This window comes from Thalassospira australica, assembly GCF_000763295.1.
In the GTDB taxonomy this organism is placed as follows: domain Bacteria; phylum Pseudomonadota; class Alphaproteobacteria; order Rhodospirillales; family Thalassospiraceae; genus Thalassospira; species Thalassospira australica.
On the sequence record NZ_JRJE01000026.1, the window covers coordinates 1 to 46846 of the forward strand.

Below are 46846 nucleotides of genomic sequence, written 5' to 3' on the forward strand. Positions count from 1 at the left end.
AAACAGATACACCCACTGACGCGGGGTGGAGCAGTCCGGTAGCTCGTCAGGCTCATAACCTGAAGGTCAGAGGTTCAAATCCTCTCCCCGCAACCAAAACAACAAACCCCGCCAAATGGCGGGGTTTTGTCGTTTTAGTCTTGGGAAAAGGACTTGAACCTCTGATCTTCCTGCGTTCTGGGCCTGTGCTCATAAACTGCAGAGGGCACGCCGCATACCGGCATGACCTTGCCTGACCTTTCTGCTTATTTGCGAAGTATTTTTTACCCGTCACTTTGCCTTGGAATTCTGATCCCTCGTTCAGGATGGAATGATGCACAGGTTGCAATTGTACGTTCAAAAACATTTCCAAAATTAGGCGCAAGTTTTGCGCCGAGATATCGCATGAAGTCTTTTGAAAAATACGTCGCGTTCTCTTGACGTTTTGCCCATTTCCAAGCACGTCCAGCTGCACGCTGAAACATCTTGGTGCGCACTGTTGAATCCATGTCCGGATGGTCAAGGATGAAATAGGCAAGTGCTGCGTTAAGGTCGTGAAGGCATTGGCTTCCTTCACCCATCTGAGACGCACGGTTTTCTGGATTTTCGATTGTAGGACACCAATTCAGAATGCTTGGAACAAGAACAAAATCGGTGAGGTGTGCCAGCCGAAGGGCAAAAGAGTAGTCCTGTACAAAAATTCGTGGATCACAAGCGCCTGCTGAACGAACAGTGTCGGTTCTTGCCAACACGCAAGTAAGATTAAAAAATGCCATTTTGAGAGCACGTTCAATCGGGTTCTTCAGAAGGCTTGGCACATCGTCTGACAGCGGAAGGTCTGGCGCTGTCATCTTGTCTGAATTGGCAGGAACCACTTCTCCCAAGCTCCAGGCAAGGCCAACGTCAAACTGTTCAAGGGCTTTGTAAAGTTCAATGGTTGCACGGGGGTGCAAAATATCATCCCCATCGCAAAACTTGATGAATGGTTTGGTGACAGCATCAATGGCTACATTGGTTGCGAGTGCTGGCCCAGCATTTTTTTGGGATATGATTTTGACGTTTTCGTGCCCTCGCGCGCAATCTTGTAGAATGGCAAGGCTATCGTCTGTCGATCCGTCATCTACAAAAATGTATTCGCAATCACCAAGATCTTTTTGGGCAAATATGGCCTGCGTTACGTTCGGGATGAAGTCGGCTTTGTTGTAGAACGTTGCGACGAAACTGACGTCAGGCATTTGAACCCTATTCTTCTAAAAAGACTGGAAACTGAAGGTTTCTGTTGTTTGATCAGGCTCGAAATCAATCGTTGAACCTAGGATGGGTAAGTGCTTTATCAATCAGATGCAAGAATAAGCACGAAATTGGCGAGAGTAAAGTTGAGTGCAACGTTACGTAAGGACCGAGCACATCAGGTGTAAACAAGCAGAGTCTTCGAACCGCCAATTATCTCGGATACTGGGGTGCAAGCTAGGCGTATTTTTCCCAGTTTCCCAAAATGCATTCCTAACACATCCCTCCGCCAAGTGCGTTATAAATGCGGTAGGCGGGGTTCAGAACGAAGTTACGACTCTTATTGTTTTGCTCCGTGGGGGCGAGCGACTGCTGCTGATCATGGCAGTGGTGCTGAGTTTGTATTTCGGCATCGTTGATGCACAAAGCGCCAGCTTTGTTTAAATTTTGGTCGGGTTGGAACCGGTGTTTTCTTCGCCCTGTTTGGCACAGTGACATCGCTGATTTTGACCAATGCGGAACTGTCGTTTCAGGTGCCGTAAAGCTGGGATTAGGACTTATTCAAATCAGACTAAGAGGCCGTCACCCTAAGTCATTCTTTGGTTCGAGTGGTCAAATACATCGGTCCGCCCTTGTGTCTTGGGAAGCCATAGCCGTTGACCATAACGACATCGATGGCATCCGGGCTGTTAGCTATGCCCTCTGACAGGATTTTTTTGCCTTCGTCACGCATGGCGGTGAGGATGGTGTCGATGATCTCTTCGTTTGTGAAATCGCGCCGCGTGATTCCCTTCTTAGCGGACTCTGCGATGACGAGTGCGTCAACATCCGGGTCCGGGTAGGCTTTGCCGTTCTCGTCGTAACGATACCAACCAAGACCGTTCTTCTTGCCAAAACGTTCCATCTCGCACAGGTAATCGCCAAGGGCGACATAGCGTTCTGATGGATCGCGAAATGGCGCGAGACGTTTGCGGGTTGCCCATGAAATTTCAAGCCCGGCCATATCCTGCATGGCAAACAGCCCCATCGGGAAACCGAATTCAACCATGCCGGCATCAATTTGATGAGGCAAGGCACCGTCTTCGAGCATGTATTCACAATGCTTGCGGTAGGCTGACATGATGCGGTTGCCAATGAACCCGTCGCACACTCCACAAGGCACAGCAATCTTGCCCAGCGCACGGCCAAAGGCAAAGGCCGTTGCGAGGCTTTGTGCATTGGCTTTGTCGGTTCGCACCACTTCAAGCAGCTTCATGATATGGGCAGGCGAGAAGAAATGCAGGCCGATGACGCGTGCGGGGTTAATGCATTTCGCCGCAATTTCGTTGATATCAAGATAGGATGTGTTGGATGCAAGAACAGCATCGGCTTTGCAATGCAGGGAAAGCTTGCCAAACACATCGTGTTTTACAGCCATATCTTCAAAGACGGCCTCAACAACGATATCGGCATCGCCCAGTTTCGCATAGTCCGTGCTGGTGGCAAAGGATGCCAGGCGTTCATCATAGCGGTCCTGCGTGATCATCCCGCGTTTGAGGCTTCCTGCCAGATGTTTTTCAACAGTTACACGTCCCTTTTCACAGGCAGCCTCATCGCGTTCGATCATGGTGACTTTAAAGCCAGCCAGAAGGGATGCCGTTGCAATACCTGCCCCCATGATGCCGCCGCCGATCACGCCAACCTCATGGATGGCGTTTGGTTTGACCCCATCAAGTTCGGGTAGCTTGGTAACGGCGCGCTCGGCAAAGAAAATATGGCGTAGCGCCTTTGATTGTTCGCTATCGCGCAGTTCGACAAACTGTTCACGTTCAAATAAAAGGCCGCTTTCGGAGCCTTTTTCGATCCCTGTACGAATAGAGAAAAGTGCCGTGACCGGCGCGATCTGACCACGGGCCTTCTTTGTCGTAGCAGCGATTATGTCGTCCCATTGTGCTTCTGACAGGGCGCTTTGCGGTGCGCGCTGCAAAAGGGATTCTGGTTTTGGATGATGAACAATGGTTTGAGCAAAGTCCATGGCAGCATCGCGCAAGGCTCCATGGGCAATTGCATTGATGAGGCCCAAGTCATTGGCTTTGGTTGCTGTGATCGGCTTGCCGCTGGTGATCATGGAAATTGCATCACTTGTGGCGATCAATCGCGGCAGGCGAATGGTGCCGCCGGCGCCGGGGATCAAACCCAGATTGACTTCCGGCAATCCCAATTTGGCCGATACATCGGCAATCCGGTAATGACACCCCAAGGCGACCTCAAGTCCGCCGCCAAGCGCATGACCATGGATGGCGGCAATGACCGGCACGCGTGCGGACTCGAGCCGTATGATCACATCAGGAAGAATCGGATCTTTGGGCGGCAGGCCAAATTCACCGACATCTGCACCGGCGATAAAGGTTTTGCCATCACAGATCAGAATGGCCGCCTTTATGGCCTTGTTTGCATCTATTTGGTCAAGGGCATCGACAATGCCGGCGCGCACCGAATGACTGGTGGCATTGATGGGCGGATTGTTGATGGTAATGACTGCAATCGTATTTTCGATGGTCAGCGTGACGGTGGACATTTTACACATCCTCCGCCGTGATGGGGCTGAGCAGACAGGCTGTCAGATCGGAGTCGGTGTCTGCCAGATCGGAAATCACATCGAAATGATGTTTATCTGGGGCATGAACCACACGCGTACTTGCGCCAAGTCCGGTCCAGATGTTGGCAAGAAGATCGTTTTGGCGCACAAATTCCGGGCGTTCATCCGCCCCAACCCAACAGGTGATCGAACAGGGCAGGGCAGGAGCCAGAAGGGCGGCACTTTCCGCATGGGCCTCTGTGGCGTTCAAACCAAGCACGTCATTCATTGATGTGTTCAGAAGCGGGCGAAGATCATGCAGTCCGCTGATTGAAACAGTATTTTTCACGCGTGCCAGAACGGCAAGAGGCAGCGGAGAGGTGTTGCTGATCATCCGCGTAACCAAATGCCCACCTGCAGAATGCCCGGTCAGATGGATCGATCCGGAAACATGTTCTGCGGCGTGCGTGATGGCGGCACCAATTTGATGAGTGATGTCTGACAGCCGTGCATCCGGTGCCAGCGTGTAGCTTGGCATGCAAACTGCCCACCCCTTGCCAACGGGGCCATTGGCAAGGTGCGACCAGCTTGATTTGTCAAACGCCTTCCAATAGCCGCCATGGACAAAAACCACCAAACCTTTGGGCGTGCCATCGGGCAGGAAAAGATCATATTTTTCACGTTCGGCCGGACCGTATGAAATGTCGAGTTTCGCCCGGTTGGCAGCAAGGAGGTCTTTGCGAAACTGGCTGGAAAGCTCTGCCCACATCGCGGGGAAAGAGGCGGCGTCGGCAATGTGGTCGCCGTTGGCGTAAGCATCATCCCAGTCGGTAATCATCTGAATTCTTCCCTGATCTTCGATTATTTGGCCGCACCATCTTCATGTTCAATATGGGGCGCTTGGCGTGTGTGAGGCAAATTCTAGGGAAATTGGCAGATATTTCAAACCCAAAATATTTATGCTTGAAATAAATCAAATCGAGGCGTACCGTTTTATCAGTTTCCCGAAACAACCAAACAAATCAGGAAGGGAAAAGCTGGTGAGAGTAGCTTGTCTGGGTGGCGGTCCTGCGGGACTTTATTTTGCAATATCGATGAAATTGCGCAATCCGGCGCATGAAGTTGTCGTGATTGAACGCAACAAGCCTGATGACACATTTGGCTGGGGCGTTGTGCTGTCTGACGAGACATTGGTTAATCTTGCCGAGAATGACGGCCAGAGTGCTGACGCCATTCGCGCCAATTTTTCCTATTGGGATGATGTTGCGGTTCAGTACCGTGATGAAAAGACGATTTCTACCGGGCACGGGTTCTGCGGTATTGGCCGCAAGAAGCTTTTGGTTCTGCTACAACAGCGCGCCCGCGAATTGGGTGTTGAACTGCGCTTTGAAACAGAAGCCGAAAGTGCAGCGCAATATGCCAGGGAATATGACCTTGTTGTTGCCTGTGATGGTTTGAACTCCAAAACCCGCAGCGAATTTTCCGACAAGTTTCAGCCCGATATCGACACCCGCAAATGCAAATTTGTCTGGTTGGGTACGCATCAGAAATTTGATGACGCCTTTACCTTTATCTTTGAAGAAACCGCCAAAGGGTGGGTTTGGGCGCACGCCTATCAATTTGATGATGACACGGCGACCTTTATCGTCGAATGCACCCAGGAAACCTGGGACGCATATGGCTTTGGCGAGATGACCAAGGAAGAGTCGATCGCGACCTGCGAGGAAATCTTCAAGGACCATCTTGGTGGGCATGATCTGATCAGCAATGCCCATCATATCCGTGGTTCGGCCTGGCTGAGCTTCCCGCGCGTTCTGTGCAATAGCTGGTCGCATGAAAACATCGTTTTGATGGGCGATGCTGCGGCGACCGCGCATTTCTCGATCGGGTCGGGCACCAAGCTTGCGCTTGAAAGTGCGATTGCGCTGGCCAATTATCTGCATTCCGAACCGGATTTGAAATCGGCCTTTGATAAATACGAAGACGAACGCCGCCTTGAAGTTCTGCGTTTGCAGTCCGCTGCGCGCAACTCGATGGAATGGTTCGAAGAGATTGAGCGTTACTTTGATTTCGACCCGGTTCAATTTACCTATTCACTTCTGACCAGATCACAACGGATCAGCCACGAAAACCTGCGTGTGCGCGATGCCAAATGGCTAGAAGGGGCGGAACGCTGGTTCCAGACAAAGGCAGGCTTGCCTGAAAACGCACCCGCGCGTCACCCGATGTTTGTGCCCTATAAGCTGCGCGATATGGACCTTAAAAACCGTATCGTTGTTTCGCCAATGGCCCAGTACAAGGCGGTTGATGGCTGCCCGACCGATTGGCATTTGGTGCATTACGCGGAGCGGGCCAAGGGCGGTGCCGGACTGGTTTATACCGAAATGACCTGTGTGTCGGCCGATGGGCGGATTACGCCGGGATGTCCGGGGCTTTATGACGCGTCTCACGAAGCCGCCTGGAAACGCATTACCGATTTTGTCCACGCAGAAACCGATGCCAAGCTTTGTATGCAAATCGGTCATTCCGGACGCAAGGGTTCGACCCAACTTGGTTGGGATGAAATGGATGCACCGCTGCCCGATGGCAATTGGCCGTTGATGTCGGCCTCGGCCATTGCATGGTCGGACCGAAATGCGGTCCCGAAAGCCATGGCGCGCGAAGACATGGATATGGTCCGTGAACAGTTTGTCGCCTCTGCCAAAATGGCAGAACGGGCAGGCTTTGACATGGTCGAGGTTCATGCAGCGCACGGCTATCTTCTGTCATCCTTCATCAGCCCGGTCAGCAATGTCCGTGATGATGAATATGGCGGATCGCTTGAGAATCGCCTGCGCTATCCGCTTGAGGTCATTGATGCGGTAAGGGCCGTCTGGCCATCCCATAAGCCGATGTCGGTACGTATTTCTGCCAATGACTGGGTCGGGGACGCGGGGATTACGCCCGAAGACGCGGTTGAAATCGCCCGTGTTTTGAAGGCGCATGATGTTGATATTTGCGACGTGTCGGCAGGTCAGACAACGACGGATGCCAAGCCGGTATATGGCCGCATGTTCCAGACGCCGTTCTCTGACCGTATCCGCAATGAGGCGAATATTGCGACCATGGCGGTTGGCAATATCTATGAACCCGATCACGTCAATTCCATTCTGATGGCCGGGCGTGCGGATCTGGTTTGTATGGCCCGTCCGCATCTGGCCAATCCCTATTGGACGCTGCATCAGGCCGCTAACCTTGGCAGTCAGACGCAAAATTGGCCGGCCCCTTATTATGCGGGCCGCGATCAGATGCACCGACTGGCCGAGCGGGCCGAAACCATGACCGGAAAGGTATAAGCCCCATGGCTGATCTTGCCGTCAAAACAGCATTGATTACCGGTGGTGGCTCCGGGGTGGGGGCCGTCATGGCCCGTATGCTGGCCGATGCCGGGGTGAAAGTTGCTGTTTCTGGCCGTCGTGCAGATGTGCTGGCTGAGGTTGCCAATCATGAAAACATTACCGCCATTGTCGCCGATGTGACGGACGAGACATCCGTACGCGACATGTTCACCACCATGGTGGATGTCGTAGGCACCCCTGATCTTGTGATTGCCAATGCGGGAATGGCCGAAAGCGCGCCAGTTGGCAAAACATCGATCGATCTTTGGAGCCGCACGATCGATGTCAATCTGACCGGTACGTTCCTGACGTTCCGCGAAGGATTGGCTGTCATGGACAAGTCCAGATCGGGGCGCCTGATTTCCATTGCCTCGACTGCGGGGCTTAAGGGCTATGCATATGTTTCGGCCTATTGTGCGGCAAAGCATGGCGTCGTTGGCCTGGTCAAGGGAATGGCGGCAGAGCTTGCAAGCAGTGCGATTACGGTAAACGCGGTTTGTCCGGGTTTTATGGAAACACCGATGCTTGAAAAGTCGGTCGAAAACATCGTTGCAAAAACCGGGATGAGCCGGGATGACGCGCGCGCAAGCCTTGCCAAAATCAATCCGCAAAACCGGTTCATTCAGCCTGACGAAGTTGCCAATACCGTGATGTGGCTTTGCAGCGCGAATGCTGCGTCCGTGACGGGACAGACGATTTCCGTTTCGGGAGGGGAAATATGAACATGAACAAGACCGAAGGCCTTCCCGAACAGGCGGGAAATGAAACGTCTGATCTGTCCAAGGCCCGTCTGCGCGCCTGGCTCCAAATCCTTAAGGTATCGCGCAAGATCGAAGGCGAGCTGCGTGAAAAAATGCGTCTTGAGTTCAATACCACCCTGCCACGTTTTGATGTGCTAGCTGCCCTGTATCGCGAACGCGACGGCATGCGCATGAGCGCGCTTTCAAAATCGCTGATGGTGTCGAACGGTAATGTCACCGGCATTGTTGATCGTTTGGTCACAGAGGGTTTGGTGGTTCGGGTGCCAGTTGAAAACGACCGTCGCGCATCAATTGTTCAACTGACCGAAGCCGGTGAAAAAGATTTCGCCGAACGTGCGCTTGTGCATGAAGGCTGGGTGTCGGAACTGTTTTCCGACCTGTCACCTGGAGATGCCGATGCACTGATCCGCATTCTTCGCAACATTTCCCATCATAACGAGGCGCCCCATGACTAAGATGGCCGACATCACGCCAAAACACTTCAACTGGCGCATGGAAGGTGACGTTGCGGTCATTTCGCTTGACCGTCCGGACCGCAAAAACCCGCTGACCTTTGATAGCTATGCGGAGCTGCGCGATACCTTTCGCGATCTGGTTTATGCCGATGATATCAAGGCAGTTGTCTTTGGATCGAATGGGGGCAATTTCTGCTCTGGCGGGGATGTACATGACATCATCGGTCCGCTGATCGACAAGGACATGAAAGGTCTTCTGGAATTCACCCGCATGACCGGTGATCTGGTGAAAGCCATCATTGGCTGTGGCAAGCCGGTGATCGCTGCAGTGGATGGCGTTTGTGTCGGGGCCGGTGCGATCATTGCCATGGCATCTGACTTGCGTCTGGCAACCAGTGCATCGAAAACGGCTTTCTTGTTTACCCGTGTGGGCCTTGCAGGTTGTGACATGGGCGCATGCGCGATCCTGCCGCGCATCATTGGTCAGGGCCGCGCAGCCGAGCTTCTTTATACCGGACGCGCGATGTCGGCCGAAGAGGGCGAACGTTGGGGGTTTTATAACCGTCTGATCGAAGCCGACGCATTGGAAGCCGAGGCCATCACGCTTGCCACCCGCATTTCCAAGGGGCCGAACTTTGGTCACATGATGACCAAAACCATGCTGGCACAGGAATGGAACATGTCGATTGAGCAGGCGATTGAGGCCGAGGCACAGGCACAAGCCATATGCATGCAGACCGAAGATTTCAATCGCGCCTACAAGGCATTTGTTGCCAAGGAAAAACCGGTGTTTGAGGGCGACTGATGGCAGATACATCCTATCTTGATTGGCCGTTTTTCGAAGACCGGCACCGTGAATTGGCCACCCGCCTTGATGCATGGGCGGCAAGCAACCTTGACGGCATTGATCATGATGATGTGGATAGCGCGTGCCGTGATCTGGCGGCGCGTTTGGCCGGTGGTGAGTGGTTGCAATATGCGGCAGTCAACCCACAGGATGCGAACGCAAAACTTGATGTCAGATCGCTGTGCCTGATCCGCGAAACTTTGGCGCGTTATGACGGGTTGGCTGATTTTTCCTTTGCGATGCAGGGGTTGGGGAGTGGCGCAATCTCCTTGTTTGGAACGGAAGCCCACCGGGGGGATTGGCTTCCAAAAGTACGTTCCGGCAAGGCGATTGCCGCCTTTGCACTGACCGAACCGCAATCAGGGTCAGACGTTGCCAATATCGCGCTTGAGGCAAAGCGTGATGGCGACAGTTTTGTCCTGAATGGTGAAAAAACCTGGATTTCCAATGGCGGTATTGCCGATTTCTATTGTGTGTTTGCCCGCACCGGCGAAGCCCCAGGTGCCAAGGGGCTTTCGGCCTTTGTCATTCCGGCAGATACACCGGGATTTGAGATTGCCGAACGCCTGCACACCATTGCGCCCCATCCTCTTGCGCGGTTGAAGTTCTCTGATTGTCGTATACCGGCAAGTGCCTTGCTTGGTAATGGCGGGGACGGCTTTAAAATCGCCATGTCGGTTTTGGATGTGTTCCGGTCCACCGTGGCGGCAGCGGCCCTTGGCTTTGCGCGCCGGGCGCTGGATGAGACCATCAAACGGGTTCAGGAACGCCAACTGTTTGGTGCGCCGTTGTTTGATCTTCAGATGGTGCAGGGGCATGTGGCAGACATGGCACTTGATGTTGATGCATCGGCCCTTCTGGTGTATCGCGCGGCCTGGCTCAAAGACAGCGGAGCACCGCGCGTTAGTCGCGAGGCCGCGATGGCCAAACTTTATTCAACCGATCATGCACAAACCGTCATTGATAAGGCGGTGCAAATTCATGGCGGCGATGGTGTGCGCAGCGGGCACATCGTTGAAACGCTATACCGGGAAATTCGCGCTCTTCGCATCTACGAAGGCGCGTCAGACGTCCAGAAAATAATCATCGCACGGCAAACGCTGGCGTCATAATGGCTCTATCAGGGACTTCACAATGCTCGGACCAACCGCACATACCGATAGCTTCACACGCGACAAGCTCCCGCCGTTCGAAGAATGGCCGGAATTCAATCTTGATGGATTTGAATATCCCGAACACCTGAATGCCGGGGTTGAGCTGACCGACAAGATGGTCGAACAGGGATTTGGCGATAACACCGCCCTGATCGGCAATGGACGCCAACGCACCTATAAGGAACTGGCGGACTGGACCAACCGGATCGCCCATGCGCTGGTTGAAGATTACGGTGTTAAGCCGGGCAACCGTGTCATGATCCGTTCGGCCAACAATCCGGCGATGGTGGCCTGCTGGCTGGCGGCAACCAAGGCCGGGGCGGTTGTGGTCAATACCATGCCGATGCTGCGCGCTGGTGAGTTGGGCCAGATCGTTGATAAGGCCGAAATTGAATTTGCCCTGTGCGACACGCGCCTGATGGATGAAATGGTGGCGTGTGCGAAGGACAGCAAGTTTCTGAAAACGGTGATCGGCTTTGATGGCACGGCCAATCACGACGCGGAGCTTGATCGCATTGCGCTGACCAAATCGGTCAAGTTCGAAGCCGTTAAAACCGGGCGTGATGATGTGGCCTTGCTTGGCTTTACATCGGGTACGACCGGAAGCCCAAAGGCCACCATGCATTTCCACCGCGATCTTTTGATCATTGCCGATGGCTATGCCAAGGAAGTGTTGAACGTAACACCCGATGATGTGTTTGTCGGCTCACCTCCGCTGGCCTTTACGTTCGGGCTTGGCGGTTTGGCGATCTTCCCGCTGCGGTTTGGCGCGACCGCGACGCTTCTTGAAAAGGCGTCCCCGCCAAACATGATCGAAATTATCGAAACCTATAAGGCAACCGTGTGCTTTACCGCGCCAACTGCCTATCGTGTGATGCTGTCGGCGATGGAGGAAGGCGCTGATTTGTCATCCTTGCGCGCAGCCGTTTCAGCAGGGGAAACTTTGCCAGCCCCGGTTTACGAAGCATGGATGGAAAAAACCGGCAAGCCTATGCTTGATGGCATTGGCGCGACCGAGATGCTGCATATCTTTATTTCCAACCGGTTTGGTGACAGTCACCCGGCCTGCACCGGGCGCCCGGTAACTGGATATGAAGCCAAAATCGTCGATGACAAGATGAACGAAGTTCCGGTTGGATCTGTTGGCCGCCTTGCTGTTCGCGGCCCGACCGGCTGTCGTTATCTGGATGATGTGCGCCAGCACGTTTATGTCCGCGACGGCTGGAACCTGACCGGGGATGCGTTCTATGTTGATGAAGACGGCTACTATCACTTTGCCGCACGCAACGACGATATGATCGTCTCGTCGGGCTATAACATTGCCGGGCCTGAGGTCGAAGCAGCCCTTCTGTCGCATCCGGCTGTTGCCGAATGTGCGGTGATCGGGGCCCCTGATGAAGAACGCGGAACAATCGTTCAGGCCCACGTGGTTTTGACAGCTGATTTTGACCAAACGCCCGAGATGGTCAAACAGTTGCAGGATCATGTAAAAGCGACCATCGCGCCGTTTAAATATCCGCGCTCCGTTATCTTTCTTGATGCACTGCCGAAAACTGCGACTGGAAAAATTCAGCGCTTTAGACTTAAACAGGAAACGTCTGCATGACCGACTTTGCCGCCACCAAATCCCTGTTCCATATTCCCGAAGGTGTCATTTACCTTGATGGGAATTCGCTTGGCGTGATGCCGAAAACGGCAGCCAGCCGTGCAAAAGCGATGATTGAAGATGAATGGGGGGAAATGCTTATCCGTGGCTGGAACGATGCCAAATGGATGGAGCAACCCGAACGTGTCGGCAATCTTGTCGCCCGTTTGATCGGTGCGGCACCCGGTACTGTGGTGATGGGCGATACCCTGTCGATCAAGGTTTATCAGGCACTGGCAAGCGCACTTGAAATGCGCCCGGCTCGCAAGGTGATCGTATCTGATAACGGCAACTTCCCGACCGATCTTTATATGGCCGATGGTTTGATCAAGACCCTTGACCGCGGGCATGTGCTTAAAACGCCAAACCCGGAAGATGTAGAAAGCCTGATCAACGAAGATCTGGCTGTACTTATGCTGACCCAGGTGGATTACCGCACGGGCCGCATGCATGACATGAAACGCATCACCGATCTCGCCCATGCGGCTGGTGCTATCGTAATTTGGGATTTGGCGCATTCGGCTGGTGCAGTGCCGGTTGATCTTGTGGGCTGCAATGCTGATTTCGCGGTGGGATGTACCTATAAATATCTGAATGGCGGCCCGGGTGCGCCTGCCTTTATCTATGTCCGTCCGGACCATGCCAAAACTGTACGCCCGGCGCTCTCGGGTTGGTTGGGGCATGCGGCACCTTTTGCCTTTGATCCCGATTACACCCCGGCGCCGGACGTGTCGCGTATGCGTGTTGGCACACCGCCCGTCATCCAGATGACCGTGCTTGAAGAAGCGATGAAGGCATGGGATGGCGTGGATATGGCCGATATCCGCAAGCGCAGCATCGAACTGTGCGAACATTTCATCGCAGGTGTTGAGGCTAGCTGCCCGATGCTGGAACTGGCAAGCCCGCGCAACCCCGAAGACCGCGGGTCGCAGGTTTCGTTCAAGTTTGATCAGGGATATGCGGTTATGCAGGCCCTGATTGCGCGGGGCGTGATTGGTGATTTCCGTGCACCTGACGTTATCCGGTTTGGCTTTACCCCGCTTTATATCGACAAGAATGATGTTGATGGTGCGGTTGGAATTCTCGCTGAAATCATGGAAACGAAGGCTTGGGACAAGCCGGAATTTCACAAACGAAATGCGGTGACCTGATCATGGTAAAACAAACCACGCCATATGATCCAAGCACTGAAGGCGCGCGCACGGATTTTTCTGATCAGATGTCCTATGGCGATTATCTGTCGCTTGATGCCATCCTGACAGCTCAGCACCCGCAATCCGATGCCCATGACGAGTTGCTGTTTATCATTCAGCACCAGACATCCGAGCTATGGATGAAACTTGCGATCCGTGAAATCACTGCAGCGCGCAATGCCATTCAGGGGGGCGATCTGCGCCCTGCCTTTAAAATGCTGGCGCGTGTGTCGCGGATTTTTGAACAGCTTAATAATGCGTGGGATGTTCTGCGCACCATGACGCCAAGTGATTACACGACGTTTCGTGATGCGTTGGGGCCGTCATCGGGCTTTCAGTCCTATCAGTATCGTCTGATCGAATTCATGCTGGGCAATCGTAATCCGGCAATGTTGCGCCCGCACGCACACCGTGAAGACATCACCGAAATGCTCAAGGCAGAGCTTGAAACGCCAAGTCTTTATGACGAAGCGCTTCGTATGCTCAGTGCCGAGGGGATCAAGGTTCCAAAAGATGTTTTGGAACGCGATGTATCCGCACCCTATACGCCCAACGAGGACGTTATCGCGGCGTGGCAGGTGGTTTACACCGATCCGGCAAAACATTGGTCATTGTATGAACTGGCCGAAAAGCTTGTCGATTTCGAAGACTATTTCCGGCGCTGGCGTTTCAACCATGTCACCACCGTTGAACGGGTGATCGGGTTCAAACGTGGTACTGGCGGCACGGGAGGCGTCAGTTATCTCAAAAAAATGCTGGAAGTAGAACTGTTTCCGGAACTCTGGCGGGTGCGAACCGCGCTTTGAGGATGGACGGACCTTATGCAAATACTGCAAACTCAGGGGCAGGCATCAGGTTCACAAGAACCGTAACATAAAACGTAAGAAAAGTTGCGGGATCAACGTGTTGCTAAACGAACAAAATGTATAAACACGGAGGCTTTAATGAAGGGTATTAAGACAACCATCGCAGCAGCGGCTGCTTTGCTTGTAGCCGGTGCAGCACAGGCTGAACCGGTCAAGGTCGGCATGATCACCACGCTTTCGGGCGGCGGTGCCGGTTTGGGTATTGATGCACGTGACGGCTTTATGCTTGCTGTCAAGCAGGCGAACAATCCCGATCTTGAAGTTGTGATCGAAGACGATCAGCGCAAACCGGACGTTGCTGTTCAGCTTGCTGATAAAATGATCCAGCAGGAAAAAGTTGATGTTCTGACCGGTATCATCTGGTCCAACCTTGCGATGGCAGTTGTGCCGTCTGCGGTTGCACAGGACAAAATCTATATGTCGGTCAATGCTGCACCGTCACAGCTTGCAGGGCGTGGCTGTAACGCCAACTATTTCAGCGTTTCCTATCAGAATGACAACCTGCACGAAGCCGCAGGCGGATACGCATCAAGTGCCGGCTATGAAAAAGCCTTCATCCTTGCGCCGAACTATCCGGCGGGCAAAGATTCCCTGACCGGTTTCAAGCGCTTCTTCTTTGGTGACGTTACCGACGAAGTTTACACCAAGCTTGGTCAAACCGACTATGCAGCCGAAATTGCACAAATCCGCGCATCGGATGCGGACCATGTGTTCTTCTTCCTGCCGGGCGGTATGGGCATTGCGTTCATGAAACAATATGCCCAGTCGGGTGTCGACAAACCGTTGATCGGTCCGGCGTTCTCGATGGATCAGGGCATCCTTGGTGCCGTGGGTGACGCAGCACTTGGTGTCAAAAACACCTCGAACTGGTCCAAAGACATCGATAACCCGACCAACAAGGCTTTCGTTGAAAGCTTCCAGGCGGAATACGATCGTCTGCCGTCGCTGTATGCGTCGTTTGGTTTCGACACCGCCAATCTTCTGCTGTCGGCGATGGACAAAGCCAGCATTTCGGACAAGGACGCATTCCGTGCGGCCCTGCGTGCGGCTGATTTTGATTCGGTTCGTGGCAAATTCACCTTTGGCCCGAACCAGCACCCGATTCAGGATCTTTATGTTCGTGAAGTCGTCAAGGAAGGCGACGTGCTGACCAACAAGATTGTTGGTAAGGCCCTGACGGATCACTCTGACGCTTATGCGTCGGAATGCTCGATGTAATGACGAGCTGACAAGAGGTTAGGGGCCGGTTTCGATTTTGTTATCGGCCCCTAGCCACCTTGTGACGGAGTTTCCAATAATGTTCTCTCTTTTTCTGGAGCAGCTGTTAAACGGCCTTCAGTCTGGTGTGATGCTTTTTTTGATGGCATCGGGACTGACGCTTGTTTTCGGCGTGATGGGGCTGATTAATCTGGCCCATGGCTCGCTCTATATGGTTGGTGCATTTGCCTGCGCGGCAGTTGCGGCCTGGACCGGTTCGTTCTGGTTGGGGCTTGTCGCCAGCCTGATGACCGCAGCCCTTGCCGGTGCGCTGGTTGAAATGCTGATTATTCGCCGTCTTTATAACCGTGATCACCTTGATCAGGTTCTGGCGACTTTTGCGCTTATTTTGATTTTTTCCGAAGGCACGCGCTGGGTGTTCGGGTCGTTCCCGCTGTTTTTAAGCTTGCCGGACTTTCTGACTGGCACGGTCGTGGTGGGCAGTTCATTTGAATATCCGATCTTCCGTTTGGCGATCATTGTTGCCGGTCTTGCGGTGGCTGCCGGGTTGTTCCTGCTGATTGGCAAGACCCGCCTTGGCATCCGTATTCGCGCAGGCGAGGCAGACCGTGGCATGATCGCGGCCCTTGGCGTGGATATTGACCGTCTTTACACATTTGTCTTTGCGCTGGGTGCTGCCTTGGCCGGGTTGGCCGGGGCCTTTGTCGGGACGACCCAATCCATTCAGGTTGGTATGGGTGAACCGGTCCTGATCTTGGCCTTTGTTGTGATCGTGATTGGGGGAATCGGCTCGATCAAAGGGGCGCTTGTTGGCTCTTTGCTGGTTGGTTTTACCGACACAATGGGCCGGTTTTTACTGCCGTATGCCTTTGCCACTTTCCTTGATCCGTCCAGTGCGACCGCGATTGGGTCGGCATTGGCGTCGATGTTGATTTATATCGTGATGGCGCTGGTTTTATTCCTGCGACCAAGCGGTTTGTTCGGGACGGAAGCCTGATATGACCATGAACCGCGAAACACTTATCAATTCCATTCTTGCCGTTGCGCTGGTCGCAGTCCCGCTGATCGCGCTTGGTATGGATGAGCCCTTTATCATCACGCTGGCGACCAAGGTGGCGATCTTTGCCATGGCCGGTGTCGGACTTAATCTTGTGCTGGGCTATGGGGGGCTTGTGTCCTTTGGCCATGCGGCGTTCTTTGGTATCGGCGGCTATGCGGCAGGTATTCTTGCCAGTCACGCGCTGAACTATGAACCGATCATGGAAAGCCCGTTTCTGATCGAAGGCACGACCCAGATGATCATTATCTGGATCGTCGCGCTTGTGGTCTCGGCATTCGTTGCGCTTGTCATTGGTGCAATCACGCTGCGCACAAGCGGGGTTTATTTCATCATGATCACGCTGGCCTTCGCGCAGATGATCTATTACTTCGCGATTTCCTGGCCTGCTTATGGCGGGGAAGACGGGTTGTCGATCTATGTGCGGAATGGCTTCCCGGGGCTCAATACGCTTGATCCCATCAGTTACTTTGGCCTGTGTGCAGCAATGCTGGGTTTGGCGATGCTGTTCTCGGCTGTTTTGATCCGTTCGCGGTTTGGCCTGGCGCTTCAGGGCGCGCGTCAGAATGCACAACGTATGACAGCCGTCGGGATTGCGCCATTTCGCATTCGTCTGGTGGCCTTTGTTGTTTCGGCGATGATCACCGCCCTTGCCGGTGCGCTTTATGCCGACCTTAACCGTTTTGTCAGTCCGACCATGTTGTCCTGGCACATGTCGGGTGAAATCATGGTGTTTGTCATTCTGGGCGGTGTGGGGCGTTTGTTTGGCCCGCTGGCCGGTGCGGCGTTATACATCATTCTTGAACATCTGCTGGGCGGGGTTTGGGAATTCTGGCAATTACCGCTTGGTGTCTTGTTGCTGATCGTGGTGCTGTTTGCACGCGGTGGCCTTGTCGGTGTTCTGGCGGGGGAGCGTAAACATGCCTGATGCCATTCTTTCACTGTCGAATGTCACCAAACAGTTCGGGTCACTTCTGGCCAGTGACAATGTCACGCTGGATTTGCGTTCCGGTGAAATCCATGCCCTGATCGGACCGAACGGTGCGGGGAAATCCACCCTGATCAAACAGGTCGCGGGTGAAATCACATCCGATAGCGGTGACATCCATTTCGATGGTCAGCACATCAACGCCCTTGATGCGGTTGCTCGTTCACGTATGGGATTGGCCCGAACGTTTCAGGTGTCATCCCTGATGCCGGAATTCTCGGTACTGCAAAACGTGATGCTGGCGCGCCAGTCGGTCAGCGGCAAGATATTCCGCTTCTTTAAACCCGTTCTTGGCGACAAGTCGCTGGTCGAACCGGCGATGGCGCAGCTTGAACGTGTCGGGCTCGCCGATCGGGCACAAATGCGTGCTGCCGATGTCTCGCACGGGGAACGCCGTCAGCTTGAAATGGCGGTGGCCTTGGCCCTTGAGCCCAAGGCCTTCCTGCTGGATGAGCCGATGGCCGGCATGGGGCCGGAGGGGTCCAAACGTCTGACCGGGTTCCTTGATGAATTGCGGGCACAGGCGCCGATCCTTTTGGTCGAACATGACATGGACGCGGTCTTTGCCCTTGCCGACCGGATTTCAGTGTTGGTGTATGGCCGGGTCATTGCAACGGGAACGGTCGAGGAAATCCGTGGCAACGATGACGTCAAACGTGCCTATCTCGGGGAGGACGCCTGATATGACTGCACTTCTCGAACTTTCCGGCGTAACCGCATTTTACGGCGCATCGCAGGCGCTGTTTGGCATTGATCTTTCGCTTGACGAAGGCGAGGCCGTTGCGCTGATGGGGCGCAATGGCATGGGGAAAACCACCACGATCAAAACCATTTGTCGCATGATGGAACATCGTGATGGCACCATTAAGTTTGCCGGGCAGGATTTGGCAAGGATGCCATCGCACAAGGCCGCGCGTCTTGGGCTTGGTCTGGTGCCAGAAGGGCGTCGGTGTTTTGCCCGTCTGAGTGTCACTGAAAACCTGATTGCAGCTGCCCGTCCGGGCGAATGGGATTTTGATCGTGTGGCCGGGTTGTTCCCGCGTCTGGCCGAACGTCGCGATCAAAAGGCCATGACCCTTTCGGGTGGGGAACAGCAGATGCTTGCCATTGGACGGGCCTTGATGACCAATCCACGCCTGCTGATTTTGGACGAAGCGACAGAGGGGCTGGCCCCTGTCGTGCGTCAGGAAATCTGGGCGGCGATCAATCAGCTCAAACAATCGGGATTGACGATCCTTGTTGTCGACAAATCGCTTAAGGAACTGTCAGGCGTTGCCGACCGATATGTGGTTGTTGAAAAGGGCGTTACGGCCTGGAGCGGTGCGGTCAATGAACTGACCGACGAACTTGCTGACCGATATCTGGGGGTCTGATATGGCGGCATTTAGTTATCGGCAGAAAGTCCTGTTTCAGCATTGCGACCCGGCGGGGATTGTATTTTATCCGCGCTATTTCGAAATGCTGAACGCCACGGTCGAAGAATGGTTCGAGGCCGTTATTGGCTGCGGGTTCCCGACCATGCACGGACCGATGCAGGTGGCGGTGCCAACAGTCGCGATCAATATCGCATTCACCGCCCCAAGCAAGCTTGGCGATCAGTTGGAATTCATCCTGATCCCGACCCGGATCGGGCGATCCAGTCTGGAACTGGACATCACGGCACGATCAGGCGCGGAGCAACGCCTGAAAGCCACCGTAACACTGGTCTTTACAAAACACGGGGCCGGGAAATCAGAGGCATGGCCAGATGATTTGCGTGCCAAAATCGAAAAAGAAATCAATCAAGTGGTAGAAAACAATGCTTAAAATCATTCAGCCGGACGGATGGAAACAACCCAAGGGATACGCAAATGGCGTATTGGCCGATGGCGCCCAGCTTTATATCGGTGGACAGATTGGCTGGAACGAAGATCAGGTCTTTGTCGCCAAGGATTTCGTCGGCCAGATGGAACAGGCGCTTAAAAATATCGTCGCTGTGCTTGAAGCTGCCGGTGGCAAGCCGGAACATATTGCGCGCCTGACATGGTATGTGACCGACAAAAAGGAATACCTCGCCCATCAGCGCGAAGTCGGCCAAGCCTATCAGCGTGTTTTGGGCAAGCATTTCCCGGCCATGACCATGGTTGTGGTCAAGGCATTGGTCGAAGACGAAGCATTGGTCGAGATCGAAGCAACGGCTGCCATTCCGTCCTGATCGGACACAGGTCTTTCCAAAAAGAAAAGGGCAGCACACCATATGCTGCCCTTTTTGTTGATTGGATCCCCTGACGTTGGGTTTTATTGGTCGTTGGGGGTATTCGTTCCGAGGTTTTCCGGCGAGAAGATATTGTTGCCGAACGGGCTTGGTGCCGATGCACCGCCTTCATTGCCGCCCACTGGACCCAGGTTTGGCATGGTCGGGGCCGGAACGTTCTGTTGCGGCGTATTCAGTGACTGTTGCTCCATCAGCTTCTGCTGAAGCGCACGTTTGTCTTCCAGAATCTGCGCTGTGCAGGCATTTGAATCGTGGTTCTGGATGAACATAACTGCGGCGAGAGCCAGAACCCCCAGTATCACGGCAACGGTTCCCGGATGGGTTGCGACCTTCAAAGCCGGGCGTTCAGCAACGACAAGGGCCCAGCTTTTGGTATTATAGCGGTTGCGGCATTCATAAATGATCGCCCCGATCAGGGTGATGGCAATAATGATTACAGCCACAGCAGAGATTGACGGATCAAGGCCATAGCGCACCTTGGACGAAAGTACCGTGGTAAAGGTGCTGCTTGAAACAATCGTGAAGACGGTGGTGTTGTAGTTTTCAAGCGACGCCAGGAATGCCAGAACCGTGGCGGAACCGATTGCCGGTGCCATGAAGGGCAGAAGCACTTTGACAAAGGCCTGTGTCGGGGTTGCGCCCATATCAAGGGCCGCCTCGGTCAGGGTCGTATCAAAACGCTGGATACGTGACAGGAACACCAGCATCGAATAAGCGGCGATAAAGGTTACCTGACCAAAGATGGTCAGGAACGTCCCGTCATAGAAGAAACTCTCATAGGGGGCATTGAACAGTGTGCCAATCCGGTCCCAGAAAATCAGCGTCGAAAGACCGATCACAACACCCGGCACCAGAATGGGTGCAATAAAGATCGTATAAAGCGCTGCACGCAGTTTGGGTCCGACCTGCGACAGGGTGATTGCCGCGGCCAGTCCAATCGGAATGGCCACACAAACCACACCAACCCCGATCAAAAGCGAATTGCCAAGACCCGCCAGAAGCTTGTCATCAGCAGCAAGCTTGCCAAACCAGTCGGTGGTAAAGCACTCCCACGGCGAAACGCGCGGGAAGGTCGAAGAGTTGAACGCAGTGATCACCATTATGATCAACGGTCCGAACAGATAGGCAAAGAACAGGGTCAGATAAAGACCGGGGATCAATGCTGTTGGGGATTTCATCTTCATTGTTTGATCTCCCCGATAGAGACCTTGAACAGGCGCATTACAAGCAAGACAAGCGCAATACAGACAATCAGAAGAACCATCGCATAGGCTGATCCGCGCGGCCAGTTGCCGCCGGAGTTAAACCATTGATAGACCAACTGTGTGAACCACAGGTTCGACGGGCCACCCAAAATCTGCGGTGCAGCAAGGGCACCGGACGTCAGCATGAAAACCATGGTCATGCCTGATGCAATCCCCGGCTTGGCATAGGGAATGACAACCTTGGCATGGACCTGCCACCAGTTTGCGCCCATATCGCGGGCGGCTTCGATCTGGTTGCGATCAAGGCTTTCAATCGCGTTATAAAGCGGAAAAATCATCAAGAGGATGTAGGCGTAGGCCAACCCGGCATAAAGCGCGACATCCTGACGGATGAAGTCAATCGGTGTATCCCAAAGCCCAAGCCCCATGCCTGTTTCATTGATCACCCCTGTTGCCCCAAACAGAATGCGAAACGCAAAGGCACGCAGGATTTCATTGATCCAGTAGGGAACAATAAGGGCAAGAACCAGCAAACGTGCCTTGGCACCGGTTGAAGATTTCGCCAGAACAAAGGCAACCGGGTAACAGATGATCAAATCGAAAATCGTGACAAACACTGCAGCGAGCAGTGTTTTGAACAGGATGCCGATATCAAGGGTGTTGAGCCCATCCGAAGCACCGCTTCCCTGGAAGAAGTATCGGTATTGCTCAAGGGTATAGACGTCTTCCGGGCCGCCGATTTTGGCAGGCGGCAGGTTAAAGCGGAACGAATAGTCCAGCATGGTCAGTTGCGGCAGGATGATCAGGATGAACACCCAGAGGCTGACGGCAAGCATCAGGTAGATTGAGACTGCCATCCCGTTGCGTCGGACAAGGTCGTAAAAAAGATCACGCATGATACTGGCCCCTTGTTACGCGCTGGCCAATTCGCCCGGTTTGAGCGCAATGCCCATTCCCGGTGCGAAATCGAGTTTGACCGGGGCATTGGCTTCAATCGCGTTGGTGCCATCATTGATCAGCGAAAGTTTGAGGTCCTTGCCACTCGCATTCATCACGATGTGACGCATGTTGCCCTCGAACTCTTCGGTGACGAAATTGGTGCTGAACTGATTAATGGCACTTTCGTCCTTTGACAGCCGAAGGGCTTCCGGGCGCACGAAAAGATGGCACGCATCACCGGGGGCAAGGGCTGGTCCGCCCGCCGGATGGTTTTCGACCGCAAACGGTGTTCCCAACCCGGCATCGATTTGCATCACCTTGCCGTCATTCGACAAAACCGTGCCATCAAGCACGTTATTTTCGCCCACGAAGGAGGCAACGAAGCTTGTGGTCGGATGGTCGTAAATCGCTTTGCCATCGCCGATTTGTTCGATTTTGCCCTTGTTCATCACCGCAATGCGATCCGACATGGTAAGCGCCTCACCCTGATCATGGGTGATGTAGATAAAGGTAAGTCCGACTTGTTTTTGAATGGCGCGCAATTCAGTGCGCATATGTTGGCGCAGTTTAAGGTCAAGGGCCGAAAGCGGTTCATCAAGAAGCAGGATGTCTGGTTCAACCGCAAGCGCGCGGGCAATTGCCACACGCTGTTTCTGCCCGCCCGAGAGTTCGCTGACCTTTTTGTCGCCCTGACCGGGCAGGGCAATCAGTTCAAGCAATTCATCAGCACGCTTGCGCCGGTTTTTTTTGCTAACACCACGTACTTCAAGGGGGAACGCGATGTTGTCAGCGATTGAACGCAGCGGGAAAAGTGCAAGGTTCTGGAAAATCAGGGCGGTGGGGCGCTTGTTTGGACCAACGCCGCGCATGTCTTCGCCACCGATTTTTACTTTGCCGCGCGTCGGTTCCTGAAAACCGGAAATACAGCGTAGAAGGGTTGTCTTTCCACAGCCGGACGGGCCAAGGAAGGAAAAGAACTCGCCACCTGCGATGTTCAGATTTGCCTTGTGGACGGCGGTAAATTCACCGAATTCCACCCAGACATGCTCAAGCGAAATCTCTTTGGTCATTGAAACTGGCAACCCCCTGAAAACGGCAATGCCCTGTTCACCCGGGAAAACAGGCGACAACGGAATTATTGTTGTTTGAAAAGAATAGGGTCAGAAACCCGAAAGGGCGGCACGGGGTATTGTCGTGCCGCCCTTGGATACTGGGTTTAGGCGCTTTCGAAGCGGTTCACATACTCGGTACGCATGTCCGCATACCACTGCGGTTCGGACGGCCACGGGTTAAGCTTGGCCAGCGCATCGCCTGGATATGCATCGGCAAAGTTCTTGGCATAGGCTTCGCCTGCAAACTTGTCGGCACCCAAAACCGGAGAGTTGTAACCGTGATGGTCAATTGCCTCACCAGCCAGTTCCGGCTTGAAGGCATATTTGATGAACTCGTAAACCTGTTCGATATTCTCAGCACCGGTCGGCAGTGCAAGGCCATCAACCCACGCCAGCGCGCCTTCTTTCGGTGCCCGATACATCACCGGCTCGCCAGCAGTTTTAAGCGCAAGTGGCGGACCATCCCAAGTCTGACCAACAATGACGCCTTCGTTCAGAAGGCCGTTTTTCTGGGTATCTGCATCGTTCCAGATCAGTTTGATATTACCTTTACGTGCGATGCACCATTCGGTGATCTTTTCCCAAACCGGACGCATTTCTTCTTCTGAAGTGTAGGCTTTCCAAACGGAACCCGGTGCGAGTTCGCCGATGGTTTCCATGTACAGCCCGGCACCGAGCATCATGGAATGTGCACGGCCCATGGTTTTGCCAGAATTGGCTTCGGACCAGACATCACCATAAGACGGGAACATGCCGTCCGGTTGGAACTGGTCGGTGCGCCAAGCCATGCCTTCGGTGCCCCAGATGTGCGGCAGCCAGTAGGTGGTACCAGCTTCGAATGCCCAGTCGGTGCTGCCGATTTTGGCCATCGCCGGGTTAACGGCGTCAATGGCGACTTTGGACATGTCGAACGGCTGAAGCAGTTCCAGTGCCTTCCACTGAAGTGCACGGTTGTTGGTCGGCGATACGATGTCAAAGCCGCGACCTTTGGAGGCCTTCATCTTGTTGATGATTTCCTCGTTCGAACCGATACCGGTGTAATTGACCGTAATGCCCGTTGCATCGGTAAACGATTTGAGAAACGTCTCCGGCAGGTAATCGGACCACATCAAAATGTTGATCTCACCCGAAGAAGCGAGTGCTTTTTTGCTGATAATCGCAGGCATAGCAAGTGCCGAACCGGCGGCAAGCGATCCCTTGAGAAGTGTGCGCCGGTTAAATTTGGGGCCGGAATTGAACTTGGTCATCCGTATGTCTCCTGATAGCCGGGATTTTACCCTTATGTGCGGCGCACCATGCGCCTCCCTGGTGGACATAACTTCCCTGAACCGACCGCATTATGATCGCGGTTCTTGTTCCTGCTTTATCGCATTGACAAAATGGTATATCTGCCGGTTACTCTAGTGATAGAGCCACAGGGCAAAAACTATGGTGCCAGACGAGCTAACTTGCTGCGGTGCCGAAAAAAGGGGGTGTTTCCGATGCTTGATATTCGGCTTGAGGACCCGGCGGATGCAGGTCAGACCCTGCAGCAACAGCTGCATCAAGGGCTTGTCGATGCGATTCTGGAAGGGCGCCTCCCTTCACACCAGCCCCTGCCATCAACCCGTGATCTGGCATCTGCGCTCAAGGTGTCTCGCAATACGGTTGTACTCGTCTATCAACGGCTGCTTGATGATGGATATCTGACAGCAGTCTGGCGCCGCGGGCATTTCGTCAATGAACAATATATCCGTCAGCAACTGCGTCTGAGCGTTGATACGCGTACCGCGTCGTTGTTTTCAAAGGAACGTGATCCCGACCTGTGGCGTCGCCATTTAAGATTCCGTCCGACAGAGGCACGCAACATTGTGAAACCGGCCAACTGGCGGGATTTCCCCTATCCGTTCATTTATGGTCAGGTTTCACCGGACAAGACCACCATCTCGCGCTGGCGTGATTCCATGCGGTTGGCCGGATCGCTTGCCCATTCGCAAAGCTGGGTCAGCGATCAGGTCGATATGGATGATCCGCAACTTCTGGAACAAATTATTACACGCATCCTTCCCCATCGTGGTTTGGGGGCTCATCCGGAACAGCTGCTCATTACGATTGGCGCGCAGAATGCCTTGTTTTTGGTGGGGCATCTTCTTGCCGGACGCGGAAGGACCGTGGGTGTCGAAGATCCGGGCTACGTTGATGCAAGAAACATTTTTGCTTCGACGGGTGCCGATATTTGCCCGCTGCCGACAGACAGCGAAGGTCTGGCCAACTCAACCCAATTGTCTGATTGCGATATGGTCTATACCACGCCATCGCATCAATGTCCGACCAGTGTCACCATGTCGCTGGACCGTCGTTTGCAGCTTGTCGAACGGGCACGTAACGAGGACTTCATCCTGGTCGAGGATGATTACGAGCACGAGCTGAATTATGTTGGTCATCAGCGCGCTGCACTCAAGAGTTACGATAATTCCGGTCATATCATCTATATCGGCAGTCTGACCAAACTGATGTTCCCGGGGCTCAGAATTGGCTACATCCTTGCTGATAGCGAACTGATCAAGGAACTGCGCGCACTTCGCCGCCTGAATTATCGCCATCCGTCGGCACAGGATCAACGCGCCATGGCGCTGTTTATTGGCGAAGGCCATCTGGACTCACACCTGCGACGCACCCGTGATCGTTTGTCGGAAAAATGGCAGCTGATGCAAAATGAAATTGCCCGGAAATTACCTGAACTGCACGTAACGCCGACATCAGGCGGGTCTGCAGTCTGGGTGAAATTGCCCGGTGATATCGATGCGTGGGCGGTCCATCGCGAAGCTGCCAAACGTGGTGTTCTCGTGGAGCCAGGGGACGTGCATTATTGCGATCCCGACGGGGCACCGCGTGATCGCCTCAGATTGGGGTTTGCGGTAATTGACCGCGATCAGATTTCATCGGGCATCACCCAGTTGCGCGATGCCATCATGGCAGTGATGGCTGAAAACAACAAAGGGACCGCTGCACAGTAAACTGCTTGGCGATCCCTTTGTGTTAACCTCAGTTTTCCGCAAACAGATTACAAAGGCGAGCCAAGAACCTTCTGAAGGATGGCAACCATGTCGTTGATGTCCTGTTCGGTGCTGACGAACGCAGGTGCGAAAATGATGGCATCACCGGTCGCCTTGACATGCAGTCCTTCGTCAAACAGTGCGCGTTGCGCCCAACTGCCTTTTGCACCTGGTGCCTCGCCCGGTGTCAACTGAATGCCAGCCATCATGCCATAACCACGAAGGTCGCTGACATGGGGCAGGTTGCGCAGACCAAACACGCCATCAAGGAATGGCGAAGACAAAATGTTCGCGCGTTCGAACAGTTTGTCATTGGCATAGATATCAAGCGCTGCAATCCCGGCCGCACAGGCGACCGGATGTGCCGAATATGTATAGCCGTGGAAGAATTCCGGACGGTCGGCTTCACCAGCCGCGTCAAAGACCGCAGCTTGAATTTCGGCACTGGTGGCAACCGCACTCATGGGAATAGCGCCGTTGGTCAGTGCCTTGGCCATGGTAATCAGGTCCGGCTTGACTGCGAATGCCTGGGAGGCGAAAGCAGAACCTGTACGGCCAAAACCTGTAATCACTTCATCAAATACCAGCAGGATGCCGTATTTGTCGCAAATCGCGCGAAGCTTTTCGAGATAGCCTTTGGGCGGCACAATCGTGCCAATCGAACCGGCAATCGGTTCAACAAAGACTGCGGCAATGGTATCGCCGCCATAGGTCTTGCAGATTTCCTCAAGGTCATTTGCCAGATCGGCATCGGTTTCCGGCTGACCGCGGGTGAATTTCTGTTCTTCGGTCCAGGTGTGGCGCATATGGACAACGTCACAGGTAATGCCCGAAAAATCACGACGGTTATTGACCATCCCGGCAAGTGACGTGCCGCCAAGGTTTACACCATGATATCCCCATGCGCGTGAAACAAAACGGGTGCGCTGTGCATTTCCGGTCGCGCGATGATAGGCAAGACACATCTTCATTGCGGTATCAACGGCTTCCGAACCCGATCCTGCAAAAAATACGCGATCAAGACCATCCGGCAGGATGCCAGCCAGCTTTTCGGCAAATTCAAACGAAACAGGGGCAGCGCGTTGGAAATGTGGTGAATAGTCCAAGGTGCTGAGCTGCTTATGAACCGCATCGGCAATTTCCGGACGCCCGTGCCCCGCAGCACAACAAAACAGCCCCGATGAACCATCCAGAATTTCACGACCTTCCGGTGTCCAGTACTTCACACCTTGTGCCTTGGCAAACATCTGCGGTTCTTCCTGAAACAGACGGTTGTTTGTAAAGGGCATCCAATGATTGGTCATGTTCGGTTTGACGGAAACGTTCATGCTGGCTCCTGTCTTTCACAGTGTGGGGCGGAAATCTTCTGCTTCTAGCTAAACCCGTCACCTGACACCGCGTTAGTGCCAGAACGCGACAATATTTGGGTCCAGATCGATATGTGGCTCCATTAAAAGGCGGGATGTGGCTCTATCAATGGTGCAATCAGTGACGTAATTCAGGTCTGTAACATTGGGGAATTTGATGGAACTGATCCTGTCTGGCACGGTCGTTGCGATTGCAGCCCTGTTTCGGGGCATTACCGGATTTGGTTTTGCTCTGTTGGCGGCCCTTGGCTTGTCAACCGTGCTTGCTCCGGCAACTGCAACACCGGTTATTCTGGTCATTGATATCGTCCTGACGGGACTGATCCTGCGCGATTTTGACCGCACCAAGGTAGATTGGCGGGCATGTGCGATCCTTCTGACTTTCGGGTTTTTCGGCGCTGTGCTTGGTCCGCATGTTGCCTTTGCTCTGGATGACCTGACCATTCGAATTGCCACCAACCTTGCGATCGCGGTGGCGGCTTTGGTCGCCATGCTGCACCACCCGCCAAAATGGATGGGCCATTTTGTTGTTGGTGCGCTTTTGGCCTGTTCAGTCGGTATTCTGATGTCAGGTTTTGCCGTTGGCGGCCCACTGGTCGCCGCCTGGCTTCTGGCCGGCGGGACGCAGGATGTCAAGGTGCGCTACACGCTTGCGATCTATTTCGGTACGGTCGATCTGCTTGGCTTTATCACCCGGGCTGTCTCGGGCATGTTGCCAGACGATTTCATTCCCCTTTTGTTGCCCTTGTTGCTGATTGCGGTGATCGCCTATTTCCCGGGCGAGCTGATCTATCGCCGTTTGTCGGCGCATGTCTGGCGCCGTGTTTGCGCCATTAGCCTCGTTCTCATTGCCATTGCCGGTTTCGTTCAGACCATCGCAATCGGTCTGTAACCACATTCATCAAACAACATCACATCAGCGGAGCATTCCATGACCAAAACAGCACTTATTACCGGCGCAACTTCTGGCTTCGGCGCGGCAACGGCCCGCCGTTTTGTCACGGAAGGGTGGAAAGTCATCGTCACCGGTCGTCGTGCCGAACGCCTTGAAGCTATTGTCGATGAACTTGGTGGTGCCAAGGTTGCCCACCCATTGTGCTTTGATATTCAGGACGCCGATGCCATCCAGAAGGCGATTGATGGTCTTCCTGCCGATTTTGCGGATGTCGATCTTCTGGTCAACAATGCCGGTTTGGCACTGGGCACCGCACCGGCACAGGAATGCAATCTGTCAGACTGGATGACGATGATTGATACCAATACGAAGGGCCTGGTCGCAATCACGCGCATCGTGCTTGATAAGTTGATTGAGCGCAAAGGTGCCATCGTCAATCTGGCATCGATTGCATCGAACTGGCCTTATCCGGGCGGTAATGTTTACGGCGCGACAAAGGCCTTTGTGCAGCAATTCTCGCTGGGTATTCGCTGTGATCTGGCGGGCACCGGTGTGCGGGTGACCTCGATCGAGCCGGGGCTTTGCGAAAGTGAATTCACCCTGGTGCGCACCGGTGGCAACAAGGAAGCTTACGATAACCTCTATCGTGGTGCTGACCCGATCCAGCCCGAAGACATTGCCGAAAGTATTTTTTGGGTCGCAAACCTTCCGGCACATGTGAACGTCAATTCGCTTGAAGTTATGCCGGTCAGTCAAAGCTGGTCACCCTTTGCCATCCATCGCAAAGAAGGCTAAGGCATTGTAAAATCGATCTCGTTGGTGGCCGTGGCATTCGACGCCAGAATGGAGCAGCGGTCACCAACGGTTTTGCTTTTCTCTTTGCGCTGAACTAAGCTTTGAAAAAACAAAAAGCATGTTTCAGCGGAGGGATATCATGAGTTCGACTGTTCTGGACACGTCGGATGGGGCGGCGTTGCCTGCGGGTAATGATACAGCCCATAGCGGGCCGGGGCCCGAATTCGGCCCTTGGCTGGAAAAGGCATCCATCCTGATCGTCGATGACGAACCGGGCATGCGCAATTTTCTTGTCCGTACTCTGGGTCCACGCGCCAAACAGGTGAAAGAAGCGGCCGACTGCGAAGAAGCGACCGCCTTGCTTGACAAGCATCACTTTGATGTCGTCATCCTTGATAACATCATGCCCGGCAAAAGCGGGGTGGAGTGGCTGACCGAACAGCGCGAGATCGGCTTTTTCTCTGACGCGATCCTGATGACGGCCTATGCCGATCTTGATACCGCGATCAAGGCGCTTCGTGCCGGGGCGGTCGACTTTGTTCTGAAGCCATTTCGCTCGAACCAGATTTTGAACGCAGTGGCGCGTTGTCTGGACCGGATGCGGTTGCGCCGTGAAAACCATGTATTGCGCCATGAACTGCGTGCAACATCCGAACATGTGTTGCTGCGCGACAAGCTGATTGGCTATTCACCGCAAGTGCAGGAAATTCGCGAAACCATTGCCCGGGTTGCACCGTTGCCGACATCCATCCTGATTTCTGGTGAAAGTGGCACGGGCAAGGAAGTTACCGCGCGTTCATTGCACGCACTGTCTGATCGGGCGTCTAAGCCGTTTGTTCCGATTAATTGTGCTGCCATCCCGTCTGAAATGATCGAAGCGGAACTGTTTGGTCATGTCAAAGGGGCCTTTACCGGTGCACAGGCCGCGCGCGATGGTCTTTTCATGCATGCGCAGGGCGGAACACTGTTTCTCGATGAAGTTGGTGAATTGTCGCTGGCAACCCAAAGCAAGCTTTTGCGCGCAATCGAAAGCCGCCGTATCCGGCCCGTGGGATCAGAACGTGAAGCACAGGTCGATCTGCGCTTTGTCTTTGCCACCAATGCCAACCTAGAAGCTGAAGTCGAAGCGGGCCGGTTCCGCGCAGATCTGTTTTACCGCATCAATGTCATGCATATCGAAATGCCGCCACTGTCGGCGCGCGGGGATGATGTGCTTGAACTGGCTGATCTGTTTATGAACAAACTGTCCAAGCAGCTTGGCGTGCGCGAAGTTCCGATGGATGCGGCGGTGCGTGCCGGGCTGACACGTTATGACTGGCCGGGCAATGTACGTGAATTGCGCAACCTGATTGAACGCACGCTGATTTTAGGGCGGTTTCCCGATGAATTTCGTGATGCCCGGGCCGATCAGGCTTCATCAGGTGATAGTGACGAAACCCTTGATGAAATGGAACGTCGTCACATTTTGGCGATGCTTCACAAAACCGGGGGCAACCGGAACGAGGCCGCACGTCGTCTTGGTGTGTCGCGCAAAACAATTGATCGCAAGTGTGCAACCTGGGATCAGCAATGACATCGATGTCGCGCCGCGGTTTCAGAAACACCAAGCGAACACGGTCTGTTCGGTTCAAATTGCTGGCGATCGCATTGTTGCCAACGCTGGTGATTTTGCCGCTTTTGCTTGGCGTGATGATGGTGCGGTGGAACGGCAAATTTGATGCGCTTTTGACATCAAAGGTCAGTGCCGACCTGACAATCGCCCATCAATATTTTACCCATATCCTTGAAAATACGGGCGAACAGATCAACGCACTTGGGCAATCCGTATCCTTTCAGGATGTGCTTGCCTCTGATGATGCGGGGGCTGTTGCAAAACTGCTTGAAACGCAGCGAGAAACGCTTGGTCTTGATTTCCTGTATTTGTCAGAAGGCCGTGATTTAAATACGGGGGCAGGACAATCTGGCAACTGGCCGGTGATCACTCGTGCCCTGTCCGGGACGTCATCAACCAGTGTCGATATTTTTAGCAATGCCGAACTTGCTGCTGTGTCTTCCAAACTGGCTGAACGGGCGCAGCTTGATCTGGTGGACACGCCCAACGCAGTTCCCACAACGCGGGATCGCGAAACCCGTGGCATGGTTGTCCATTCAGCAAGCCCCGTGACGCTGCCATCAGGGCAAAAAGCTGTTTTGGTGGGGGGCATTCTGCTTAATCAGAATTTGGGCTTCATCGATACCATCAATGATCTTGTTTATCGCCAAAACAGCTTGCCGGAAGGAAGTCAGGGGACCGCGACCCTGTTTCTCGATGATGTCCGCATCAGCACCAATGTTCGCCTGTTTGAGGATCGTCGCGCACTGGGAACCCGCGTTTCGAGCGCGGTGCGGCAAACCGTACTTGAAGATGGCAAGGTCTGGCTCGATAGCGCCTTTGTCGTCAATGACTGGTATATTTCGGCCTATGAGCCGATAAAGGACAGTTACGGCAAACGGGTCGGGATGCTCTATGTCGGTTTTCTGGAAACGCCTTTTACACAAACCAAATATGAAAGCCTGTTGATCCTGATCGGGGCGTTTTTGTTTGTGGCAGCGCTGTCGGTTCCAATTTTCCTAAGATGGGCGCGCGGCATTTTCAAACCGCTGGAACGGATGACCACCACCATCGCCCAGGTCGAAAGCGGTGATTTTTCCGCCCGGACCAATCTGAACAAGGTGCGTGATGAAATCACGCTGGTGGCAGATCATCTTGATAATCTGCTTGATCAGGTACAAGAACGCGATAAACGTTTGCGTGCCTGGAATGACGAGCTGAATGCACGCGTGGATGCCCGCACCAGTGAACTTCGCAAAGCCAACCTTGCACTCGAAGAAACCACCAAACAGTTGATCATGTCAGAAAAGCTGGCGGCAATCGGGGAAATCACCGCTGGCGTCGCCCATGAGATCAACAATCCGGTAGCGGTTCTGCAAGGAAATCTGGATGTGTTGCGCGATCTTTTGGGGGAACATGCCAAACTTGGCGATACGGAATTTCGCCTGATTGACGAGCAGGTCAACCGCATCAATCTGATTGTGACCAAGCTTCTGCAATTTGCCAAACCCGAAGAATATGCAGGCTTTGTTGAGCGTCATAGCGTTCCTCTGGTCATCGAAGACTGCATGCCGCTTATTGCCCATCTGCTTGGGCGGGCAGAAATCGACGTGGTGCGTGACCATCAATCAACCCGCCTTGTTCTTATGAACCGGACAGAGTTACAGCAGGTTCTGGTCAATCTGATGGTCAATGCCCTGCATGCGATGCCCGAACGCGGGACCCTGACCCTGATTGATGTTGATGAAATGCGCCGTGGCAGACCGGGGGTTCGGATAACCATCTGCGATACGGGTATCGGCATGACGCCGGACGTGCTCAATCGGATTTTTGATCCGTTCTATACCACCAAGCGTCGCGAAGGCACGGGGCTTGGCTTGTCGATCACGAAAACCCTGATTGATCGTCAAAGCGGTTTTCTTGATGTCACTAGCACACCTGGAAAAGGCACAGAATTTACCATATGGCTGCCTGAAGCAGACTGATAAATACCGGTCGATCTCCTTTTAAATTTTGCAAGTGCGAGTGGACATTTTGTCCATGTACCCGTTTTGCGTGCGTAAATTTGTAGACATTTTGTCCACGCGCGTGCGCTGCAATATCCCCCGATGGTTTGGAAAAATGACAGAAACCGGCGCAAAGTGCGTTGTGGCATGGCGATTGCCAAGTTGAGAATTCCGGATGCGGATACCGCTGTCTCCGCGTTTGCCCTGCACCATGACCAATTGTGCGACGGGGAAGGGCAAGGAAAATGATAAAACCGGGAGGAAAACAACGTCATGTTTGACAAGCTCAAGAAAGAACACATCGTCGCCGGCGACGATTTCAACCGCTGGAAAGTTCCGCCAGCATCGATCGCCATTCATCTGTGCATTGGATCTGTCTATGCCTGGAGCATCTTTAACCCGCCACTGATCAGGGAATTTGGCGTGGTCAGTGCAAGTTCGGGTGACTGGGGTCTGCAATCCGTTGTCTGGATTTTCTCTGTCGCCATTGTCTTTCTTGGCCTTGCGGCTGCCTTTGGCGGCAAGTGGCTTGAAGAAGTCGGCCCGCGCATGGTCGGCGTTGTTGCGGCATTTTGCTGGGGCGGCGGTTTCATCATTGGCGGTCTTGGTATCATGACCCATCAGCTTTGGCTGGTGTATCTGGGCTATGGCGCGCTTGGTGGCTGTGGTCTTGGTTTGGGTTATGTTTCGCCCGTATCGACCCTGATCCGCTGGTTCCCGGACCGACGCGGCATGGCGACCGGCATGGCGATCATGGGCTTTGGCGGTGGTGCGATGATCGCAACCCCGATCAAGGAAAGCCTGCTGACTGCGTTTTATAAGGTTCCTGATTATCTTGGCCCGGAAAGTGCCGTGAACCTTGTGACCGAGGGTGGCAAGCGCATGGCCGAAGTTGGCGGCCAGATGGTCGAAGTTGTGGTTGCCGGTGCCGCACAGGTTGCCGCGGCCCCCGTGCCGATCGAAGAAGGCGTTTATGTTGCTGGAACCGGCAATACCGGTGCGGCTGCGACCTTCTTGACGCTTGGTGTTGCCTATTTCATCGTCATGATCATTGCGTCCTTCTCCTATCGTGTGCCGCGTGAAGGGTGGCTGCCGGCTGGCTGGACGCCGCCGACTGCCGATACCGCATCCAAACGCATGATCACGCATGCAAATGTTCACATTGATCAGGCGCTTAAAACACCGCAGTTCTATCTGCTGTGGATTGTGCTGTGCTTTAACGTGACGGCCGGTATCGGGGTGATTGGCGTTGCCAAAACCATGATGACGGAAATCTTTGGCACGACGTTGCCGTTCATTGTGAACTCTGCCTTTGCGGCGACCTATGTGTTCATGATTTCCGTGTTTAACATGTGTGGTCGTTTCTTCTGGGCGTCGATGTCGGATTATATCGGGCGCAAGAACACCTATTATTGCTTCTTTATTCTGGGCATCGTTCTCTATCTGTCGATCCCGTTTGCAGCCCAGCAGGTCAGCATCAATCCGGCTGTGACATGGCTTGTCATGTTCTACGGTGCGACCATGATCATCTTCACGATGTACGGCGGTGGCTTTGCAACCATTCCGGCCTATCTTGCCGATATCTTTGGCACCAAATATGTCGGTGGTATCCATGGGCGTCTTCTGACCGCGTGGAGTACGGCGGGTGTTCTTGGTCCACTTGCCATCACCCAGTTGCGTCAGGCTTCGGTCACCAGTTCTATCAAGGATCTGGCCGCCAAGATTGACCCGGCCGTGTTCCAGGAGAAATTCGGTGCGGGCATCAATCAGCTTGATCAACTGGTTGCGGCCAAAACGGTGACCATCGGGCGTCTGATGGAAATCGCACCGGCAGGCACGGTCGATCCGACCTCCAGCCTTTATAACACCACCATGTATGCCATGGCGGCACTGCTTGCGATTGCGCTGATTGCCAACAAGATGGTCAGCCCGATCCATGAAAAGCATCACATGGAAACACAGGAATCCGCCGGACGCGAAGCCACGTCCAAAGCGTAACCTGATCGATGGCGCCAGCCACCACACCCTTGGCTGGCGCCGGTTTTACCGGTTTTGTCCACTTTCCTGCAAAACCGGGCCAGTAAAATCGGGCCAGTAAAACCTAGCATGAGTGGGGCATCATGCGGTCCTGACCCTAAGATCAGGGGCCAGATCCGGGCTTGGTTCATCCGGTTCGGATCTGGGTTCTGTTGCAGGAATAACCTTTATGCCCGTAGGGGTAATCGGTTATCCTGCATTCAGGACAATGTTCCTGGAAATTTGGTGTTCATTCTGAACCGCGCATCCAATTGACGTGATGCCAGACCCCATGCTGGATATGCCATGATCGATAAACTTGAAATGTTTATGGTGCTTGCCCGCGAGCAGCATTTTGGCCACGCCGCAGAGGAATGCGGGGTGACACAGCCGACGCTGTCAAGTGCGCTGCGCCAGCTTGAAGATCACCTTGGCGTGGTGCTGGTCAAACGCGGATCACGCTATCAGGGCCTGACATCAGAAGGTGAACGGGTTCTGGAATGGGCGCGCCACATTGTCGGCAGCACACGATCCATGCGTGACGAAGTCCGTGCTATGCGCTTTGGCCTGACCGGGCAGGTGCAGATTGCGGTGATCCCGACGGCACTTTCGATGGTACATGAACTGACAACGCCGTTTCGCGAAAAACATCCCGATGTGACATTTGCCATCTTGTCGCGGACCTCGACCGAAATTCAGGCGTTGCTTGATAATCTTCAGATTGATGTCGGCATTACCTATCTTGATAACGAACCTCTGGGGCGGGTGACATCCATTCCGCTGTTTTACGAACGCTATCATCTGGTGACGTCAAATTTAGATGATATCGGGGATCGCACAAGCATCACCTGGCGCGAAGCAGCAGAATTTCCGCTCTGTCTGTTGACGCCAGATATGCAAAACAGACGGATCATCAATCAACATCTGCAAGCCGCGGGGGCCAAGGTCAGTCCGACCCTTGAAAGTGATTCCATGATTGCCCTGTTTACCCATGTTCATACCGGGAACTGGGCCAGCATCATGCCCGCGAAAATGGTCCGTGAATTCAGCATCGAAGATCGGGTGAAATCCATTCCGATTATCGAACCGGACGCAACCCATCTGGTTGGCATGATCGCGGCAAAACGTGAACCTGCAACACCTGTGGTTTCGGCACTTCTAAAAGAAGCCACACAGATCTCAGAGCTGCAACCCGCTTGATAGGTTTTCGCTATCGCGTAACGGGATGGCTTTATTGAACCAATGGGCGCGATGCCCGACACTATAAAAAAATAAATAACATTTAACATGCTTGAGAGAGAGGCTTGCATGTCGGAAACGACCGAGGACCAGAATGTCCGCGTCGCTGCCATTTGTGATCAGATGGCAGCCCTTGAGGGACCGCTCCTGCCCATTCTGCATGAAGTGCAGGAAGAGTTTGGCTATATCCCTGATGGCGCGCTGCAGACCATTGCAAAGAAGCTGAACCTTAGCCGGGCAGAAGTCCATGGGGTGGCAAGCTTCTATCACGACTTCCGCGAAGAGCGTGCAGGCAAGCATGTCATCAAGATCTGCCGGGCCGAAGCCTGTCAGGCGATGGGGGCAGATGCCCTTGGCGATCAAATTCGCCGCCACCTGAAAGTTGACTGGTCGCAAACCACGGCTGATCACAAGATCACACTGGAACCTGTTTTCTGTCTTGGTCTGTGCGCCTGCGCCCCGGCGGCGATGGTGGATGGCAAGCTTGTTGGCCGTGTCAGTGCCGATCGCATTCTGGAAAAGGTGGGGTCATGAGCATCAAGGTTTATGTTCCGCTTGATTCCGGTTCTGTCGCACTTGGTGCGGATGATGTTGCATCTGCCATTGCCGCCAAGGCATCGAAAACCGGTGCCGATATCAAAATCGTGCGCAACGGGTCGTTTGGCATGTATTGGCTTGAACCGATGGTCGAGGTTGAAACCCCGCGTGGGCGTATTGCGTATGGTCCGGTCAGTACCGATGATATCGACGCATTGTTTGATGCCGATTTCCTTGCAGGCGGCGATCACAAGCTTTTACGGGGCCGCACACAGGATATCCCGTTCCTTAAAAGCCAGTCACGTCTGACCTTCCAGCGTTGCGGCATCATTGATCCGGTATCGCTTGATGATTACCGCGCCAATGAGGGCCTGACCGGGCTTGAAAATGCGCTGAAGATGACGGACGCAGAAATCGTCAAGGCCGTCACCGATAGCGGCCTGCGGGGTCGTGGTGGAGCCGGTTTCCCGACGGGGATCAAATGGAATACCGTCCGCGAAGCGGAAGCCTCTCAGAAATACATCGTCTGTAACGCTGATGAGGGCGACAGCGGCACCTTTGCCGATCGCATGATCATGGAGGGTGAGCCGTTTGTCCTGATCGAAGGCATGATCATTGCCGGTCTCGCGACGGGGGCGACCAAGGGCTATGTCTATACCCGTTCGGAATATCCGATTGCGATTGATATCATGAATGAGGCAATTGAAGTCGCCCGTGATGCTGGTGTTCTAGGCGACAGCGTCCTTGGATCGGGCAAGGCGTTCGATATCGAAGTCCGCATGGGGGCTGGTGCCTATGTCTGCGGCGAGGAAACATCGCTTCTTAACAGCATGGAAGGAAAGCGCGGGGTTGTTCGTGCCAAGCCGCCGTTGCCCGCCCTTGAAGGTTTTCTTGGTCGCCCGACGGTGGTCAATAACGTGATTTCGCTGTGCTCGGTTCCGGTCATTTTGGAAAAGGGTGCAGAATATTACCGCGATTACGGCATGGGCCGGTCACGCGGCACCATCCCGATCCAGATTGCCGGCAACGTCAAACATGGCGGGCTTTATGAAGTCGGCTTTGGTCTGACACTTGGTGAAATTGTTGAGCAGATCGGCGGTGGGACCGCATCGGGACGCCCGATCAAGGCCGTTCAGGTCGGTGGTCCTTTGGGGGCCTATTTCCCCAAGGAGCTGTTTGATACGCCGTTTGACTACGAAGAGTTCATGAAACGTGATGGCCTGATTGGCCATGCCGGGGTTGTCGTGTTTGATGACACGGTCGATATGATGAAACAGGCCCGCTTTGCCATGGAATTCTGTGCGATTGAATCGTGCGGCAAATGCACGCCATGTCGCATTGGCTCTGTGCGTGGGACCGAAGTGGTCGACAAGCTTGAACGCGGTGAAGAGCCCGAAGTTCAGATCGAACTGCTGCGTGACCTTTGTGAAACCATGAAGTTCGGATCGTTGTGCGCGTTGGGGGGCTTTACCCCTTATCCGGTCCTAAGCGCACTGACCCATTTCCCTGATGATTTCAAGCCACGTGCGCTTGATATAGCTGCGGAGTGAAACGATGTCCTTGATCAAAGAAGTTGACTACGGAACCCCCGCCAAGAATTCCGAAAAGACGGTGACCCTGACCATTGATGGCAAGGACGTTACCGTGCCTGAGGGGACATCGGTCATGCGGGCTTCGATGGAGGCCGGCATTCAGGTGCCCAAGCTCTGCGCGACCGATATGGTCGATGCATTCGGTTCGTGCCGTTTGTGCCTGGTCGAGGTCGAAGGCCGCAACGGCACACCGGCATCCTGCACGACACCGGCGTCTGACGGCATGGTGGTCCGCACCCAGACCGATCGGCTCAAGAAAATCCGCAAAGGTGTGATGGAGCTTTATATCTCTGACCATCCGCTGGATTGTCTGACCTGTGCGGCCAATGGCGATTGCGAATTGCAGGACATGGCCGGTGCGGTTGGTTTGCGTGATGTGCGTTATGGGTATGAAGGTGGCAACCACGTTCAGGTCCGCCAGAACGGCGAAGAAAACCCGCGCTATATGGCCAAGGATGAAACCAACCCGTATTTCACCTATGACCCGTCGAAATGCATTGTCTGTTCGCGCTGTGTGCGGGCCTGCGAAGAAGTGCAGGGCACCTTTGCCCTGACCATCGAAGGTCGCGGTTTTGAATCCCGCGTGTCCCCGGGCATGCATGAAAACTTCATGGATTCCGAATGCGTATCTTGCGGTGCCTGTGTGCAGGCCTGCCCGACTGCAACGCTTCAGGAAAAATCCGTCATTGAAATCGGTCAGCCGGAACATTCGGTTGTTACAACCTGCGCTTATTGCGGGGTCGGCTGTTCGTTCAAGGCGGAAATGCGCGGCGAGGAACTTGTCCGCATGGTGCCCTATAAGGATGGCAAGGCCAACCGGGGGCATTCCTGTGTGAAGGGGCGCTTTGCCTATGGCTATGCCAATCACAAGGACCGCATCCTCAATCCGATGATCCGCGAAAGCGTTGATGAACCGTGGCAGGAAGTCAGTTGGGAAGAAGCCCTTCGCTTCACCGCCGATAAGTTCAAGGGCATTCAGGCCAAATACGGCAAGGGTGCGCTGGGCGGGATTACCTCGTCACGTTGCACGAACGAGGAAACCTTCCTGGTTCAGAAATTGATCCGCGCCGGGTTTGGCAATAACAACGTTGATACCTGCGCCCGTGTTTGCCACTCACCGACCGGTTATGGATTGAAAACCACGTTTGGGACTTCGGCCGGGACGCAGGATTTTGATTCTGTCGAACATACCGATGTTGTCATCCTGATCGGCGCAAACCCGACCGATGGCCATCCTGTCTTTGCCTCGCGCCTGAAAAAGCGCCTGCGTCAGGGCGCGAAACTGATCGTGATTGATCCGCGCCGGATTGATCTTGTGCGATCCCCCCATATCGAGGCGGTTGCCCATTTGCCATTGCGTCCGGGCACCAATGTTGCGGTTCTGACATCGCTTGCTCATGTCATTGTCACCGAAGGCCTGTTTGACGAGGCTTTCGTGCGTGAACGGTGCGACTGGGACGAATTCCAGGATTGGGCAGCGTTTGTATCTGACCCCAAACACAGTCCCGAAGCCATCGCCGACATGATCGGTGTGGATGCTGAGACCATGCGCAAGGCCGCACGTAGCTTTGCCACGGGCGGAAATGGCGCGATCTATTATGGTCTGGGTGTGACGGAACACTCTCAGGGTTCGACCACTGTGATGGCGATTGCCAACCTTGCCATGGCGACCGGCAATATCGGTCGTCCGGGGGTGGGTGTGAACCCGCTGCGCGGTCAGAACAACGTGCAAGGGTCGTGCGATATGGGATCTTTCCCGCACGAATTGCCGGGCTACCGCCATATTCAGGACAGTGCCACCCGCGATATTTTCGAAGATATCTGGGGTGTGAAGCTTGATGACGAACCGGGTCTTCGTATTCCCAACATGCTTGATGCCGCTGTCGATGGCACGTTTAAGGGCATCTATATTCAGGGCGAAGACATTCTTCAATCTGATCCGGATACCAAACATGTTGCAGCCGGTCTGGCGGCGATGGAATGCGTGGTTGTCCATGACCTGTTTTTGAACGAAACGGCAAACTACGCGCACGTGTTCCTGCCCGGTTCGACCTTCCTTGAAAAGGACGGCACATTCACCAACGCCGAACGCCGGATCAACCGGGTGCGAAAGGTGATGACGCCGATGAACGGCTTTGCCGATTGGGAGGTGACCCAGAACCTTGCCCGTGCGATGGGCCTGGACTGGAATTATACCCATCCGTCGCAAGTCATGGCCGAAATTGCTGCAACCACGCCAAGCTTTGCCAATGTCAGCTATGACCTGCTCGAACGCGAAGGGTCGGTGCAGTGGCCGTGTAATGCCAAGGCCCCGACGGGCACGCCTGTCATGCATATGGATGGCTTTGTTCGAGGCAAAGGTAAGTTCGTTGTGACCGAATATGTCGCAACCGATGAACGCACCGGTCCGCGCTTCCCGCTTTTGCTGACAACGGGGCGTATCCTGAGCCAGTATAATGTGGGGGCACAGACCCGCCGTACGGAAAACTCCGCCTGGCACAAGGAAGATCTTTTGGAAATCCACCCGCACGATGCCGAACAGCGCGGCATTCGTGAAGGTGACTGGATCCGTTTGGCATCCCGGTCGGGCGAAACATCCCTTCGCGCCACCATTACCGACCGTGTTGCACCGGGTGTGGTTTACACCACCTTCCACCATCCCGGTACGCAGGCCAATGTGATTACCACCGACTATACTGACTGGGCGACGAATTGTCCGGAATACAAGGTAACAGCGGTGCAGGTTTCATCATCCAACGGACCGACCGAATGGCAGGTGGAATATGACCGTCAGGCCGAACAGTCGCGTCGGATTAAACCGCGCGTTGATGCCGCAGAATAGGATAACGAGCCAGACATTGTGCTATACTCCCTTGGCATGATGTCTGGCTCGTCCTGTTTTCCTTGAAGTTTTCAGCCAAAGAGTGAACCGCAATGGCACCTGACAAACTTGTCTATATGGCCAATCAGATCGCAACCTTTTTCAAATCCCAGCCCGATAATGAGGGCGTTAAAGGTGTTGCCAACCATATCAGCGACTTCTGGGAGCCACGCATGCGCAAGCAACTGTTTGACATGATCGCTAAGGGCAATGGTGATTTTCATCCCTTGGTGCTTAAGGCCGCGCCGATGATCCGCAAGGTCAAGGAAACGGCATGACGGCCAAGCCATCTGAAAATCGCATTCTGGACGGGCGTGATGTTGATCTTGAAAATGCTCGCGCTCGCGCGGTGTCAGGCGATGATGGCAATGTAGATGCCCCTATCATGCTGCAACCGGAAGTTCCGGCTGCCTTGACGTTTAATGGTCATTCCCATGCGGTGATGATGGTGTCGCCCCATGATCTTGAAGATTTCATGGTGGGCTTTGCCCTGTCCGAGGGGATTGCCGATGACATTTCCCAGATCACCTTGCGGGATGTGCGCAAAACCCTGCAGGGCTATGTGATAGAGGCCGACCTGCATGAAGATGTCTTTGATCGCCTTGCTGATCGTCAGCGTACGCTTGAAGGCCGTTCTGGTTGCGGGCTTTGCGGCGTGCAATCCCTTGAGGCGGTTGCGATGGACAAGATCGGTAAAGTGACACCGTCAAACATGGCCCAGGACGTGGTTCTTGGTGCAATTGATGCATTGCCCGATTATCAGACCCGCAATCGCGAAGGGGGTGGGTTGCTCCACGCTAGCGCCTTTGTCGATGTTAGCGGTAACATCAAGCAGGTCCGCGAAGATATCGGCCGACATAATGCCCTTGATAAGGTGCTTGGCGCTGTTGCGCGACAGGGGCTTGATACAGCGGGTGGCTTCATCCTGATGACCAGCCGTTGTTCCTATGAGATCGTCACCAAAACCGTGCAATGCGGAGTTGGCGGGCTTGTGACCATTTCCGGTCCGACCTTGACGGCAGTGAACCTTGCCCGACAATCGGGGCTGACACTGATCTGTCGGGAACGGCGCGGCCTGTTTCGCCGGTTCGCCTGATTTTCCGGGTTCTTCGTATGCCGCCAATCGCTTGCCAGCTTATTGATCAGGCTGGTGACACAGCACATCCTTGCTTGTTTTCAAACTTGTAAATTTTATATGGGGGCATCAAAATTTGATGCCGACATGTTCGGTTCTTTGTTGCGCGTAAGCACGGCAGATAAAGTGCGTTGCCATCTGCGATCTAACTTGTTATTCAAGATGTAAGTAAAAATTACAAGATGCATCGTGCGGTCAGAAGGTCCATCAGGATCACTGTTCTTGTGTGTCTGGCTGGTGATGCAACAAAGAAGCAGGAAACCATGGCATTATCAAAATCCGAATTGCGCGACGTTCTTGCCGGAATTTCCGGCATTCTGGTGACGCCTTATGATGATCAGGGCGAGATTGCGCCAGCAAAGCTCAAACCTATTCTCGATCGTGCTTTGCAGGCCGGGGTTCATTTCCCGGTCGTGAACGGCAATACGGGTGAATTTTATGCGCTGACAACGGATGAAGCGATCACGATGGCAAAGTCGGTTGCCGAGATGCTTGACGGTCGCGCACCACTTTTGGCCGGGATCGGGCGCGGGGTGCGGGATGCTTGTGCACTGGCAAAGGCATCTGCCGATGCCGGTGCCGAAGCCCTGATGATCCATCAGCCGCCAGACCCGTTTGTCGCCCCGCGCGGTGTTGTTGATTACATCAAACGGATTGCCGATGCCTCCGGTGGGCTGCCGATGATGCTGTATCTGCGCAATGATGCCATCGGGACCAAGGCCATTGCCGATTTGTGTGCCATCGAAGGTGTGGCAGGGGTTAAATGGGCAACGCCGAATGCGATGAAACTGTCTGAGGCGATCAATGCCTGTGACCCCGACATCGTTTGGGTTGGGGGCTTGGCCGAGACCTGGGCTCCGGCATTTTATGCGGTGGGGGCGCGTGGCTTTACATCGGGTCTGATCAATGTCTGGCCGGAACGTTCCATGGCCATTCATGCGGCTCTTGAGGCCGGGGATTATGCCAAGGCCCGTCACCTGATTGCTGAAATGCGGGCCTTTGAAGATGTCCGGGCCGAGGAAATGAACGGCACGAATGTGACCGGGGTAAAGTCAGCGCTTCAGTTGCAGGGCAATGATTGCGGTGCCACCCGTCCGCCATCTGCATGGCCGTTGACGGATGCGCAGCACCAAAAGCTTAAGAGCTTCATGCGCGACAACGGGCTTTTGGGTTGATCTGGATCGGAATCAGAAGAACGAGGGGTTTCGTTCGCGAATATCGTCAACCGTGGCAAGCGTGCCCATGAGATGTTCGCGGACGACCTCGCAAGCGGTGTCGGCATCCCCTGCATCAATCGCAGCAAGGATCCGGGTGTGGCAATCAAGAATGGAAGACGACTTGCCGGGATCGGGCAGATTGAGTTTCCGCAAACGGTCAATGTGCCCGGATCGCGCTTTTACGACCGCAAACAGATTGGGCACGCCAGCGGCTTCATACAGGGCGTAATGAAAGTCAAAGTCGAGCCGGCTAAAGCTGTCGAGGTCGTTTGCCTCAGACACTGCCGTTTGTTGCGCAAGAATGGAGTGTGCTTTTGTGATTAGGGCAGGATCATTTGCATTGGCCAGACGACGGGTAATCTCAAGTTCCAGAGACAGCCGCAGGAATTGGGTTTCAAGTGCATGTTCGACATTTATCCGCGAAACCTCGGTCTTGGATTGCGGGAAGGTATCAATCAATCCTTCTTCTTCAAGCTTGAGCAGGGCATCGCGCACCGGGGTCTGGCTTACGCCATACTCTTCGGCGATCTCAATGCGCGACAGATACTGTCCGGGTTCAAGTTCCAGATCGATGATGCGTTTGCGCATGGAATCATGGAGTTGCGCGCTGGCAGATCCACGCTTGAGTTTCGTGATGCTCTTTTTGCTGATCGCAGGTTCGCTGGGTAGATGTTCGATCATGCTGTTCCCGCCGTTTTTGTCTTGCCGCTCAAAATATATACAGGTGCCTTGTGTTCTGTGAACTAATATATTACTATATCACATAGAAAAAAGAGAAAAGCTTTCTGTGTGTAATTCCGACAAGGCAGGGCTTCACGGTCGTCAGAGTTTGCTGGCGTACGGGGATCTGCCGAATTGATTTTTGCCATTTTCGCCATCTGGTTGCTTTTACATTCCGAGGAATAAGACAATGACCAAGAAACAGCCTCAGGACCTTAGATCGGCACGTTGGTTTGCCCCGGATGATCTCCGGTCTTTCGGGCACCGTTCCCGCATGATGCAGCTTGGGTATTCAGAAGACGATTTTCGCGACAAGCCGATTATCGGTGTTCTCAATACCTGGTCTGAGCTGAATTCCTGTCACAGCCACTTCCGCGAACGTGTCGTGGATGTGAAGCGCGGTGTTGCCCAGGCAGGCGGCTTTGCCGTCGAATTGCCGTCGCTTTCGGTGGATGAAAGTTTCACCAAGCCGACCTCCATGCTGTATCGCAACTTGCTTGCGATGGAAGTCGAAGAAAACATCCGCAGCCACCCGCTTGATGGTGTTGTGCTGATGGGCGGGTGCGACAAAACCACCCCGGGTCTGGTGATGGGGGCAATTTCGGCAGGTGTGCCGTTGATTTATCTGCCAGCGGGGCCGATGCTGCGCGGTAATTATGCAGGCAAGATCCTTGGGTCGGGTTCGGATGCCTGGAAATACTGGGACGAACGTCGGGCCGGAAACATCAGCGACGATGAATGGCTTGGCATTCAGGGTGGTATCGCCCGCTCTGCCGGGACCTGCATGACCATGGGGACGGCATCGACCATGACCGCGATTGCAGATTCTATGGGCCTTACACTTCCGGGCGCATCGTCCATCCCTGCTGTTGATAGCGGTCATCAGCGCATGTCAGCTGATTGCGGGCGCCGGATTGTTGATATGGTGTGGGAAGATCTGACACCTGAAAAGATCATCACGGATGCGTCGTGCCGTAATGCAGCGATCGTGGCGATGGCAACGGGGTGTTCGACCAATGCGGTGGTCCATCTGATTGCCATGGCACGCCGTGCAGGCGTTGACCTTAAGCTTGAAGACCTTGACGAACTTGGCCGCAATACGCCGCTGATTGCCAATGTGCGCCCGTCCGGCAAGGACTATCTGATGGAAGACTTCTATTTTGCCGGGGGGCTTCGTGCCTTGATGAAGCAGATGGAAGACCGTCTTGATACGACGTGTATGACGGTGACCGGCAAGACGCTTGGTGAAAACCTTGAAGGGGCTGAGGTCTTTAATGATGATGTCATCCGCCCGCTTGATAATCCGGTTTACAAGGAAGGCTCGCTTGCGGTTCTCAAGGGCAATCTGTGCCCGACCGGGGCCGTGATCAAGCCTGCGGCCTGTGATCCGAAGTTCCACGTCCATGAAGGCCCGGCGCTTGTTTTTGACAGCTATCCGGAAATGAAAAAGGCCGTTGATGACGAGAACCTGGAAATCACGCCAGATCATGTGATGGTTCTGCGAAATGCCGGGCCACAAGGCGGGCCAGGCTTCCCGGAATGGGGCATGCTGCCAATTCCCAAGGCGCTGATCAAGCAGGGACATCGCGACATGTTGCGCATTTCTGATGCCCGCATGTCGGGCACATCATATGGCGCATGTGTTTTGCACGTTAGTCCGGAAAGCTATGTCGGTGGGCCGCTGGCTCTTTTGAAAACCGGCGATATTGTGCGGCTTGATCTTCCAAATCGTTCGCTTGATATGTTGGTTTCCGACCAAGAGCTTGAAGAACGCCGCAAGGCACTTACCCCGCCAGAACCGCGTTTTGAACGCGGCTATGGTTATATGTTCTCCCGCCACGTGACGCAGGCCGACCAAGGCTGTGATTTCGATTTCCTTGAAACCGGTTTCGGCAGAGCTGCCGGCGAACCTGATATCTTCTAAGGGCCTGTTATGACTGAATTCGTATTGTCCGAAAATACCCGTGAGAAGCTGTTGCGTGCTTCTACGGCATCCATTGCGACCCAGCTTTATAAACGTGGTCTGCGCAACCAGTTCATTCAGGGGGTTGTGCCTGTTTCCGCCAAGAAGAAAAATATGGTTGGACAGGCGTTTACCCTGCGCTACATCCCCGCACGCGAAGACCGCAACTCGCTTGAGGTGTTTCGCAATGCTGACCATCCGCAACGTGTAGCTGTTGAAACCTGCCCGCCGGGCCATGTATTGGTTATGGATGGTCGCAAGGATGCATCTGCGGCATCTGCCGGTTCCATTCTGGTGACGCGTTTGGCTGTTCGCGGTGCCGCCGGGATTGTTTCTGATGCCGGTTTTCGTGATGCTGAAGGTATCGGCGAACTTGATATGCCAGCATATTTCGCAGGCCCGTCAGCGCCAACCAACCTGACCAAGCACGAGGCACTTGATATCAATGTTCCGATTGCTTGCGGTGACGTTGCCGTTTTCCCGGGGGATGTGCTTGTTGGTGATGCGGATGGCGTGATGGTTATTCCGGCGCATCTTGCTGATGAGATTGCAGATGCCTGTGCGGGCATGGAAAATTACGAAGCCTTTGTCCTTGAGCAGGTCAAGGATGGTGCGAGTATCATCGGACTATATCCTTGCACCAAAGACGAGAATCAGAAAAAGTATGAGGAATGGCTCGCAAAACGCTGACGCAGTGATAGTCTGTGATTATCGCATGCTCAGTTTCATTACTTCCCCATGAGTCCTAGAGGATTGATTAAATGTCTTATACGCTGACAGGAAAACATCTTATTGCCGGTGACTGGGTCGCCGGTGATGCGACGTTCCAGTCTGAGCCGGCCCACGGCCCGGCCAATACCTTCCCGGTCGGGACGCCCGCGCTTGTCGATCAGGCCGCCAAGGCTGCCGAAGAAGCGTTTTGGTCGTTTGGTTATTCATCGCGCGAAGACCGTGCGAAGCTGATCAACACCATTGCCGATGAAATCGATGCGCGTGGTGATGAAATCACCGAAATCGGAA

Annotated in this window: 40 protein-coding genes and 1 tRNA gene; 32 read left to right on the forward strand and 9 right to left on the reverse strand. The window is 54.1% G+C overall.

Annotated features, from left to right (window positions below; all coding sequences use genetic code 11):
• Positions 1-19: 19 nt before the first annotated feature.
• Positions 20-96 (forward strand) — tRNA-Met (locus tag JF44_RS0111310).
• Between the two features lie 167 nt (positions 97-263).
• Here JF44_RS0111310 and JF44_RS0111315 read toward each other — a convergent pair.
• From JF44_RS0111315 to JF44_RS0111325, 3 genes are all read right to left on the reverse strand, one after another.
• Positions 264-1214 carry a glycosyltransferase family 2 protein gene (locus JF44_RS0111315; protein ID WP_033069112.1) on the reverse strand — a complete coding sequence of 317 codons (951 nt, stop codon included), beginning with the start codon at positions 1212-1214 and terminating at the stop codon, positions 264-266.
• A gap of 587 nt (positions 1215-1801) precedes the next feature.
• Positions 1802-3766 (reverse strand): 3-hydroxyacyl-CoA dehydrogenase NAD-binding domain-containing protein, encoded by a 1965-nt coding sequence (locus JF44_RS0111320; RefSeq protein ID WP_033069113.1) that lies wholly within the window; start codon positions 3764-3766, stop codon positions 1802-1804.
• Position 3767: 1 nt separating this feature from the next.
• Positions 3768-4604 (reverse strand): alpha/beta hydrolase, encoded by an 837-nt coding sequence (locus tag JF44_RS0111325; RefSeq protein ID WP_033069114.1) that lies wholly within the window; start codon positions 4602-4604, stop codon positions 3768-3770.
• 202 nt (positions 4605-4806) lie between these two features.
• Here JF44_RS0111325 and JF44_RS0111330 point away from each other — a divergent pair, with 202 nt between their 5' ends.
• The 15 genes from JF44_RS0111330 to JF44_RS0111400 all read left to right on the forward strand — a co-directional run bounded on the left by JF44_RS0111330 (position 4807) and on the right by JF44_RS0111400 (position 19521).
• A complete protein-coding gene (locus JF44_RS0111330; protein ID WP_033069147.1) occupies positions 4807-7101 on the forward strand; it encodes a bifunctional salicylyl-CoA 5-hydroxylase/oxidoreductase in 2295 nt (764 codons plus the stop codon).
• 5 nt (positions 7102-7106) lie between these two features.
• Positions 7107-7865, forward strand: a complete 759-nt coding sequence (locus JF44_RS0111335) for an SDR family NAD(P)-dependent oxidoreductase (protein WP_033069115.1) — start codon at positions 7107-7109, stop codon at positions 7863-7865.
• Between the two features lie 2 nt (positions 7866-7867).
• The gene (locus JF44_RS0111340; RefSeq protein ID WP_033069148.1) at positions 7868-8359 is read left to right on the forward strand and encodes a MarR family winged helix-turn-helix transcriptional regulator; all 492 of its coding nucleotides are present in this window, start codon (positions 7868-7870) and stop codon (positions 8357-8359) included.
• A complete protein-coding gene (locus tag JF44_RS0111345) occupies positions 8352-9164 on the forward strand; it encodes an enoyl-CoA hydratase family protein (RefSeq protein ID WP_033069116.1) in 813 nt (270 codons plus the stop codon). The genes JF44_RS0111340 and JF44_RS0111345 overlap by 8 nt, the downstream gene beginning before the upstream one ends.
• Complete coding sequence (locus tag JF44_RS0111350; RefSeq protein WP_033069117.1) at positions 9164-10318, forward strand: acyl-CoA dehydrogenase family protein; 1155 nt, start codon at positions 9164-9166, stop codon at positions 10316-10318. Before JF44_RS0111345 ends, JF44_RS0111350 begins: the two co-directional genes overlap by 1 nt.
• A gap of 22 nt (positions 10319-10340) precedes the next feature.
• On the forward strand, positions 10341-11966 hold the full coding sequence (locus tag JF44_RS0111355; protein ID WP_033069118.1) for an AMP-binding protein: 1626 nt from the start codon (positions 10341-10343) through the stop codon (positions 11964-11966).
• Entirely contained in the window at positions 11963-13156 is a 1194-nt protein-coding gene (gene kynU, locus JF44_RS0111360; protein WP_033069119.1) for a kynureninase, read from the forward strand. Before JF44_RS0111355 ends, kynU begins: the two co-directional genes overlap by 4 nt.
• A gap of 2 nt (positions 13157-13158) precedes the next feature.
• Positions 13159-14004 (forward strand): tryptophan 2,3-dioxygenase, encoded by an 846-nt coding sequence (gene kynA / locus JF44_RS0111365; protein WP_033069120.1) that lies wholly within the window; start codon positions 13159-13161, stop codon positions 14002-14004.
• 138 nt (positions 14005-14142) lie between these two features.
• Complete coding sequence (locus JF44_RS0111370) at positions 14143-15282, forward strand: ABC transporter substrate-binding protein (protein WP_033069121.1); 1140 nt, start codon at positions 14143-14145, stop codon at positions 15280-15282.
• A gap of 79 nt (positions 15283-15361) precedes the next feature.
• Positions 15362-16279 (forward strand): branched-chain amino acid ABC transporter permease, encoded by a 918-nt coding sequence (locus JF44_RS0111375; protein ID WP_033069122.1) that lies wholly within the window; start codon positions 15362-15364, stop codon positions 16277-16279.
• A 1-nt stretch (position 16280) separates the two neighbouring features.
• The gene (locus tag JF44_RS0111380) at positions 16281-17267 is read left to right on the forward strand and encodes a branched-chain amino acid ABC transporter permease (protein ID WP_033069123.1); all 987 of its coding nucleotides are present in this window, start codon (positions 16281-16283) and stop codon (positions 17265-17267) included.
• A complete protein-coding gene (locus JF44_RS0111385; RefSeq protein WP_033069124.1) occupies positions 17260-18009 on the forward strand; it encodes an ABC transporter ATP-binding protein in 750 nt (249 codons plus the stop codon). Before JF44_RS0111380 ends, JF44_RS0111385 begins: the two co-directional genes overlap by 8 nt.
• Position 18010: 1 nt before the next feature.
• Positions 18011-18700 carry an ABC transporter ATP-binding protein gene (locus JF44_RS0111390; protein WP_033069125.1) on the forward strand — a complete coding sequence of 230 codons (690 nt, stop codon included), beginning with the start codon at positions 18011-18013 and terminating at the stop codon, positions 18698-18700.
• A 1-nt stretch (position 18701) separates the two neighbouring features.
• Complete coding sequence (locus JF44_RS0111395) at positions 18702-19133, forward strand: acyl-CoA thioesterase (RefSeq protein ID WP_033069126.1); 432 nt, start codon at positions 18702-18704, stop codon at positions 19131-19133.
• Positions 19126-19521, forward strand: coding sequence for a RidA family protein (locus tag JF44_RS0111400; protein ID WP_033069127.1), 396 nt, complete (start codon positions 19126-19128; stop codon positions 19519-19521). The genes JF44_RS0111395 and JF44_RS0111400 overlap by 8 nt, the downstream gene beginning before the upstream one ends.
• A gap of 83 nt (positions 19522-19604) precedes the next feature.
• On the opposite strand, the gene JF44_RS0111405 is transcribed toward JF44_RS0111400, so the two are convergent.
• The 4 genes from JF44_RS0111405 to JF44_RS0111420 all read right to left on the reverse strand — a co-directional run bounded on the left by JF44_RS0111405 (position 19605) and on the right by JF44_RS0111420 (position 24084).
• Positions 19605-20765, reverse strand: coding sequence for an ABC transporter permease (locus JF44_RS0111405; RefSeq protein WP_033069128.1), 1161 nt, complete (start codon positions 20763-20765; stop codon positions 19605-19607).
• The gene (locus JF44_RS0111410; RefSeq protein ID WP_033069129.1) at positions 20762-21682 is read right to left on the reverse strand and encodes an ABC transporter permease; all 921 of its coding nucleotides are present in this window, start codon (positions 21680-21682) and stop codon (positions 20762-20764) included. The genes JF44_RS0111405 and JF44_RS0111410 overlap by 4 nt, the downstream gene beginning before the upstream one ends.
• A 15-nt stretch (positions 21683-21697) precedes the next feature.
• Entirely contained in the window at positions 21698-22795 is a 1098-nt protein-coding gene (locus JF44_RS0111415; RefSeq protein WP_033069130.1) for an ABC transporter ATP-binding protein, read from the reverse strand.
• A gap of 146 nt (positions 22796-22941) precedes the next feature.
• On the reverse strand, positions 22942-24084 hold the full coding sequence (locus JF44_RS0111420) for a substrate-binding domain-containing protein (RefSeq protein ID WP_033069131.1): 1143 nt from the start codon (positions 24082-24084) through the stop codon (positions 22942-22944).
• A 234-nt stretch (positions 24085-24318) separates the two neighbouring features.
• On the opposite strand from JF44_RS0111420, the gene pdxR reads away from it, so the two are divergent.
• A complete protein-coding gene (gene pdxR / locus JF44_RS0111425; RefSeq protein WP_033069132.1) occupies positions 24319-25833 on the forward strand; it encodes a MocR-like pyridoxine biosynthesis transcription factor PdxR in 1515 nt (504 codons plus the stop codon).
• Between the two features lie 47 nt (positions 25834-25880).
• On the opposite strand, the gene aptA is transcribed toward pdxR, so the two are convergent.
• Complete coding sequence (gene aptA / locus JF44_RS0111430; RefSeq protein WP_033069133.1) at positions 25881-27200, reverse strand: omega-aminotransferase AptA; 1320 nt, start codon at positions 27198-27200, stop codon at positions 25881-25883.
• A gap of 196 nt (positions 27201-27396) precedes the next feature.
• On the opposite strand from aptA, the gene JF44_RS0111435 reads away from it, so the two are divergent.
• The 12 genes from JF44_RS0111435 (at position 27397) to JF44_RS0111490 (ending at position 43101) form a co-directional block, all read left to right on the forward strand.
• Entirely contained in the window at positions 27397-28131 is a 735-nt protein-coding gene (locus JF44_RS0111435; protein ID WP_033069134.1) for a TSUP family transporter, read from the forward strand.
• A 39-nt stretch (positions 28132-28170) separates the two neighbouring features.
• Positions 28171-28929 (forward strand): SDR family oxidoreductase, encoded by a 759-nt coding sequence (locus JF44_RS0111440; RefSeq protein ID WP_033069135.1) that lies wholly within the window; start codon positions 28171-28173, stop codon positions 28927-28929.
• A 139-nt stretch (positions 28930-29068) separates the two neighbouring features.
• Entirely contained in the window at positions 29069-30502 is a 1434-nt protein-coding gene (locus tag JF44_RS0111445) for a sigma-54-dependent transcriptional regulator (RefSeq protein WP_033069136.1), read from the forward strand.
• A complete protein-coding gene (locus JF44_RS0111450) occupies positions 30499-32505 on the forward strand; it encodes a sensor histidine kinase (protein ID WP_081944430.1) in 2007 nt (668 codons plus the stop codon). Before JF44_RS0111445 ends, JF44_RS0111450 begins: the two co-directional genes overlap by 4 nt.
• A 294-nt stretch (positions 32506-32799) precedes the next feature.
• Positions 32800-34524: an OFA family MFS transporter gene (locus JF44_RS0111455; RefSeq protein ID WP_033069137.1), complete on the forward strand. Its 1725-nt coding sequence runs from the start codon at positions 32800-32802 to the stop codon at positions 34522-34524.
• A gap of 324 nt (positions 34525-34848) precedes the next feature.
• Entirely contained in the window at positions 34849-35742 is an 894-nt protein-coding gene (locus JF44_RS0111460) for a LysR family transcriptional regulator (protein ID WP_033069138.1), read from the forward strand.
• Between the two features lie 108 nt (positions 35743-35850).
• Entirely contained in the window at positions 35851-36315 is a 465-nt protein-coding gene (locus JF44_RS0111465; RefSeq protein WP_033069139.1) for a formate dehydrogenase subunit gamma, read from the forward strand.
• Positions 36312-37868 (forward strand): formate dehydrogenase beta subunit, encoded by a 1557-nt coding sequence (locus tag JF44_RS0111470; protein WP_033069140.1) that lies wholly within the window; start codon positions 36312-36314, stop codon positions 37866-37868. The genes JF44_RS0111465 and JF44_RS0111470 overlap by 4 nt, the downstream gene beginning before the upstream one ends.
• 4 nt (positions 37869-37872) lie before the next feature.
• Entirely contained in the window at positions 37873-40752 is a 2880-nt protein-coding gene (gene fdhF / locus JF44_RS0111475) for a formate dehydrogenase subunit alpha (protein WP_033069141.1), read from the forward strand.
• Between the two features lie 92 nt (positions 40753-40844).
• Positions 40845-41069 (forward strand): formate dehydrogenase subunit delta, encoded by a 225-nt coding sequence (locus JF44_RS0111480; RefSeq protein ID WP_033069142.1) that lies wholly within the window; start codon positions 40845-40847, stop codon positions 41067-41069.
• On the forward strand, positions 41066-41887 hold the full coding sequence (fdhD, locus tag JF44_RS0111485) for a formate dehydrogenase accessory sulfurtransferase FdhD (protein WP_033069143.1): 822 nt from the start codon (positions 41066-41068) through the stop codon (positions 41885-41887). Before JF44_RS0111480 ends, fdhD begins: the two co-directional genes overlap by 4 nt.
• Positions 41888-42189: 302 nt before the next feature.
• The gene (locus JF44_RS0111490; RefSeq protein WP_033069150.1) at positions 42190-43101 is read left to right on the forward strand and encodes a dihydrodipicolinate synthase family protein; all 912 of its coding nucleotides are present in this window, start codon (positions 42190-42192) and stop codon (positions 43099-43101) included.
• A 12-nt stretch (positions 43102-43113) separates the two neighbouring features.
• Here the strand turns inward: JF44_RS0111490 and JF44_RS0111495 are convergent, their stop codons facing one another.
• Entirely contained in the window at positions 43114-43824 is a 711-nt protein-coding gene (locus JF44_RS0111495; protein WP_052065802.1) for a GntR family transcriptional regulator, read from the reverse strand.
• A gap of 229 nt (positions 43825-44053) precedes the next feature.
• Here JF44_RS0111495 and araD point away from each other — a divergent pair, with 229 nt between their 5' ends.
• From araD to JF44_RS0111510, 3 genes are all read left to right on the forward strand, one after another.
• Positions 44054-45787 (forward strand): L-arabinonate dehydratase, encoded by a 1734-nt coding sequence (gene araD, locus JF44_RS0111500; RefSeq protein ID WP_033069144.1) that lies wholly within the window; start codon positions 44054-44056, stop codon positions 45785-45787.
• Between the two features lie 9 nt (positions 45788-45796).
• Entirely contained in the window at positions 45797-46516 is a 720-nt protein-coding gene (locus tag JF44_RS0111505; RefSeq protein WP_033069145.1) for a ribonuclease activity regulator RraA, read from the forward strand.
• A gap of 71 nt (positions 46517-46587) precedes the next feature.
• Positions 46588-46846: aldehyde dehydrogenase family protein (locus tag JF44_RS0111510; protein WP_033069146.1), on the forward strand; the 259-nt coding region annotated here is incomplete at its 3' end.

Coding starts and splice junctions, on each gene's coding strand:
- JF44_RS0111370 (WP_033069121.1), top strand. CDS start 14,143: ATGAAGGGTATTAAGACAACCATCGCAGCAGCGGCTGCTTTGCTTGTA.
- JF44_RS0111410 (WP_033069129.1), bottom strand. CDS start 21,682: ATGCGTGATCTTTTTTACGACCTTGTCCGACGCAACGGGATGGCAGTC.
- JF44_RS0111440 (WP_033069135.1), top strand. CDS start 28,171: ATGACCAAAACAGCACTTATTACCGGCGCAACTTCTGGCTTCGGCGCG.
- JF44_RS0111395 (WP_033069126.1), top strand. CDS start 18,702: ATGGCGGCATTTAGTTATCGGCAGAAAGTCCTGTTTCAGCATTGCGAC.
- JF44_RS0111355 (WP_033069118.1), top strand. CDS start 10,341: ATGCTCGGACCAACCGCACATACCGATAGCTTCACACGCGACAAGCTC.
- JF44_RS0111460 (WP_033069138.1), top strand. CDS start 34,849: ATGATCGATAAACTTGAAATGTTTATGGTGCTTGCCCGCGAGCAGCAT.
- JF44_RS0111320 (WP_033069113.1), bottom strand. CDS start 3,766: ATGTCCACCGTCACGCTGACCATCGAAAATACGATTGCAGTCATTACC.
- JF44_RS0111390 (WP_033069125.1), top strand. CDS start 18,011: ATGACTGCACTTCTCGAACTTTCCGGCGTAACCGCATTTTACGGCGCA.
- JF44_RS0111340 (WP_033069148.1), top strand. CDS start 7,868: ATGAACAAGACCGAAGGCCTTCCCGAACAGGCGGGAAATGAAACGTCT.
- JF44_RS0111315 (WP_033069112.1), bottom strand. CDS start 1,214: ATGCCTGACGTCAGTTTCGTCGCAACGTTCTACAACAAAGCCGACTTC.
- JF44_RS0111450 (WP_081944430.1), top strand. CDS start 30,499: ATGACATCGATGTCGCGCCGCGGTTTCAGAAACACCAAGCGAACACGG.
- JF44_RS0111420 (WP_033069131.1), bottom strand. CDS start 24,084: ATGACCAAGTTCAATTCCGGCCCCAAATTTAACCGGCGCACACTTCTC.
- JF44_RS0111385 (WP_033069124.1), top strand. CDS start 17,260: ATGCCTGATGCCATTCTTTCACTGTCGAATGTCACCAAACAGTTCGGG.
- fdhF (WP_033069141.1), top strand. CDS start 37,873: ATGTCCTTGATCAAAGAAGTTGACTACGGAACCCCCGCCAAGAATTCC.
- JF44_RS0111345 (WP_033069116.1), top strand. CDS start 8,352: ATGACTAAGATGGCCGACATCACGCCAAAACACTTCAACTGGCGCATG.
- kynU (WP_033069119.1), top strand. CDS start 11,963: ATGACCGACTTTGCCGCCACCAAATCCCTGTTCCATATTCCCGAAGGT.
- JF44_RS0111380 (WP_033069123.1), top strand. CDS start 16,281: ATGACCATGAACCGCGAAACACTTATCAATTCCATTCTTGCCGTTGCG.
- JF44_RS0111455 (WP_033069137.1), top strand. CDS start 32,800: ATGTTTGACAAGCTCAAGAAAGAACACATCGTCGCCGGCGACGATTTC.
- JF44_RS0111325 (WP_033069114.1), bottom strand. CDS start 4,604: ATGATTACCGACTGGGATGATGCTTACGCCAACGGCGACCACATTGCC.
- JF44_RS0111435 (WP_033069134.1), top strand. CDS start 27,397: ATGGAACTGATCCTGTCTGGCACGGTCGTTGCGATTGCAGCCCTGTTT.
- JF44_RS0111415 (WP_033069130.1), bottom strand. CDS start 22,795: ATGACCAAAGAGATTTCGCTTGAGCATGTCTGGGTGGAATTCGGTGAA.
- JF44_RS0111350 (WP_033069117.1), top strand. CDS start 9,164: ATGGCAGATACATCCTATCTTGATTGGCCGTTTTTCGAAGACCGGCAC.
- pdxR (WP_033069132.1), top strand. CDS start 24,319: ATGCTTGATATTCGGCTTGAGGACCCGGCGGATGCAGGTCAGACCCTG.
- fdhD (WP_033069143.1), top strand. CDS start 41,066: ATGACGGCCAAGCCATCTGAAAATCGCATTCTGGACGGGCGTGATGTT.
- JF44_RS0111505 (WP_033069145.1), top strand. CDS start 45,797: ATGACTGAATTCGTATTGTCCGAAAATACCCGTGAGAAGCTGTTGCGT.
- JF44_RS0111375 (WP_033069122.1), top strand. CDS start 15,362: ATGTTCTCTCTTTTTCTGGAGCAGCTGTTAAACGGCCTTCAGTCTGGT.
- JF44_RS0111495 (WP_052065802.1), bottom strand. CDS start 43,824: ATGATCGAACATCTACCCAGCGAACCTGCGATCAGCAAAAAGAGCATC.
- kynA (WP_033069120.1), top strand. CDS start 13,159: ATGGTAAAACAAACCACGCCATATGATCCAAGCACTGAAGGCGCGCGC.
- JF44_RS0111490 (WP_033069150.1), top strand. CDS start 42,190: ATGGCATTATCAAAATCCGAATTGCGCGACGTTCTTGCCGGAATTTCC.
- JF44_RS0111445 (WP_033069136.1), top strand. CDS start 29,069: ATGAGTTCGACTGTTCTGGACACGTCGGATGGGGCGGCGTTGCCTGCG.
- JF44_RS0111400 (WP_033069127.1), top strand. CDS start 19,126: ATGCTTAAAATCATTCAGCCGGACGGATGGAAACAACCCAAGGGATAC.
- aptA (WP_033069133.1), bottom strand. CDS start 27,200: ATGAACGTTTCCGTCAAACCGAACATGACCAATCATTGGATGCCCTTT.
- JF44_RS0111480 (WP_033069142.1), top strand. CDS start 40,845: ATGGCACCTGACAAACTTGTCTATATGGCCAATCAGATCGCAACCTTT.
- JF44_RS0111470 (WP_033069140.1), top strand. CDS start 36,312: ATGAGCATCAAGGTTTATGTTCCGCTTGATTCCGGTTCTGTCGCACTT.
- JF44_RS0111335 (WP_033069115.1), top strand. CDS start 7,107: ATGGCTGATCTTGCCGTCAAAACAGCATTGATTACCGGTGGTGGCTCC.
- araD (WP_033069144.1), top strand. CDS start 44,054: ATGACCAAGAAACAGCCTCAGGACCTTAGATCGGCACGTTGGTTTGCC.
- JF44_RS0111405 (WP_033069128.1), bottom strand. CDS start 20,765: ATGAAGATGAAATCCCCAACAGCATTGATCCCCGGTCTTTATCTGACC.
- JF44_RS0111465 (WP_033069139.1), top strand. CDS start 35,851: ATGTCGGAAACGACCGAGGACCAGAATGTCCGCGTCGCTGCCATTTGT.